At 61.0% G+C, this 50393-nt stretch carries 68 protein-coding genes and 2 tRNA genes (1 of these 70 only partly in view); 27 read left to right on the forward strand and 43 right to left on the reverse strand.

Annotated features, from left to right (window positions below; translation table 11 throughout):
- The 40 genes from ABI660_RS04300 to ABI660_RS04495 all read right to left on the reverse strand — a co-directional run.
- A protein-coding gene (locus tag ABI660_RS04300; RefSeq protein WP_348065302.1) for a hypothetical protein crosses the window boundary here: on the reverse strand, positions 1-92 show its start. Its footprint begins 109 nt before the window's first position; the window shows 92 of its 201 coding nt (coding positions 1-92); it begins with the start codon at positions 90-92; its stop codon lies beyond the left edge, outside the window.
- Positions 89-2086, reverse strand: a complete 1998-nt coding sequence (locus tag ABI660_RS04305; protein WP_348065304.1) for a hypothetical protein — start codon at positions 2084-2086, stop codon at positions 89-91. Before ABI660_RS04305 ends, ABI660_RS04300 begins: the two co-directional genes overlap by 4 nt.
- Positions 2087-2107: 21 nt before the next feature.
- Positions 2108-2452 carry a hypothetical protein gene (locus ABI660_RS04310; protein WP_348065305.1) on the reverse strand — a complete coding sequence of 115 codons (345 nt, stop codon included), beginning with the start codon at positions 2450-2452 and terminating at the stop codon, positions 2108-2110.
- Complete coding sequence (locus ABI660_RS04315; RefSeq protein ID WP_348065307.1) at positions 2449-2811, reverse strand: hypothetical protein; 363 nt, start codon at positions 2809-2811, stop codon at positions 2449-2451. The genes ABI660_RS04310 and ABI660_RS04315 overlap by 4 nt, the downstream gene beginning before the upstream one ends.
- A gap of 2 nt (positions 2812-2813) precedes the next feature.
- The gene (locus tag ABI660_RS04320; protein ID WP_348065309.1) at positions 2814-4352 is read right to left on the reverse strand and encodes a hypothetical protein; all 1539 of its coding nucleotides are present in this window, start codon (positions 4350-4352) and stop codon (positions 2814-2816) included.
- On the reverse strand, positions 4352-4657 hold the full coding sequence (locus tag ABI660_RS04325) for a hypothetical protein (protein WP_348065311.1): 306 nt from the start codon (positions 4655-4657) through the stop codon (positions 4352-4354). Before ABI660_RS04325 ends, ABI660_RS04320 begins: the two co-directional genes overlap by 1 nt.
- Positions 4654-5097, reverse strand: a complete 444-nt coding sequence (locus ABI660_RS04330) for a hypothetical protein (RefSeq protein WP_348065313.1) — start codon at positions 5095-5097, stop codon at positions 4654-4656. Before ABI660_RS04330 ends, ABI660_RS04325 begins: the two co-directional genes overlap by 4 nt.
- 33 nt (positions 5098-5130) lie before the next feature.
- Positions 5131-5562 carry a hypothetical protein gene (locus ABI660_RS04335; protein ID WP_348065315.1) on the reverse strand — a complete coding sequence of 144 codons (432 nt, stop codon included), beginning with the start codon at positions 5560-5562 and terminating at the stop codon, positions 5131-5133.
- Positions 5563-5577: 15 nt separating this feature from the next.
- Entirely contained in the window at positions 5578-6198 is a 621-nt protein-coding gene (locus ABI660_RS04340) for a hypothetical protein (protein WP_348065317.1), read from the reverse strand.
- Positions 6195-6821 (reverse strand): DUF6682 family protein, encoded by a 627-nt coding sequence (locus ABI660_RS04345; RefSeq protein ID WP_348065319.1) that lies wholly within the window; start codon positions 6819-6821, stop codon positions 6195-6197. Before ABI660_RS04345 ends, ABI660_RS04340 begins: the two co-directional genes overlap by 4 nt.
- A gap of 3 nt (positions 6822-6824) precedes the next feature.
- Entirely contained in the window at positions 6825-7250 is a 426-nt protein-coding gene (locus tag ABI660_RS04350; protein WP_348065321.1) for a hypothetical protein, read from the reverse strand.
- A 68-nt stretch (positions 7251-7318) separates the two neighbouring features.
- Positions 7319-7762, reverse strand: coding sequence for a hypothetical protein (locus ABI660_RS04355; protein WP_348065323.1), 444 nt, complete (start codon positions 7760-7762; stop codon positions 7319-7321).
- Between the two features lie 60 nt (positions 7763-7822).
- On the reverse strand, positions 7823-8947 hold the full coding sequence (locus tag ABI660_RS04360; protein WP_348065325.1) for a N4-gp56 family major capsid protein: 1125 nt from the start codon (positions 8945-8947) through the stop codon (positions 7823-7825).
- Between the two features lie 143 nt (positions 8948-9090).
- Positions 9091-9288 carry a hypothetical protein gene (locus tag ABI660_RS04365; RefSeq protein ID WP_348065327.1) on the reverse strand — a complete coding sequence of 66 codons (198 nt, stop codon included), beginning with the start codon at positions 9286-9288 and terminating at the stop codon, positions 9091-9093.
- Complete coding sequence (locus ABI660_RS04370) at positions 9285-10163, reverse strand: hypothetical protein (protein ID WP_348065329.1); 879 nt, start codon at positions 10161-10163, stop codon at positions 9285-9287. Before ABI660_RS04370 ends, ABI660_RS04365 begins: the two co-directional genes overlap by 4 nt.
- A 26-nt stretch (positions 10164-10189) precedes the next feature.
- Positions 10190-10375 (reverse strand): hypothetical protein, encoded by a 186-nt coding sequence (locus ABI660_RS04375; protein WP_348065331.1) that lies wholly within the window; start codon positions 10373-10375, stop codon positions 10190-10192.
- Between the two features lie 39 nt (positions 10376-10414).
- A complete protein-coding gene (locus ABI660_RS04380; protein WP_348065333.1) occupies positions 10415-12658 on the reverse strand; it encodes a hypothetical protein in 2244 nt (747 codons plus the stop codon).
- 1 nt (position 12659) lies between these two features.
- A complete protein-coding gene (locus ABI660_RS04385) occupies positions 12660-13148 on the reverse strand; it encodes a hypothetical protein (protein ID WP_348065335.1) in 489 nt (162 codons plus the stop codon).
- The gene (locus ABI660_RS04390) at positions 13145-14713 is read right to left on the reverse strand and encodes a terminase (RefSeq protein WP_348065337.1); all 1569 of its coding nucleotides are present in this window, start codon (positions 14711-14713) and stop codon (positions 13145-13147) included. The genes ABI660_RS04385 and ABI660_RS04390 overlap by 4 nt, the downstream gene beginning before the upstream one ends.
- A complete protein-coding gene (locus ABI660_RS04395; protein WP_348065339.1) occupies positions 14710-15447 on the reverse strand; it encodes a terminase small subunit in 738 nt (245 codons plus the stop codon). Before ABI660_RS04395 ends, ABI660_RS04390 begins: the two co-directional genes overlap by 4 nt.
- Before the next feature lie 292 nt (positions 15448-15739).
- Complete coding sequence (locus tag ABI660_RS04400) at positions 15740-16033, reverse strand: hypothetical protein (RefSeq protein WP_348065341.1); 294 nt, start codon at positions 16031-16033, stop codon at positions 15740-15742.
- Between the two features lie 60 nt (positions 16034-16093).
- A tRNA-Asp gene (locus ABI660_RS04405) sits at positions 16094-16170 on the reverse strand.
- Positions 16171-16542: 372 nt separating this feature from the next.
- Positions 16543-17097, reverse strand: coding sequence for a hypothetical protein (locus tag ABI660_RS04410; RefSeq protein ID WP_348065343.1), 555 nt, complete (start codon positions 17095-17097; stop codon positions 16543-16545).
- 118 nt (positions 17098-17215) lie between these two features.
- Entirely contained in the window at positions 17216-17674 is a 459-nt protein-coding gene (locus tag ABI660_RS04415) for a hypothetical protein (protein WP_348065345.1), read from the reverse strand.
- Positions 17664-18044, reverse strand: coding sequence for a hypothetical protein (locus tag ABI660_RS04420; RefSeq protein ID WP_348065347.1), 381 nt, complete (start codon positions 18042-18044; stop codon positions 17664-17666). The genes ABI660_RS04415 and ABI660_RS04420 overlap by 11 nt, the downstream gene beginning before the upstream one ends.
- Before the next feature lie 22 nt (positions 18045-18066).
- Positions 18067-18615, reverse strand: a complete 549-nt coding sequence (locus tag ABI660_RS04425) for a nuclease domain-containing protein (RefSeq protein WP_348065349.1) — start codon at positions 18613-18615, stop codon at positions 18067-18069.
- A 1-nt stretch (position 18616) separates the two neighbouring features.
- Positions 18617-18787 carry a hypothetical protein gene (locus ABI660_RS04430; protein WP_348065351.1) on the reverse strand — a complete coding sequence of 57 codons (171 nt, stop codon included), beginning with the start codon at positions 18785-18787 and terminating at the stop codon, positions 18617-18619.
- 73 nt (positions 18788-18860) lie between these two features.
- Positions 18861-19343, reverse strand: a complete 483-nt coding sequence (locus ABI660_RS04435; RefSeq protein ID WP_348065353.1) for a hypothetical protein — start codon at positions 19341-19343, stop codon at positions 18861-18863.
- Between the two features lie 176 nt (positions 19344-19519).
- Positions 19520-20035 (reverse strand): DUF1367 family protein, encoded by a 516-nt coding sequence (locus tag ABI660_RS04440; RefSeq protein WP_348065355.1) that lies wholly within the window; start codon positions 20033-20035, stop codon positions 19520-19522.
- Between the two features lie 214 nt (positions 20036-20249).
- Positions 20250-21206, reverse strand: a complete 957-nt coding sequence (locus ABI660_RS04445; protein WP_348065357.1) for a phosphoadenosine phosphosulfate reductase family protein — start codon at positions 21204-21206, stop codon at positions 20250-20252.
- Positions 21203-21514: a DUF4406 domain-containing protein gene (locus ABI660_RS04450; RefSeq protein ID WP_348065359.1), complete on the reverse strand. Its 312-nt coding sequence runs from the start codon at positions 21512-21514 to the stop codon at positions 21203-21205. The genes ABI660_RS04445 and ABI660_RS04450 overlap by 4 nt, the downstream gene beginning before the upstream one ends.
- The gene (locus tag ABI660_RS04455) at positions 21511-21846 is read right to left on the reverse strand and encodes a hypothetical protein (protein WP_348065361.1); all 336 of its coding nucleotides are present in this window, start codon (positions 21844-21846) and stop codon (positions 21511-21513) included. The genes ABI660_RS04450 and ABI660_RS04455 overlap by 4 nt, the downstream gene beginning before the upstream one ends.
- Positions 21843-22007: a hypothetical protein gene (locus ABI660_RS04460; RefSeq protein ID WP_348065363.1), complete on the reverse strand. Its 165-nt coding sequence runs from the start codon at positions 22005-22007 to the stop codon at positions 21843-21845. The genes ABI660_RS04455 and ABI660_RS04460 overlap by 4 nt, the downstream gene beginning before the upstream one ends.
- Before the next feature lie 98 nt (positions 22008-22105).
- Positions 22106-23107 carry a hypothetical protein gene (locus ABI660_RS04465; RefSeq protein ID WP_348065365.1) on the reverse strand — a complete coding sequence of 334 codons (1002 nt, stop codon included), beginning with the start codon at positions 23105-23107 and terminating at the stop codon, positions 22106-22108.
- A complete protein-coding gene (locus ABI660_RS04470) occupies positions 23104-23391 on the reverse strand; it encodes a hypothetical protein (RefSeq protein WP_348065367.1) in 288 nt (95 codons plus the stop codon). Before ABI660_RS04470 ends, ABI660_RS04465 begins: the two co-directional genes overlap by 4 nt.
- Complete coding sequence (locus ABI660_RS04475; protein WP_348065369.1) at positions 23388-25106, reverse strand: DNA methyltransferase; 1719 nt, start codon at positions 25104-25106, stop codon at positions 23388-23390. Before ABI660_RS04475 ends, ABI660_RS04470 begins: the two co-directional genes overlap by 4 nt.
- The gene (locus ABI660_RS04480) at positions 25103-25318 is read right to left on the reverse strand and encodes a hypothetical protein (protein WP_348065371.1); all 216 of its coding nucleotides are present in this window, start codon (positions 25316-25318) and stop codon (positions 25103-25105) included. The genes ABI660_RS04475 and ABI660_RS04480 overlap by 4 nt, the downstream gene beginning before the upstream one ends.
- On the reverse strand, positions 25315-25806 hold the full coding sequence (locus ABI660_RS04485) for an HNH endonuclease signature motif containing protein (protein WP_348065373.1): 492 nt from the start codon (positions 25804-25806) through the stop codon (positions 25315-25317). The genes ABI660_RS04480 and ABI660_RS04485 overlap by 4 nt, the downstream gene beginning before the upstream one ends.
- Positions 25803-26087, reverse strand: a complete 285-nt coding sequence (locus tag ABI660_RS04490; protein WP_348065375.1) for a hypothetical protein — start codon at positions 26085-26087, stop codon at positions 25803-25805. Before ABI660_RS04490 ends, ABI660_RS04485 begins: the two co-directional genes overlap by 4 nt.
- A gap of 3 nt (positions 26088-26090) precedes the next feature.
- Entirely contained in the window at positions 26091-26402 is a 312-nt protein-coding gene (locus ABI660_RS04495; protein WP_348065377.1) for a YdaS family helix-turn-helix protein, read from the reverse strand.
- 41 nt (positions 26403-26443) lie between these two features.
- On the opposite strand from ABI660_RS04495, the gene ABI660_RS04500 reads away from it, so the two are divergent.
- The 20 genes from ABI660_RS04500 to ABI660_RS04595 all read left to right on the forward strand — a co-directional run bounded on the left by ABI660_RS04500 (position 26444) and on the right by ABI660_RS04595 (position 39536).
- Entirely contained in the window at positions 26444-27148 is a 705-nt protein-coding gene (locus tag ABI660_RS04500) for a S24 family peptidase (protein WP_348065379.1), read from the forward strand.
- 419 nt (positions 27149-27567) lie between these two features.
- Positions 27568-27819: a hypothetical protein gene (locus tag ABI660_RS04505; protein WP_348065381.1), complete on the forward strand. Its 252-nt coding sequence runs from the start codon at positions 27568-27570 to the stop codon at positions 27817-27819.
- Positions 27816-28166, forward strand: a complete 351-nt coding sequence (locus tag ABI660_RS04510) for a hypothetical protein (protein WP_348065383.1) — start codon at positions 27816-27818, stop codon at positions 28164-28166. The genes ABI660_RS04505 and ABI660_RS04510 overlap by 4 nt, the downstream gene beginning before the upstream one ends.
- Positions 28163-28450 (forward strand): hypothetical protein, encoded by a 288-nt coding sequence (locus ABI660_RS04515; RefSeq protein ID WP_348065385.1) that lies wholly within the window; start codon positions 28163-28165, stop codon positions 28448-28450. The genes ABI660_RS04510 and ABI660_RS04515 overlap by 4 nt, the downstream gene beginning before the upstream one ends.
- Entirely contained in the window at positions 28447-28725 is a 279-nt protein-coding gene (locus ABI660_RS04520) for a hypothetical protein (protein ID WP_348065387.1), read from the forward strand. Before ABI660_RS04515 ends, ABI660_RS04520 begins: the two co-directional genes overlap by 4 nt.
- A gap of 264 nt (positions 28726-28989) precedes the next feature.
- Complete coding sequence (locus tag ABI660_RS04525; protein WP_348065389.1) at positions 28990-29967, forward strand: recombinase RecT; 978 nt, start codon at positions 28990-28992, stop codon at positions 29965-29967.
- A gap of 11 nt (positions 29968-29978) precedes the next feature.
- Positions 29979-31811 (forward strand): lambda-exonuclease family protein, encoded by a 1833-nt coding sequence (locus ABI660_RS04530; RefSeq protein ID WP_348065391.1) that lies wholly within the window; start codon positions 29979-29981, stop codon positions 31809-31811.
- A 39-nt stretch (positions 31812-31850) separates the two neighbouring features.
- Positions 31851-32312, forward strand: coding sequence for a single-stranded DNA-binding protein (gene ssb, locus ABI660_RS04535; RefSeq protein WP_348065393.1), 462 nt, complete (start codon positions 31851-31853; stop codon positions 32310-32312).
- Positions 32313-32336: 24 nt separating this feature from the next.
- Complete coding sequence (locus tag ABI660_RS04540) at positions 32337-32996, forward strand: hypothetical protein (RefSeq protein ID WP_348065395.1); 660 nt, start codon at positions 32337-32339, stop codon at positions 32994-32996.
- A complete protein-coding gene (locus tag ABI660_RS04545) occupies positions 32993-34096 on the forward strand; it encodes a phage Gp37/Gp68 family protein (RefSeq protein ID WP_348065397.1) in 1104 nt (367 codons plus the stop codon). Before ABI660_RS04540 ends, ABI660_RS04545 begins: the two co-directional genes overlap by 4 nt.
- Entirely contained in the window at positions 34093-34608 is a 516-nt protein-coding gene (locus ABI660_RS04550; protein ID WP_348065399.1) for a hypothetical protein, read from the forward strand. The genes ABI660_RS04545 and ABI660_RS04550 overlap by 4 nt, the downstream gene beginning before the upstream one ends.
- On the forward strand, positions 34605-35534 hold the full coding sequence (locus ABI660_RS04555) for a hypothetical protein (RefSeq protein WP_348065401.1): 930 nt from the start codon (positions 34605-34607) through the stop codon (positions 35532-35534). Before ABI660_RS04550 ends, ABI660_RS04555 begins: the two co-directional genes overlap by 4 nt.
- A 94-nt stretch (positions 35535-35628) precedes the next feature.
- Positions 35629-36645 (forward strand): hypothetical protein, encoded by a 1017-nt coding sequence (locus ABI660_RS04560; RefSeq protein ID WP_348065402.1) that lies wholly within the window; start codon positions 35629-35631, stop codon positions 36643-36645.
- A 2-nt stretch (positions 36646-36647) separates the two neighbouring features.
- On the forward strand, positions 36648-36992 hold the full coding sequence (locus ABI660_RS04565; protein ID WP_348065404.1) for a DUF4031 domain-containing protein: 345 nt from the start codon (positions 36648-36650) through the stop codon (positions 36990-36992).
- Complete coding sequence (locus ABI660_RS04570; protein ID WP_348065406.1) at positions 36974-37210, forward strand: DUF4224 domain-containing protein; 237 nt, start codon at positions 36974-36976, stop codon at positions 37208-37210. The genes ABI660_RS04565 and ABI660_RS04570 overlap by 19 nt, the downstream gene beginning before the upstream one ends.
- Positions 37210-38256 carry a tyrosine-type recombinase/integrase gene (locus ABI660_RS04575; RefSeq protein ID WP_348065408.1) on the forward strand — a complete coding sequence of 349 codons (1047 nt, stop codon included), beginning with the start codon at positions 37210-37212 and terminating at the stop codon, positions 38254-38256. The genes ABI660_RS04570 and ABI660_RS04575 overlap by 1 nt, the downstream gene beginning before the upstream one ends.
- Positions 38257-38332: 76 nt before the next feature.
- Positions 38333-38409: transfer RNA gene (locus ABI660_RS04580), tRNA-Arg, on the forward strand.
- 73 nt (positions 38410-38482) lie between these two features.
- On the forward strand, positions 38483-38869 hold the full coding sequence (locus ABI660_RS04585; protein ID WP_348065410.1) for a DUF488 family protein: 387 nt from the start codon (positions 38483-38485) through the stop codon (positions 38867-38869).
- Between the two features lie 43 nt (positions 38870-38912).
- The gene (locus ABI660_RS04590; RefSeq protein WP_348065412.1) at positions 38913-39188 is read left to right on the forward strand and encodes a type II toxin-antitoxin system Phd/YefM family antitoxin; all 276 of its coding nucleotides are present in this window, start codon (positions 38913-38915) and stop codon (positions 39186-39188) included.
- 6 nt (positions 39189-39194) lie between these two features.
- Positions 39195-39536, forward strand: a complete 342-nt coding sequence (locus tag ABI660_RS04595; RefSeq protein WP_348065414.1) for a type II toxin-antitoxin system RelE/ParE family toxin — start codon at positions 39195-39197, stop codon at positions 39534-39536.
- A gap of 62 nt (positions 39537-39598) precedes the next feature.
- Here ABI660_RS04595 and boxB read toward each other — a convergent pair whose 3' ends face one another.
- From boxB to ABI660_RS04610, 3 genes are all read right to left on the reverse strand, one after another.
- Positions 39599-41023 (reverse strand): benzoyl-CoA 2,3-epoxidase subunit BoxB, encoded by a 1425-nt coding sequence (boxB, locus tag ABI660_RS04600; RefSeq protein ID WP_348065416.1) that lies wholly within the window; start codon positions 41021-41023, stop codon positions 39599-39601.
- A gap of 121 nt (positions 41024-41144) precedes the next feature.
- The gene (gene boxC / locus ABI660_RS04605) at positions 41145-42848 is read right to left on the reverse strand and encodes a 2,3-epoxybenzoyl-CoA dihydrolase (RefSeq protein ID WP_348065418.1); all 1704 of its coding nucleotides are present in this window, start codon (positions 42846-42848) and stop codon (positions 41145-41147) included.
- Positions 42845-43735 carry a helix-turn-helix transcriptional regulator gene (locus ABI660_RS04610; RefSeq protein ID WP_348065420.1) on the reverse strand — a complete coding sequence of 297 codons (891 nt, stop codon included), beginning with the start codon at positions 43733-43735 and terminating at the stop codon, positions 42845-42847. The genes boxC and ABI660_RS04610 overlap by 4 nt, the downstream gene beginning before the upstream one ends.
- Positions 43736-43874: 139 nt before the next feature.
- On the opposite strand from ABI660_RS04610, the gene ABI660_RS04615 reads away from it, so the two are divergent.
- From ABI660_RS04615 to ABI660_RS04645, 7 genes are all read left to right on the forward strand, one after another.
- On the forward strand, positions 43875-44363 hold the full coding sequence (locus ABI660_RS04615) for a flavodoxin domain-containing protein (protein WP_348065422.1): 489 nt from the start codon (positions 43875-43877) through the stop codon (positions 44361-44363).
- 79 nt (positions 44364-44442) lie between these two features.
- Positions 44443-46044, forward strand: a complete 1602-nt coding sequence (locus ABI660_RS04620) for a benzoate-CoA ligase family protein (RefSeq protein WP_348065424.1) — start codon at positions 44443-44445, stop codon at positions 46042-46044.
- A 123-nt stretch (positions 46045-46167) separates the two neighbouring features.
- On the forward strand, positions 46168-47367 hold the full coding sequence (locus tag ABI660_RS04625; RefSeq protein ID WP_348065426.1) for an ABC transporter substrate-binding protein: 1200 nt from the start codon (positions 46168-46170) through the stop codon (positions 47365-47367).
- A 202-nt stretch (positions 47368-47569) separates the two neighbouring features.
- Positions 47570-48199, forward strand: coding sequence for a LysE family translocator (locus tag ABI660_RS04630; protein ID WP_348065428.1), 630 nt, complete (start codon positions 47570-47572; stop codon positions 48197-48199).
- Positions 48200-48206: 7 nt separating this feature from the next.
- Positions 48207-49070 (forward strand): branched-chain amino acid ABC transporter permease, encoded by an 864-nt coding sequence (locus ABI660_RS04635; protein ID WP_348065430.1) that lies wholly within the window; start codon positions 48207-48209, stop codon positions 49068-49070.
- A gap of 142 nt (positions 49071-49212) precedes the next feature.
- Entirely contained in the window at positions 49213-50229 is a 1017-nt protein-coding gene (locus ABI660_RS04640) for a branched-chain amino acid ABC transporter permease (RefSeq protein ID WP_348065432.1), read from the forward strand.
- The coding region (locus ABI660_RS04645) for an ATP-binding cassette domain-containing protein (RefSeq protein ID WP_348065434.1) at positions 50222-50393 on the forward strand (172 nt) is incomplete at its 3' end. The genes ABI660_RS04640 and ABI660_RS04645, both read left to right, overlap by 8 nt.

Below are 50393 nucleotides of genomic sequence, written 5' to 3' on the forward strand. Positions count from 1 at the left end.
ATCCAGTCCATGTTCTGCTTGACGGCCTGCCCCCACGCGTCGACCTGTGGCGATCCGCTGCGCAGGTCAGGGACGGCGGCACGCCCGCTCATGGCACCTGGCCCAACTCTTCCATCGACTCAGCGGAATACACCGCGTCGACGGTGATGTTCGCAGCGATGCCCAGGGCGTAGACGTCATCCCGGAAGCCACCAGGCCACCGAAACGGCCTGTCGCTGGTCATCGCCTTCGTGTAGATTGGCGCGCCATTGCGAATCAAGATCATCTGTGCGAAGCCTGCGGTTTGGTCTGACACCTGCTGAATCGCCGAAGCTGCCACCTCGTACACCAGCACCTCGGCAGAAGCGATTTCACCATCCACGTTGTCGGCGTCAGCCATCAAGGCAATGTTTTCGTCCTGCACAGTGGTGTTGATCGGTACGACCTCGCGGTATTGAGCCTTCAGCTGGCCGGCCGCGAAGTTGAGCTCGTGCGGCATCTGGAAGTCCTTTGACCGCCAGTACATGGTTTTCCGGTTGGCCGGGTCACCGTCCCACAGATAGATTTTGTCGCCGATCGACAGGTACAAGTCGCCGTCCACCTCGTTTGAATACAGTGCATCGGCCACCTCGGAATAGTCAATGCACCCGTCGGGCTCCGCGGCATCAAGGAACCAGATCGACTTCGCGCCGTCATTGTCCTCGTGCACAGCGTAGTAGCCCAGGCTGTTGAAGGCGGCTCGGAATGTCTCGGGCAGCAGCGCCTTCCACTCCTTTTTGCGATACATGCCCAGCGTCACATTCTTGGCGCCGCTGGCCGTGATGGAATACAGCCCGTCGTGGCCCGGGTACAGGCAGCCGTCCCCGGTGTGCACCACGCCACGCTTCGCCACGCACGGCGCATAAGTTTCCCCGCGGCTCGGGCTGGCCGCCTCGGGGACCGTGGCAGTCACGAAGTACGGGTAGCTGTCCGTGAGCACGATCACAGAATTCAGCGATGCCGACAACGCCACGCACACCGCGGGGAAGCTGTAGCGGTTGGCCAGCGGCCAGGAATGCGGCTTGTAGGGCTCTGACATGCAAAGCTCGTTGCCCGCCAGCATGGCGTGCGCGCCGTTGGCCAAGGCGATGATGCTGTGCCCCGCCTTGGGCGGTGTCAGCGTAAACAGGCTCGGGATGGTTTCAGCCAGGTCTGTAGCCACGACGGTATCGCTGTACGTGGCATCAGCCACGGGGATTTCGGCCACGAACTTGTAATCGACGCCAGTGCCCACCGTGCGGTAGATTCGTTTGACCATGCCGGTTTTGTTGTGCGGTGCCTCACGGGTCCAGGTGCCGCCGGCGGTGTAAACCTGCGCTGTCGCCAGTTCCACCACCACGTTGAGGCCGGTGACACTGAGCACCTTGAAACGGCCGTTCAGGTCGGTCAGACCACCGATGCCGGCATAGACCACCCATTCACCAGGCACCACGCCGAAGGTCGAATCCTGCGTCACCTGCGCGAAGCCGGCGCTCGGTGTGTCCGCAACAGCTGTCGTCACCGCGCCCGTGTTGGGCGGCGCGATGTCCATGGCGGTCAAATCCCAGCTGCCATCAACATTGCCAGTAAACAGGGTTGCAGGGCTTGGCCCGGATTCCTCGCCAAATCGGGTTGCGAAGGTGTAGACATAAGCGCGCGCCTCGGTCGGCGCCACACCACCGACCACCGCGACGCCGGGCGCCGTGACTGGTGGCGTCACACCCAGCACGTACCAGCCGGCCGGGTAAGGCCCTGGGCCAATGATGGCGTCCGCGTAGGTGGTCATGCGCGGCTCACCGTCCCCGGTGTAGAAGATGCGACCCATCGCATCTTGTGAGGTTGAGGACTTCGCCCAGTCCACCGGGTTAATGCTGGTCAGCCAGTTCAGGATCTCCCCAAAGCGGTACCGGTACATGCTGGCAATGCTGACCGCCATCGACGTGTGAGACAGGCCTGGTCGGTTGATCGGCACCAGCTTTCCCGACGTGAGCACGCAATCGGTCGCCACGACCGCCGAAGTGTCGCTGAGCAGGCGCGTCGAAACCTTGGGCACTTTGCCGCGGAAGGAGGTGATGACAATGCCCGTCATGTCAATCTTGGCAGGGTGTGTTCATGGCCTCACCTTGATATGCAGGCCACCAGGCGCTGCCCAGTCCAGCATCCACAACTTGATAAACCACGCCAGCGAGGCACGCCGACCACCCGCGTACAGCAGGCGCTGCAAGCGCTGCGAAAAGGTGTATTCACCGGGTTGCGGCCAGTCCCATGTGTACGCGGCCAGCAGCGTGTAATTCATCGCAACGTCCAGCACAAACGCCGTCTTTGTGAACGGCAAGAACACATAAAACAGCCTCCACCACCCGCCACGCTTTGCGTACAGCGCCTGAATGCCGATTAGGTACAGCGGGTAAAGCAGCCAGAGCGGTGACAGGATGACCGCTAGCAGCCAGCTCATGCCCCCGCCTTGATCTGTTCACGGTAGGGCTTGACCGCTTCCTCCAGCGCGACGAGCTTGGCATAGCCGTCCCCGCTCTTACCTGCTTGGGCCATGAGGTAAGCGTGAACCTGTTCTTTGGTCAATTGCGGGGCCATCGCCATCGACTCCTTCAGTAGCAGAGCGATAATTGTCTGGCGCTGAATCTTCTTAAGGTCATCTTCAAAAGGCGCTTCAAGGGCGCGGATTTGGGAAATGGCTTGCTGGCTTGGCGTTGGCTGGCGTGACAATTTCCACGCCGCTATTTCTTCAGGCGTTGACTCGCGGTCGCCTTGGGCGCGATCTCCAATATACATATGGCCGGATTGATTAATCCACATGATTAACTCCATGCGCGTTTTACTAGGAAACCAAGCTTCCAACTGCCTACAGCCAAGTTCGCCAGAGCCCCTGTTGATTTATTGGAGATTTGCAGCAAGGCGAATCCGCCTGCGCCTGCACCAATCGTCACGCCGCACGTTTTTGCCGTCGTCCAAAATGCCCCACCATTGGCGGCTGTTCCGTTTGAATCGCCGGAGGATTCATAAATCCGGTCGCCCACCGCATACCCGGCGTCTGCTGTTTTACACTCGTACCAGCGGGAAACGCTCAGGAGCGGCGTTCCGATGTTGTGATTGAAGGAGTAGGCTGTAGAGAAGGCCAGCGTAGCCTGCTCGTTGTAGTACTGCTCCATCAGAGCGTACCAAGTGATCGCCGTGACCACCGCGCCCGATACCGTCACTTCGCCAACAAACACGCGGTAAACCTGCGCTGCGGTTGTGCCGTTGCCGACCTTCATGGTCATCGCTTGGATGTTGAAAGTATTTTGCAGGTTTGTAACTACGTCAGCACCACCCCAGCGGTATGTCGGCGCAAGCGCTGTGCTGCCGGTTGTAACGACACCAGTAGCAGTAATGTCCAGATACAGGAACATCGTGCCGTTAGTGCTTAGGCCAGTCCATGACGGATTGACGATTGAGCCGGTGTAATTCGCATCGCCGCCAGCCGCTGCCGTGGCTTTGATCGTGCCGGTAGCCGTCACCGTTGCGCTACCAGTGGCTCCACCAAAAGCCGCGAATCCGTTGGAGTCCACCGGGCCGGATAATACAGTTTGGGGGACGGGTGGAGATGCGAGTGTAGGTGCAATTGAAGCTGTTGGCAGCGGATTCGCCAAAATAAACCGTGTTCCATCGTTCACCGCATGGACGACTTGCCCAGCGTAAAGAACAGGATCAACCAGAGCGCCCGCGCTGTCGTATTGCTTTAACGGCAAAGCTGCATCGCCGTTGATTGCAATCGTTGTCGCAGCGCCGCCGTTACCCGCGACAACGACGAAATCAATTTGCTTGACGCCGGAGGTCGGTGGGGTCTGCGTGGCGATGATGGCCGTAGCTGTGCCGGTGATGACTGCTTGGGTAGCGGCTAGGGTTTGGACTCGTAGGTCGGCAGTCGTGGTGCTACTTGCACCCAACAACGCGAGTTGGTCGGCGGCAGCGGCAGCGTTCAGTAGCCCTTTGCCCGCCGTCGTGGCCATCGCGGCCAATTCAATAGCGTTTTGCTGGTCCAGAGCCGTCAGGCGCAAGCCCGTCACGCTCCCAGCCACGAAATCGAGCGCCGTGGTGCCCTCCTGACCGCGAATCACGTTGCTGAAGATGGAGACACCCGCAGCCCGGCTGCGCACGTAGATGATTTCGATTTCGCCGGTGGACTTTTGTAGCACAGCCTTGAACCAGTTCTTGCTCACCGTGTTAACCGGGTCGGTGCCGGTGTTGGCAATTGGAAAGGAGTCGGCCTTGGGTACCTCGATAGTAATGGACGTATCGGCCGCGAGTATGTCCGCGGTCAGCAGTGCCCTGGCATTGTTTGCAAGGAGTTGTGTCATCAGGTGTCCTTCACTCTTACGGTAATTTCTGATTGGTCAACGCGCCCGCCGACGGTGGTTGCCGTCACGGTCACCTTGTAGGTTTCGCCATCGGTGCCGGCGCTCAGCCAAACGGCAACACCTATGGGCGACACAATGACCTGATCCACCACCAGGGCGGTGTCGGCCGGGGTCGTGGTGCACGTTGCGACGGCAATGGCGCTGGCCAACGTGTCGCCGGCCGGGATCTCGGACAGCCACTCGCTGTAGTCGATCGGGTAGTCTTTGACCTCGGCTGGCTGCTTGTCGTGTTTGCCCAAAATCATCGGATGGCCCTCCGTTGCTCGTCGTATAGATGGTCCTCAGACGCGGCAAGAACCATCGATGCGCGGTATTCCAGCGGGCGCAGCATGCCGCGGCCCTCACGGGCGCGAACCATGCAGTCATCGGCCAGCGGCATACGCGGCTTGAACGTCACGCCGCGCGCGTACCATGTGCAGGTGCCTGCCATGCTGAATGATCCGGACAGCTTCCGCACCCCAATGCCGCGAAATGAGCCCAGAGCCGCGCCGATGGCCTGTAGCAAGGCGCTGGCACGGGCTCCGGCGACTACGCCAGCATTTGCCACGCCAGCGGCCTGCAGCAGCGAAGCGGCAGTTGCCCGCCCCACCGATGCCTCAACAGCCACACCCGCAGCCACGAGTCCGCTGTCCTGAAAGCCAAAAAAGCGCTCGATTGCCACCTCAAAGACAAGAACTTCGCCCATGGCAAGCTCAGCGCGTGGAAGGTCAACCACAGGTCAGTCCTCCGTGATGGTGGAAGTGGTCAGAATCCGGGGCGTGACACCCAGGGCACAGATGATGTTCGGTGTCAGAACGCCGCTGTAGAGAATTTTTCCAGCGCCCGCCAGATCTGTACCGATGGAGGCATGAGTGGCAGTACCGCCAGCGCCGCCCGTCATTTCAGGGAATTCAATGTTTGCGAATGGGCTGACAGAATTGGCCGTCACCACCCACCCGGTGCCGTCGCGGTCAACGGCCATGCGCACGTAGCCCGTGTAGGCGATTTCGCTGGTAGCCTGGTTGCCTGCCTCGCCCGGGTCTGCGGTGTGGAGCGCCACGAATAGCTCGGTCAACGGGCCCACGGCTGCGTTGTCGGCCAGGTTGGCAATCGCTACGCCGTTGAACAGGAGCTTCAACAGGTCGTTCTCGAAGGTGTTGCCTTTGCTCATGATCTTCTTTCGTTCTTAGAACAGGTTGGCCCGGCTTCGCGTCCTGGTCGCCGCGTTGCCGCGCCAGAGCCGCGACTTGATCGTATCGACCGCATCACGGAACTGCCCGCCCCATGCGTCGGCGCCGGCCATGTTGCTGTAGTCCTTGCCCGGCTGTGCCATGAGCCGCGACTTGGCGCCCATGGCGATGGTTTCGACGTACAGGTCGAACAGGTCATCCGCAATGCCCGGTGCGTTGTTAGACGGCTTGAGGCTTGCCCGGATGGACAGCTTCATGTCTGCCGCCTTGATGGGTAGCAGCTGCACGGTCTTGGAGTCGGTCGTGAACACACATGTCCGCATGCCCGAGCTTTGGGTGCGCCAGTTGCTCGGCATGTCCTCGATACGGGACAGGGATATGATTTCGCCGTCGAGCGTTGCCCCTTCCAGTCGCACCAGTTCGGAGTTGGGCTCTAGGTTCAGGTCGTATGCGCTGATTTCGCCCCGGGTCGTGATGTCGTCCAGCCATAGGTGCCATGCCCGCGAGCGCTGGAAGAACTCCTGAGCCGCCCGAAGGATGGCGTGCTCTGCCACTGGCTCAGGGCATCCCGGAACGTCCGGCAGTACATCGCGGAAGAACTGGTCCCAAGTTTTCACGCTGGATCCCTCTTCGGTTTTGCTGCCTGGTCGGCATTGGTCTTGCCGGTCAGGCTCAACATGAACGATTGCAGGAAGGCGTTTGAGCGCGCGAGCGAACTGGGCGCCTCGCTGTCACGCAGGAACGCCCGGTAGCAGATGTAGTCAACCAACGCCGACTTGTAGGTGTCGTCAAGGTCAATGACATCGGTTTCTGCTACGCACGGAACAGGCACGGCGCTCCACCGGGCTTCGACTGACGCACCCACAGCGGCCGGCGGATAGCAATGAAATTCCTTGGGAAAGCGGTCATCGAACATGTAGTGCTTGATGGCCGTCTTGCCGGTGGTGGTGAACCAGGCTGTATTCAGGTCGTTCAGCTGCTGGCGCGTGATGAGCGTGATGGCCCTACCTCCAACATTGCGCGTCACGTCCAACAGTCGCAGTCCACCGGATGAAATTGCTTGCAGTGGGCCCGCCACCAGCGCCAGGGGGCCAGTGAAGGTCTTGGCGTCCGGGCGCACCACGACAACCTGCAGCTGGCCGTCGTTGAGCCAGCCCAGCAGGTCGGCACGCACCCAGCGGACGTTCCCCTCGTCTTGCAGGAGTTCCGTCGCGCTGTCAATAACCTGTGACGCCAGCACGTTTTAGCCCTCGAAGGCTTCTTTGATCTTCTCGCGCAGCTTGTCACCGGTCCATGTGTGGTGCAAACGGATCTCGTTTTCCTTGGCGAACGCCTTAAGGGCATCGTCTTTCATCGCGCCCAGATCCAGCGTGTCGTCACCATTTTTCAGCACGAATGCGGAGCCTTTGGCGACTGCGGCGGCACCAGCGGCAGCAGATGCAGCGGCGGCAGCGGCAGCAATCTCTTCGGCGGTCTGTTTTGGCTGCTTGGACGCGGCCTTGGGCTCGTAGACACGATAGCCCTCGGTGATGCCCATCAGCAGTTCCGCGTCTGCATCACCTGCGACTTCGGCAACCACATCGCCGGCAGCGTTGGGTTTGAAGTCAATTTTGTTGCGGCCGGTATCGACCTGTGTTGCCGCGGTGCGGCGATAAGCATGAATCAGCATCTTGCACTCCTGAGTTAAAGAAAAAAGGGGGCTCGGTTGGGCCCCCTTCACACACACGCCCCGGCGGTTTAGCCTCGCAGATGGAGGATGACTTGGCCGGTCTTGCCAAGGCCCGCATAGGTCGCGGCAATGGCGGTGAACTTCAGCGACACCTTGCGGGCCGCAGCGGTCGATTCCTGGGCGCAATTCGCGGTCGCGGCGCGCACGACAGCAGCCGATTGGCCTGCGGTCAGCGCAGCGTCCCAGACGGTGCCCAGATCAGTGCCGCCGGCATTCTCGGTGCCGATGCTGCAAACGATGGTTGGTGTGCCGTTGGAGTCGATGTCCGGGAAGTGGATGTCGTAATCCACCACCTGCACGCCGGCAGGAATCTCGATCAACTGGTGCAGCTCGTTGGCCACATAGTTGATCGAAGGAAAGATCACATCAATCGCGATCTTCATCACGGCCGCGCTGAACGGCTGGGGGAGCGGCTTCTTGTTCGTAGCCGCGTCGGTGTAATACTTGGTCATAACAGGCTCCTAAAGGACTTGGGTGAAGGGGCGAGCCGGGAGTTACCCGGCTCTGCGTCATCAGGCGTTTGGATCCACCGCGTAGGTGTCCATGGCGATCACGCCGAAGTCGCGGACGACAGAGTCGTCCTTCGACTTGTAGGTCGCCTTCTTCACACCCATGATGGCGTGTGTACCGATGGCGACGCTGTTGCCGTGGTCCTTTTCCTCCTCGGTCCACGAGAAGCGGGTTTCACCGTCACCGGAACCGTAGGCCACCATGGCAGCCTGCGAGCCCAGGAACAGGGCGCGACGGGCCGGCAGGTTGACGCTGGCGCCGTAGTCGCTGAAGCCGATCACGTTGCGGTGCTTGTGCAGGATCACGTTTGCGTACATGCCTTCAGAACCGTCGAAAATCGGGTTCTTGCGGCCTTCAGCGGCAGCTGCAGCCTTCTGGATGTCCAGCCACTGGCCGGTCGCAGTGTCCGACTTCAATGAGTCGAACTGGTACGTGTGCATCAGCGCAACGTAGTGCTCACCATTCTCGATGTTGATGGGCAACATGGAGAGTTCGTCGGTACCGTCGCCACCCATCGTTTCAGCCTTGGCTACGGCCTTGTCGATCAAACGCAGCTTGAAACCATCAGCGCTGGTAACGGTAGCCTTGCTGGTGGCCGCGCCGCCATACATCAAGTGCATGGAATCGGGTGCGGTCAGCGGGTTGACCTGGAAGAACGGGTTGTTGGCAGACCAGACGTAGCCGGTACCTGTACCGCGCGAGCCAGACAGGTAGATGAAATACAGCTCGTCTTGCAGGCGCTTCCACCAGTCGGTCGAAACGCGCTTTGCGTCCTGACGCAGGTTGCGCAGGGTGCGCTTCTTGGTCATACGCGAGCCCAGATCGGCACCACCACGCACCTGGTCAATGCGCAGGCGGTCGGTGTAATACTTCAGTGGCTGCTCTTTGCCGTCTAGGGTTTCTTCGCCGACCACTGGCTCCATGTTCATGGGCATCAGCAGGTCAACAGTCACCTCGTCGCCGGCGCCCTGTTCCAGATCGTCAATGCGCTGGATGGGCAGGCGGGAGTCCTTGCCTTCGCCGGTCATCTTGCGAGCGAAGTAGCTCGCCTTGTTGACCGCCACGGACAACATCGTTGCCCATTTTTTGACCGTCTGGCGGTCATTTACACCAATCAATGTACGCATATCGCACTCCTTCAATCAAGTTGAAAAAGCGCTCTTGCGCATATTTACCGGTTTGCCCCGGCGGCAGCCCTACGGGCCATTTAGAACTCCGAGGGTATGCAAACAGACAACCGTTTACAAGTACCCTCGGATTTGTTGCGTTTTCACAGCACTGGCAGCGTGTCCTTCGGCTTGATCGGGTCGCTGGGCTTTGTCACCACGACATCCACTTCCAGTTCAAAGCGAATGCGCGCAGTGTTGCGGCCAGTGCGCTCTTCCAGCCGGGCAACAATGCGCCCGTTGTCGAACGTGATGGACTCGCCCACCCGCATGTTTCGCGTCAGGACACGCGCGGCACTCATGCCAGGTACCGATCGGACTGCTCGGGCGTCATTTTGGCGATGGCTTTTTCGAGCGCCGCGCCCTTCAGGCCCTCCAGATGCGCGAACTCATCGGCAACAGCCGCGCCGGCGGCAAGGGGAGCCTTCGACAGGGATGGTGGAATGCCCGACAGGTCTGGCGCGCCTGCCTTCTTGCCGCCTGCCGCAGGCGATGGGGCTGGCGCAGCGGTGGCCTTGCCGTGGCGCATCTTCATCGTGTCGTGAGCCTGCTTGAGCGCCCACTTTGATGCCTTGAGGCCTTCATCGGTCATACCCTTGCGCCCTGCCTCGTCGCCGAACACTCGCACCAGGCCGTCTAGCTCTTCCTTGAGCTTCTCGTCCCCATAGTCCAGCCCTTCAGCTTTGGCGGTCTTGGTGAGCGCTGCAACCTCACCCTCCCATGCCTTCACCAGGTTGGCCTGGGTGATGGCGCCAGTCACGTTGTCCGTGATGGATGCAGCCATGAGCTTTTCGAGCTCGGCTGACACCTCTTTATCGACCTTCTGGAACGCTGCGGGCTCGATTTCGCCGTCCATCAGCTTCTGGAAGGCCTCGTCCTTGCGCGTCTGCAGGGCATCACGCTGCTCTTTGGCGTCTGCTGGCGTGGCAGGCTTGAAGGTCACACCCGTGTCAACACCAGGCTCGTCATCGGCGTCTTTCTCGGCCGCATCGCCTTTGTCCGCACCCTCTTTTCCGCCCTTGCCGTCGGTACCAGCGGCCGCAGCAGCTTCGTCTTCATCCTCTTCACCCGCCAGCTCGGCAACCGCATCAGCGTCGTCGTCATCACCCGCCAACATGATCTTCTTCTCGGCCTCGCTCAAACCGGCCAAATCTTCCTCTGAATATCCTGCAAGCATCTTGCTCTCCTTTGGTTAAAAAATCGTTACGCTGCCAATGCCTTGATGGCAGTGATCTGGGCCATTTCTTCTTTGGCCGCCCGCTTGACGTGCTTCATGCGCGTCACGTCCTTCTTGATCTTGTTGGACTCAATCAGGGTGCGCATGTCATCCTTTGCGCGCCATGAGTCGTAGCCCTTGTCTTCTGCCGGGGCGGCAATTGTGTTGTCCATCGCTCTCTCCTTCTCGCCCTGCGGCGTGTTAAAAAATCGTCAGATCACCGCAGCCGGGTCGGCAGCAATGGGTGCGGGCAGTGCGGCTTGGTCGGGTGGTACGACAGGTAGGACTTCAGGCGCGGGCATGGCCTCGGGCGCTGGTATCGGTCCTGGCTGCTCGTCCACCATCCCGGCGGACTTGGTGATCGCATCGGCGGCGCCAGCCACACCGGGTGCGGTGGCCAGCACTTGGGCGGCCTGCAGCGCCTCGAACATGGTGTTCACGCGGCGTAGCACCTCGTCGGCGTTCAGCAGCTTCGCCTTGGCCTCGGTTTCGTCCACCTTGGCAATCAGCATCCGCTCGTCCAGCGCCTCGCGCGCGGCCTGCTTTGCCTGCCCGGCCTGTTCGGCCTGCATTTCTTCGGGTGTGGGCTTCTTCGTGGGGTCACGCTGCCCGTTCACCTTGCGAATGCGGGTCACCCACTCGTCCTTGTTCTTGATGTCGGCGCTTTCCACCAGCAGGTCGAGCACGGACAGCACCACCTGGGGTGCGAACGTGGCGATCTTGCCCAGCAACTCGAACATCTGGTCGAGCGCGGCCTGCGCAAGGCTGGCGCGGTAGTCCTGCGTGTCCACGATGAAATCGGCCTGCGTGGCTGTGATGTCGTTGAGCATCTGGCCAGTCAGCGGATCCACTTGATTGATCTTCAGCCACTCCACCGGCTTGTCCTCGCCCAAGATGCGGACGGCCTTGGCTTGTGTGTAGAACTGCTCGATGTGCGACAGCCGCAGCTGGCCGGCCAGCTTGATTGCCAGCATGTAGTTGTCGAACAGGCCCGATGTGGTCAGCGAGCCCTGATCCTGCTTGCGCTCGATGGCAATACCGGACTGGGCCTGCGTGTTGCGGCCAAGGTTCTCGTTTGTCACCCCACCGGCGTTGCGCAGCAGCTGGGAATCCTCCTGAGCCAGCAGCAGGTTGCCCTGGAAGTCGTGGGTGTTCTTCTGGAACTCCAGCTTCTTGTTGGCGGCCTTCTCGATGATGCCGTCCGGCCGTGCCGCCTCGTCGCGCAACTCTTCGATGTCCTCCACCGCGCCCTTGTCCATGATGATGCGGTTGGTCGACAGCGCGAACAAGGCCTTCGACCGGCGTTTGTTCAGGTCGTCCTGGATGTCACGCATGCCGCGCATCGGGCCGTACACCTGGCCATCACGCGCGCGGCGATAGCCCCAGATCGGCACCAGCAGGAACTTTTGATGCTTGAACGGGCTCGGGCCATCCCACAAGCAGATTTCCTTCGTGGCGATCATCACGCGCATGCGCATCTTCACCGTGCTGTAAAGGCGTGCGCCGGCCTTCTTGGCGGCAACGTGCTCGGGGTTCTTGATGTCCATGACCTTGCCGCGCAGGTCGCCATCGGCGAACACATCCACCGATTCAGGCACGCGGTACCAGCACTCCAGCAACTCCACCGACTGGCGGCGGCCGGAGTCGTAGAAGCCGTCACGCTTCACATAGGCGGCGCGGTCACCGAAACGGGACGACGAATCCAGCCAGTCGCCCTCGCTGGCGTTGGTCAGGCGCTCGCCCAGGTACCAGATGTCGGTGTCGCCGTCGTTCTCGCCATACGCGCGGGCACCGTTGCGCAGGTATTCGGCCTGTTTGGGCAGCAGGGCAATCGCATAGTCCAGGTCGGTGACCTTGCGACGGAACAGGTACCGGGCGTCATCCATGTCAGGCTTGCGTGAGCGCGAGTCGCGGAACACGTTGCGCCAGTCCTCGATGCCGGAATAAATCAGTTCGTCCTCGGGATCCGGGTTGACACCCTCTTCCAGCCACGACAGGCCAGCCTTGGCCGTCTGCCCGAAGGCTTGCGAGCGCTGGTGCTGGGTCATGTTCACGTCGTCCGTGTACTTGATGACCTTCGTTTTCACCTCGGCCGCGTCCTCGTCGCCTTCCTCGCGCGGCAGCACCTTGTAGTCCTTGCGCATGCGCTTTTCGGTGCCAATGATCCAGTCGATGGACTGACGGGCTTCGTTGAACACCACGGGAGCCTGGCCGCGCTCGATCAACACCTCGGCATCCTCCGGCCTCCAGTGCAGGTGGTCGTAGTAGTCCTCGTCAATCGCCATCTGGATGCGCTCTTCGGCTTGCAGACGGCCTTCGTCCTCGAGCAGGTCCATCAGCGCCTTGTGCCGGCGCTCCGTTTCCTCTTTCTCGGTGATTTCTGCCGGGCGTTCAGCGCCCTCGCCCACTGAAATAGCTGAGCCTTCTTTTTGCGCGGTGCGTCGGACGTCGAACATGTCAGATCCTTTCCTCGTGGGCTTTGCGCCCGTTGATCGTCACAGTCGCCTCGATGCCTTGGCGGCGGGCCTTCAGTTCCAGGGCGCTCGGCTGCTCGCCGGGCATCAGAATCAGGTCGGGCATGGCGTCCAGCACCAGGTCCATGATTCGGTGCTGGGCGGCCTTGTCGTTGCGGTCAAAGCCGGCTGTCTCGCAGGCATTCATCACGCTGCTGAAGAAATACGGGGTGGGTTTGCCCTCGCGCGCCCCGTACAGGTAGGCAAAACGCTGGGGGATGACGTGCGCGCCAGTCTCAACACGGCGGTGGGCATGGAACACGCACATGCACGGCACCGCGCCGGCCTCGGGGAAGTTGGGGTCCACCGCCTGCAGGTCGAGCCATTGAAGGCTGGCGATCATGTCGCCCTTGGTGAACTGGCGCCATGCCCGTTCCCCGCCCAGTTCGACCATGGGCGTGCCGCGCGGGCCTAGAAGTGTGGGTGTGCTCATGCGGTTCTCCAATTGCCCTTGCGGGGCTGTTTCTTTTGGGTGATGCGTGGGGCCTCATAGCCCTGGGCGAACTGCCGGAATGCGTCGGCGCATTCGGTGTGGATGTCCTTGAAAGGCGTCTGGCTCCAGCAGCCGCCGCGGGTGTTCCATGACTTTTTGTAGCGGGCCAGGTGGATCAGCCCTTCCTTCGTGTCCGGCTCATGGAAGGTGCATTGCCCGAACACCTTGCGGACCGCCTCGATGCCGTGCTGAATGTCATTGACGCGGGGTACGATTTCCCACACGCCACCTAACTCCGACTTCTCAAGCTCGTCAATGGGTCGGACAGGGCCGGCGTACTGCTGGTGGGCGTGGTCGCCGTCGTGCGGCAGTTTGTGCTTGGCCCACTCATAACCAAGCAGGCGCATCTTGTTGGTGAAGTAGCTGTAACCCTCGCCCCAGCCTTCGATGTAGCGAATAAAGCGGTTTTCACCACCTATACGTTGGTGCAGCCACACGCCGGTACCGTCGCTGTTGCCGATGTCCCAGAAGCTGTTGACGGGGATACCTTCGACGTGCGGGAAGAAGCCGATGCGGCCGCCCAGACGGGACGCGGCCAGCTGCTTGGCGTAGTACGTGCCCTCGGTCGACACCTTGAAGGCCTCTTCCGGGTAGCTCGGGTACTCCTGCCACATCTTTTCCGGGTCGCCGGCAAAGTCAGCATCGCGCGTGGCCACGTACCAGTTGCGCTGCTCCTGGTCCAGCGGCTGCTTGATGAGCGCTTCGACCTCGGCGAAATACTCGCGGTCCTTTTCGGTGATGACCACGCTGTTTGACGTGATGCGGTAGGCGTCCTCCTGCCACCATGGGAAGAAGTGGAAGCGATAGTCGCGCTCGGTCAGCTCCTTGCCCTGCTCGTCCAGCGCCCTGGCGCGCTCCGTCATGGTGTAGAAGTCGCCGTCCTGCCCTTCAGCGGTCGATTCAATGATGGTGATGCCGGACAGAGGCACGGCCGGCAGCGAGCCGGTCATGACCTCTTTGGCTTTGTCGGGGAACTTGGCGCAAATCTTGCCGAACTCGCTGATGTGGAGCCGGTGGATGGTGCCGGACCGCATCGATGTGGCCACCCGGATGCTGGAGTTGTTGTGCCCAAACAGCAATTCGCTGGCGCTGTCACGCTTCAGCGGCATGGCCTGGCGCAAACTCTCCGGCATGTTCTCGTAGGCCAACTTCACCTTATCCCGGAAGATGACCTCCGCGGCCTCACGGTCCTGCGCGATGATGCCGCAGCGCTGGTTGTCGTTGAACAGGGCGTGGTCCAGCCACAGGATGGCTACCAGGGTCGTGAAACCCAGCTGGCGGGCCTTCAGGATGATGTTGCGATGCCACAGGCGGGAAACCAGCCTGCGCTGCGCCCGGTTGGGCTTGAACGGGATGACCGTGCCGTCGTCGTTGTCATCCTCTTTAATCATGATCTTGTAGAGAAAGCCAGATCCCACGCGCCATTGCGGATCAGCCAGGCAAGCGGCCAGTTCCTCGGGGTCACTGGGCACGAAGTCGAGCGGGATGGCCATGCGCATGTTCATGTGGGCGCGTCCTTGACCACGGGGAACGCCGATTTACCGCCCATGGCCTTCAAAAGCTCGCGCAGCGGATCGGTCTTCTGCTGGTTGTCCACCTCGTAGAGCCCGAAGTGCTTGAACAGCATTTCCAGCGCGCCCTTCTTGTCGCCGGTCTTGTACTTTTTCGTGTAGCCGATGAACTTGCGGTCCTTGCCCTGGCCCTCGAACTCTTCGAGCACGTCCACGCCCAGCAAACAGGCGGCCGTGTCAGGATCCAGCTCATGAATCGGAATCGGGCTGCCGTGGTCGTCGTACAGCTTGCGGATGTCAAAGGTGGCAAGGCGCATCGCCTCGGCAAGCACGTCGGCTTTGGTCAGCAGGATGAGCGCCGATGCCTGGTCCTTCAGGAAACGGACCCTTGCGGCAACCTTGGGGTTTTGGAGCAAAAGGCAAGCGCTGGACCAAACGGTGCCTGGCAGCATGTCCTTGGCGTCGTAAACCTGCCTGTAGGCCTTGCTGGCGTTGCCGCACTCGATGTAGGCCAGGCAGAACGCCTCCTGCTTCGGTGTGAGGTCCATCAGGGCTTCGCCCCCCTCCACCTTCACCACTACGGGCACCGGTGCCTTTACGGGCTTGGGCGCCTTCGTCGCGGTGGGCAGCTTCCAGCCCTTGGCGGGTGGCTTCGCCTTCGGCGCCGCGGCCTTGGCTACCCTTGGGGCGGGTTTCTTCTTGGGTGCCTGTTTTTTGGTGGTGGCCATAACAAACTCCCGTCGCAAATAAGAAAGCCCGCCAGGGCTAGAGGACCTGGCGGGCTTGTGGATACCCATGAGCAGACTCGTCCGGCTCGTGCCGCTACGTATTGCAGGAATCGCAACCTGCTACAGCGCACGTCAGGTCTGCCAGCCTAGTGCGACTGCCTCATCACGGCTCTCACGGATAAAGGCTGTTGGCCACCGACTAGGACCCCCCTGTCAGGCAACCTGTATCCGTGAAAGCAAAAGGCCCGGGGTTGCCGGGCCTTTTTTAGTTACTGGCCTTGTGGGCCGGTGTTCAGGTTGATGGGCACATGCGCCATGAGCCAGTGACCTCGGGGCGCTCGCGCTTGGCTAGTCGCAGCACAAAGGCCTTGGCCTGCACCAGCATCACGGCCGGCTGGGCTTCGCCCTCATCTTCACCACCGGCCAGCTTGAAGGCGTCGAGCATCTGGCGCTTCAGCCACAAACCAACACAGACGGCGGCTTCAACCACTGGCCGAACCGCTCGCTGGTACACCGCGTCGGCGGCGCTGGCAATCAGGGCTGTGCAGGCAAGGGCAAGAGTCAGGAGACGTCGGGAACTGTACATAGCTATCCTTCAGGTTGTTGCCGTGGCTGGCGGCGAAAGGTCCTTGCCATAGCGGAAATCTGGCGGCTTGTGACGGGATTGAACCGTCGACCTCCTGCTCGACAGGCAGGCGCTCTAACCAACTGAGCTAACAAACCATCACGGCTGCGGACTGCGTTTTAAAGATAACTCCGTCGAGTCGCCCACTGTCAAGGACTTGAGACAGTCTTACAGTCCGCATGCGTGATGGCGCTGGGTGCAGTCCCAGCACTACTTAAATTCCTATGGATTTGGCCCGTTTTTACCAGCGGGTTCAAGTACCCTCGAAATACCAGCGTGAACTGGCTTCGTGCGTATGGTGATGCCCTGCCATCGCCCAACTTCACACCCCGCGATCTGCTGCGCCACGAACTCGCCTCGATGAAGCTCCAGCACCTCGTTGACGGCTTCAACGTATGCCATGTAGGTGGGTGGCGCTTGCGCGTAATCGGCAGCCAGCCAGTCGACGGCGGAGGCGATGGCGCTGAGCCTCACACCATCCCCTTTCGTACCAGCTCGCGCTCCACCAACTCCATGGCGGTGCGCTCCTTGGCCGCCAGCCACGTCTTTACCTTCACATAGGTGGCGCTCACGGTCTGCTGACTGACATCGCACCAGTCTGCTACCTGGTGTTGCCTGATGGGCCTGCGCTCCCCGGCGCAGATCACCGTGCCCCCGAAGTAGCGCTGAACGCACAGGTCCACCATCCGGCGCTTGTGCAGGCCTGTCCCTAGGGACAGCGCGAGGACGTCCTCCAGGATGCGCAGCTTCGCAGCCAGGTTCAGGTGTGAGTCCACCGAGAACTTGGCCAGCAGCACGCTGCGGTATGGCTCGGGCAGTCCGGGGTGTCCAGCGCCTCCCTCGATCACCTGCCGCACCCAGCCGGCAGCCATGGCGGCATCCAGCCCTCGCGGCGCCGGCGCGGCTGCAGCCGGGCCCCTCTTCTGAGCCCGGCCCAGCAGGTTGGATGGATAGTCGCCGTGGCTGTGCCTGTAGGCAAAGTTCAGCGCGGCCTGGCCGCTTTGGAAGAGTGTTTCGGTGGTCATATAAGTCCTGCACCAATGAGGATGCCCGTTGCTGCAAAGGCTGCACCGAGGGCGTGTTGACCGGTCACCCCTAGCAACATCCCAACCAACCAGAAAAACAAGAAGGCAGTGCAGCGGTTCATGCGTGGTGCTCCCAGTGCGCAGCCTTGAGCTTTGCGGCGTGCGGCCTGGCCAATGTGAAAACCGTGTGATTGCCGTAGTCGTGGCACACGGGGCGGCCGCGGTACATACCCCAGTTATCCGGCTTGATGTCGGTGAACAGGGCCGGGATACGCTTGGGGAACTTGCCTATCGGGATCGGTCGTGTCTTGGCCATAACGATCCACAGGCCGCGGGCGCTGCAAAACAGCACCGGCGCCAGCCATTTGCCCACGGGCCCATCCTTGAACTCGTTCCACACCTGCCACTCATTGATGTTGCTGAAGTTCTGGCCGCTGTCTTGTTTGATGACCAGCTTCTTGTCGAAGGCGTGCTCATAGACGCGGCGGTACTGGCCCCAACCGATCTGCGTGCCGGTGACCAGGTTAAGCAAGTCCTCGGCGGCATCCTTCTGGAGCCACGGGGTTTCAAGTTCCAAGGGATGCTCCTGAATTCATAGCTGCTTGCGCCCGCAGCGCAAGGGCTCCAAGGTGAAATACGCTTGTCGGCTGGTTGGCTATGGCGCGCTGCACCGTGGTTTCAGCGTTGAGTCCAACATCCGGGTTGGGCTCACGGGCGACGACGCCAGACACCGTGTTGCGCCACCCTTCCACCACCGTGTACTTCATGGGGCTGGTAGATGTGTCACTGGTCAGCAGCCCGTACCCCTGGGCCAGCCGGCAGCACTTCGAGGCGTTCGCATGGCTCACGCCCGACATGCCCTGGGCCACATCCTTGCTGGTGCACCCTGGGTTGAGCTCGACCAACTCAACCGCCTGCTTGATCCTGGTGCCTATCAATCGTCCCATCATTTTGCTCCTGATTTTATAGCTATGTACGCCCGCCCAATAAGGGCTGGAGGCTGATTTCGTTAGGAATTGCGCTCAACAAGTCCAGCGCCCACAGCGCCGCCTTGCGGTCGCGTGCCGGCGTCGCTGGGTTGGCTGTAATCTGGCGCCAGGCCAGAACCTGCCGCAGGTGGCCAGCCAAGAAGATGGCCTGCTTTTGGGCCTTGGGCGCTTTCCCGGTGTCGAGCCAGGTATGGCAGGCGGCACATCCCCAAGCGCTGTAATGATCGTCTGCCTTGCGCGCGCCGCCCTTGCCGCCGTGCTCCTGCCAGTTGCTGTGACAGGCCACGGTTGTATCGGTGCGGTGGTTGCAGCAGCCGGGCACCAGCAGCAGGCAAGGCTTGTCCCGGGCCATCGCCAGCAGGTGCGGGTTGCGGTGCTGGATGGTCTTGGGCTGGCTGATGCAAGCATCCGCTATCGTTTGTATAGCTGCACGCGCAGGCTGCGAAAGGGCTTCGGGCCAATTTGTCACACGTTCGCCGGTGTGGTGGTGATCAAAACTTTTGCGCTTGAAGCCCGTGCGTCGCAGCATGTCAACCAGCCTTCAGCGCCTTGACTGTCTTGGCAGGCACCGGCGCGCCACGCAGGATGGCGTTTGCTTTTGTCAGGTGGTGACCGCCCTGCTCCCGTGATGCGGTGCTCGCGCGGTCGATCTTTTGGGCCGCTCTCTCTTTTTCTGCGGCCACTGTGCTTTTCTTGTCCATGATTCGCTTTCAATGTTTGCGCCCTGAGCCGGGGCCGCACGGCATCAATCTTGTGCTCGTTCAGTGCTGCCATTCAAAACTGTGCAATATGGTTTCGATCATGTCGGCGTGACAGCCTTGTAGATGGCGCCACGATTTCAGCCGCGCTCTTCCCGGTCTTGATGCGGTAAACCACCGTTCCGTGCCCGAGTCCGTACTGCTGTGAAATTTGTGCGGCCGTCAACTCCTGGCCGTTGACCTTCGCCGTCACGTTGCTGCGGCGGTTGTTGTTTTGTTCGGACTCGGTCGCCCACCTGATATTTCCGGGTTTGTAACCCTCTGCATTTCTGATGCGGTCGAGGGAGTGTTTTGCCGACGGCCTTGGCCCGATGTGCGCATAGAACGACTCAAACGAATCGCGCCACTCTTTGCAGACATCAATGCCTCGCCCCCCATAGTCGGCATACCGTTTGTTGCTTTTGAGATAACACCGCTTCAGCATGCTTTGCCAAGCCTGGAACTCTGGTGTTTCCCACATCCCATGCGTTGCGCCAGCATGGTTGCGCGCTGCCGTCACCTCGTTTCTGACGCAGCCGCAGCTGGTGGTGTGTCCGCTGGACAGATGCGTCGATGAAACGGTTGGCCGCTCGCCACAGTCGCACAAGCAATCCCACCTGACGTGCTTGCCAGCGTTAGCGGCCCTACTGAGAACCTGAAGTCGGCCGTACCGTTGGCTGGTGTGGTCAATACGCTTCATTCGTGGAAGCCCTCCAAAATCGAATTCATCATTTCGTCAGCCTTGTCTTTCAGGTGCGGCCAGAGATAGCGCGCTGCGTGAGGGCCGCGCAGGAAGGTCATCACCTGTTCGTGGAATTTCTGGAAATCACCCTCGTCAGCCTTGGCATAGCTGACCGACCTCGGGATCGGAACCACCCCGCCAGACGGTCCCGCCGCCCATGTCACCCACCCGGCACCGACCTTGATCCAGTACAGGTACTGGTCGAAAAACTCAAAGCGTTCTTGGGCCTCAAAAAGGGTCTGCTCGATCTTGAAGTGGCGGCGATGAAACGGGCCACTGCGCGCACGGTTGGTCTTGATGTGGACCATTTCGCCGGGCTCCATCTTCAACAGGCCATTGAAAAACCGGCGCCACGACTTCTGATTGACCTCGCCCAGCCCATCGACCAAACCGAACAGCACGCGGCGCGCGGCATCCTTGTCCGCATCGGGCAGCGCTCCGTCTTGGCGCACCAGTGTGATTTCACTCATCCTCCGCTCCTTCGCAGCATCGCCCGCAGGCGTTTCACTATCACGGTGTCCTCGGGGCGGAAGCGTGATCGGCGCTTGGAAATTGGCGGCGGTGCTGGCGGTACCGCTCGGGCTGTTGGCTGCTGAATCACTGCGATGGCCTGGGCCAGCACTGAAGGTGGGAATTGCTCCCCGGCAAGCTGCCGCGTGCGCAGGGCTTTGGCTTCTTTGTAGGTCATTCGCACAACCCGTAGGCGCTACTACACGCTTTAGGTTCCTCGTGAATGCGTATCCAATCCATGAGCTGGCCGCCGCGCTTCGTTTTGCTCCACTCCACGACCTTACGGATGCCGCGCTTGTCGAGGTGGGCATCCCGGTCTGGATCTGGGAAGAAGCTGGAGGCTTGGCGCTTCGATGCTTGGCCGACCATCAATTCCCAGTATTCGATGCGCTCGATGTGGTGCGGGAAGCGTTTGCTGATTTCCAGCACTTCGTCTTTACCGGCGTTGATACACGGCATGCAACCCACGCGAGTCATGCCCTGGCTGTAAAGCGGATTGGGTTCCAGGCCGGCAATGCGGTGTGCTTCAAAGCAGTCTTCGGCCTTCCAGCGCAGAATAGGCCGGTAGTTGAAAAGACCAGCGCCGACAACATCGAAAGTGCGATGGAAGGATGGGTGCACCGGGCAGGCAAGTCGTTTACGCCTTGCAGCGCTCTCGTCGATGCGAACTCCCTGCCACGACCATACGGCTTCTGCCTCGCCGCGCTCGATGAAGGCAAGTTGATACTCGGTCAGCAGCTCCGTTTTCAAGTACTGGGTGCAAAACTGGGCGGTGCGGCTGGGAAATTTCCCCTTCCAGATGCACAAGTCAAGGAAAGGGTTGCCAGTCGGCACCAAGGCAGCCGCCGCGCGCTCAATGTCGGCCTGCGGCACACCCTTGCCGGCCCAGTGCGTCAGAACGTAGGTGCGTTTTTTGGCAATTTCCCGGTCGAAGTTGGCTCGCAGCACGTCGATTTTGATGCCAAGGTGCCGTTCCATGTATCCCAGATAGTCATGGTAGTTTTCATGCTCATTTCCCGTGTCTGCGCTGACAAAGCGCAGGCTCTCGCGCGGCTCGGTTTCCAGCGCGACAATCGCCGTGGCGCCACTGTCCTTGCCGGTCGATACCGATACGCAGTGGATGATGGTCACGCAGGCACCTCATGCAGCTTCATCGCGCAGAAAACTGGCTTCCCGGTCCGGGTCGCCCAAAGCCGCTCGATCTGGGCGCCGGGTGACTTCTCCCAGCCCGGCAGCATCACAATGCCGTCGCAGCCAGTCAGCGCCTTCAAGTCCGCAAACATGCAGTCGGTCCACTCTGCCGTCGGATCTGGGTTGATTTCCGCCGGGTTTTCCACCTCATGGCCAGCTGCACGCAGCGTCGCGGCTGTCGCGTTGAACGCTGGAAAATTCAAGTCGGGCAACCCGGTCATTGGCCCGGCGATGTAGTAGCGGGTCACGTTGTCACCTCCACCACCACGCCGAACATGCCGCGCTTGCACTTTTCCTGCGCATACCGCCACGTCACGCGCGAGTCTGCGTCGTCAACACCCAGCCAGTCGGCAATCCCGTCGACCAAATTTTTCATGCTGCTCGGAAGGTTGTCGTGCGCGTCCAGCGTGCCGGGTGATACCCGCGTGAGGGTCACAGTCACCGGCAGCGCTGGCGGTTTGATCCCTGCCGTTGCCCAGCCCACGGCTTCACGGTGCGCCTTCTTGCGCTTTGCCGTCACGCGGAAGTGCTCGCGCATGTTCAGCAGGCTCACGGTTTTGAGGGGGAGATTGAATTTCATTTACGTTTGCCCTTGGGGACTTGGGGCGGCTGCACAAACGGCCCGTTCTTGACCAGCGCGCGGATTTCTGCCTCCGTGTGGCCCCAAGCCACCGCTTCGGCCAGCGCCACGCGCTTTCGCTCCACGATCTGCGCTGCGGTTGGCGTGCGGAGGGTGTCCATCTGCCTGATAAGCCTGCCCGCGCAGTACACGCACTGCGGCGCGTTGTATTGGCGCCAGTGCCCTTTTGTCTCTTCGGCGGCTGAACAGTCCGTGCATGTCACGCTACCTCCGCGGTTTTTTCAGTGGCGGCACGCACGCGGGCGCGGTATTCCGGCCATTGCTCGGCCAATTGATCCCATGGGCTAACGCCTTTTTTGACCGCCTCGGCCTCGATGCTCACGCGGCTGTCTGGGTCAGCCATGCCTGCGCCCATGGGTTCATCGGGTGATACGCCGTCCTCCCAGCGCCTGCCGCCGAGGTACACCAGCGGGGCCTCGATAAAGCCATCAATCCATTTCGTGGTTTTGCGCTTCACCGCGATGTCGGCAATCAGCAGGTCTGCCACAGCGTCAAGGCTCTCACGTCGCCACTTCTGGGCGCACTTCACCTTGTCCTGCTTGCGCTCGGACTTCGGCCATGTGTTCCAAAATTCCTCAAACCGTTTGCAGCCCCCCTTGGGGGGTGGGGGGGTATTACTATCTTTTCCCTGTCCCTGTCCCTCTCCCTGTCCCTTGGATGATGTTTCACTAGGGACTTTTTGGGGACGGGCAGCCGTTTCGCTGGGGACGTAGAGGGGGTGTCCCTGGGGACAACCAGCGGCCAACCAGTCATCAAATTCCAGCTTTTGCACGTTGGCGCCGGGGTGGCGCTCGTTGTGTTTCTTGATGCGCGCGCACTCGCTGCGGTGGCGCTGGGCCAGCTTGGCCTTCCATGCTTCCACGGCCTTCTCGGCGACGACAGGGTGGTACAGGCGACCGTCAGAGCATTCAATCCAGTTGCGCATCGCGCCATCGCGCACGCCAGCCCAGCCGCGGTCGATCTTGCCGCGCTGGGCATAGCCTGCAGCCTTGGCAATCCACTTCTCTTCGTTCGGGATGGATGCGGCCGGCACCTGGTGCCATGATGCTGCCCACAGCAGTACAGCAGCCCAGCAGGCGTCTGGTGTCTCGTTCGATGCAAGGTCGGAGTCGCGCAGGCGTGCCACGTCGAGCGGCATGAATGCAAAGTCCTGTAGGTTGCAGCCCGCCGGGGTCAGCGGCTCGGGAAATTCGTCGGTCATGCAATTTCCATTTGCTGTGAGGTCAACTTCACAGCTTCAACATTGACGCCGGTGATGGGGCATTTCAGCGTTCCACACACTTCGCACCTGCCATCGGCGATCAGCGAGTTCATGCGGGCGGCCATGGTGCTGGTTTCCATATGCAAAGCCTTGGCGATTTGGCGGCGGCTGTAGAGCTTGCCGGGCGTCATGGCAGCCACGATGGCATTGCATTGGCCTGAGAAGCGATCCGCCACAGGGGAGTGGTAGGTGTCGATGCTGGTCTGGCGGACTGCGGTTTTCATGTGGCCTCCATGTCAAGGGATGGCTGCTGGTCCTGCCGCTGGGCGTGGTCGATGCGCCCGCGTGCAATCTCCACGTATTCAGCGGTCATGTCGATGCCGATGAAGTTGAAGCCTTCCAGCACTGCCGCCTTGCCGGTGCTGCCGCTTCCCATAAAAGGGTCGAGCACGGTGCCGCCCGGTGGCGTGACAAGGCGGCACAGGTAGCGCATCAAGTCAGTGGGCTTTACGGTCGGGTGGGTGTTGGCGCGCGGTAGGTTGGGGTTCTTTGCCGAATCTTTTGACCACCCACCGCCGCCGCCGTCTGTGCTTGCGATATGAGACTTGCTGTACCGTTTGAAGCGCTCCAACCCTTCGTCACGGTCATCCTTGCTCGCTTTTGCACAATAAAAGAAGCGGGCTGCGCTCCCCGCATCGCCATAGCTGACCATGGGCGTGCCCTCTGCTCTGCTTTCGGCGCCATACGCGGCACCGGCGTTGCCGTGGCCTTGGGCGCTGCTCGCACGCTTGATGGCGCTGTGGCCACTTGCGGTGTATGGAAATGCCCGCACTACCTCGTCACTGCCGTCATGAATGACGTTCGCCGGCCAGCGCCCGGCCGCGTCACCGCCTCTTGGGCCGGGAGTCATGGCGAAGTTGGTACCGCCAGCGTCGGCATAGGTTGAATTGGCGCTGGCCTCTCCAGCGCGACGCGGGGTGTCGACGTCATGTCGGCAAGGGATACCGCCCGAACCGACGCGCAGCTTTTCGTCGGTCTGGATTCGACAGGCGGCGATGTTCAAGGCACCGGTACCGTTCAGCTCCACGTTTGCGGCCACGGTGCCGATCAGCGGCTTGCGCGCCATGCAGATGGGCTCATGGGCTGGCTTTAGCGCGGTGCCAAGACCTTTAGGCAAAATCGGTTTGCCGCACCCTCCACAAATCGGCCATGTTCCGCCAACTTGTGGCTTCGGTTGTCCGGCCACAATTCCATGTTCGTCCGACTGTTCTGCGTCGGGTTGTGGTTGACGTGATGAACCACTTCCGTCCTGGTCAGCAAGAATCCGCACCACTCGGCCATCACCATCCGATGCTCCATGATGTAGCCGTCCTTGCGCGCCATCGGTCGCATCCAATCCGGCGCTCTGATGTAGCGAACGCCCTTGTAGTTGCCCTTCTTCTTGAAAATCGTTACCCCACCCTTCCAGGCTGGATTGGCGGCTCCGAATTTCGGCGGCGGGAAATTTCGTCCGTCCGGCAATGGGTGTGCCCGATTGCGACAAGGACGGCTGCAAAACTTGCCGGCATTCTTCATCAGGAGATTCGGCCGCCGGTACATCCCCGCTCCGCACAGGTCGCACGTTACGTTCGGTCTTCGATTCACTTCCACAGCCACAGATCACCTCCCCTCGCAAGTTATCTAAGTTGTGGCTTTTCGGGAAGCCACTCGAATACAGCCACATGATCTGATCACGAATATCAAACCCAGCATCCTCGATAGCGCAAGCCATACGGTGATAGGTACGTGATCCGCTGAATGCCAGCAGGTAGCCGCCTGGCTTGAGTACGCGCAGCGCTTCGGTCCACATCAACACACTGCAGGCAATGCCGGTACTGTCCCAGGCTTTGCCCATGAAACCAAGCTCGTAGGGCGGGTCTGTGCAAATACTGTCCACGCTGGCATCAGGCATCGCGCGCATCGCTTCAATGCAATCGCTGTGAATTAGGGTTACGGTCATACCGCCCTCGCAGGCTCTGCAGCCGCAACCTTCACGCGCTTGCCATGCGTCAGTAAAAAAGCAAGGGTCATCTGAAATTCACCGGCCGCCATCGCGCCGTCGTTGTCCAGGTATCGGATCACCACCTCGGGGGCTTTGCCGCCCACGATTCGGCACACCTGAGCGGTCTTACCAGACGGGAGACGAAACCACTGGCCTTTTTCGACAGTCAAAGCACGCTCCCGTCGAGAGCGCGCTTTGCGTTCATATACGCGGCGTGAGCTAATTCCGGCGTTGAAAATCGCCCTAAGAATCTGGTTACGCCATTGGCGGTTAACACGCTCTTGAAGCGCCCTCTTTCCGGAGTCACACCTATCAATCCCAATGAATTGTTGGGCATAGGACGAATGTGGTTTTGTTTGTTCAGCGCGCCCGTGACCTCTCGCAGGTTTCCAATACTGTTGTCCTTTTTGTTGCGGTTGATGTGGTCGAGTTGAAGCGCTGGCCAACCGCCATACACAACCAACCACGCAAGCCGGTGCGCAAGAAAACGTATATTGAACACGCTGATAGCGATGTAGCCATACCCATCCACGGAGCCTGCTTCGGCGCCAACCAAAGCCTTGCCTCGACGGTTTACGCGCCAGGTGAATTTGCCCGTTTCCGGGCTGTAATCCAATAAGTCCATGACCATGGCTCGCGTGATGTCAGCTCGATTCATTTCCGCTGTTCCCCCATTGGGGCCCCAACAGGGCCTTCGCCGAACAACTTGGCAGCTTTAACCTCGGCTGCATGAACACAAAAAGCCGTGTAAGTCTTTCCGCGAGTTTTGAGGTACACCCAGTCACGGATGGCACCACTTACATCTGTGCCCGCGTCGTTGCACAGACGGCGGAAGTCGGCCATCGTGTCGAAATCAATCTTGGTTTTCGCATCTTCGGTCAGCGTGCCGAACGGGCCGACCACGCCGGTGCGGGAGAACATCACGTCATCCGAATCCATGGCTCAGGCTTCCTGACGTGCGGGAGTTTTCGGCTTGGCTTTCGCGTCTTTGGCCTGCTGTCCAGCAAGATCGGGCCAAATCTCTTGGAAATCGTTAGGCCGAAACTGCTGCCTGGTCACCTGACCGTCAACAATCTTTTCAATGGCTGCGATGTACTCCGGCGGAATATCGCTATCACGCTTGATCCAGTTGAAAATGCGAGCTGGTGAAACGGGCGCGTCAGGAAAACGCTCGGTCAGCTTGGCCGCCATCGCGCTCTGTCCGCCTGCCAATTCACAGGCTCGCTTGAGTAAATCAACGTGTGTTAATTGCATAGTGCGCGAAGATTAACACCTGTTGATATAGCCGTCAACCAATGTTTTCAACAACTGTTTTAGAGTCGCCGGGTATGCAATTAGGTGGGCGGATCAAGGAAGCGCGCGAACACATGAAGTGGTCGGCGGTTGACCTTGCCCAAAAATCCGGCGTGGCCAACACGACGATCGGCGCGCTGGAAAATCGTGATAGCCGACGCTCAGAATTTGCCGAAGCACTCATTGCCGCGTTTCCCCCTGCAACCATCAGTCACGAGTACCTGCGGACGGGCCGCGGCACGCTGGTGCCAGACCAATCGCACAGAGCGATGGAAAGCACCACCGAATACCGGGCCAGCAGAATATCCAAGCGCGTCCCCGTGATCGGCACGGCTCGCATGGGCGAAGATGGCTACTATGACGAAATCAGCAGTGAAGTCGGCGCTGGCGACGGTCATATTGAGATACAGACCGCAGACCCCAATGCCTATTGCCTGCGCGTGCGCGGCAGCAGCATGCACCCCGCTATTCGGGATGGCTGGTACGTGCTGATCGAGCCCAATTCAACGCCCACCGCTGGGGAATACGTGCTGATCAAAATGCTCGACGGCCAGCGCATGGTCAAAGAACTCCTGTTTGAGCGCAGTGACTCCATCGGCATCACATCGGTCAACGGTGACCAGCGGCGCACCATCTATCGTGACGAGCTCGACGCCATCCAGGCAGTCGGCGCCGTACTATCTCCCAGTAAATGGCAACCAGACTAATTTCCACCCTCGCCCTCTTGGCTGTTTGGGTGACCAACGCGCACGCCGGCTTCGGCGGCATGGGTGCGGTCGACAGCGAACCAGGCTCTGGCGATAGCATTCTTGGGCTGGTGGCCTGCGCGCTCGTAGGTGCAGCAGTCGGCTGGGCCTTTGCTCAGGCTCGCAACAGCACAGCCGAAACCAAAGTCGCAACGGATGGCTGCATGATCTTTGGGGTGCTTGGTGGCCTTCTGCTGGCCCCGCTGGTAGCGTTCCTGCTCCGATAAACGCAGCATCACCCTACACAGCCCGCAAAAGCGGGCTTTTTTACGTCTGATTACAAAGCTAAATCAACGATTGTTAAAAACAGTTGTTGACAACAATATCAACACTTGTTAAATTAATTCCCACGCACCCAATCCCGGGTCAGGAGTTAATTGATGAACCAACCGACAGCCCCAGTCCTTTGCGCCGCTCCGGCAGCAAAGCAGGCCCGCGCTGGCACGCCGACGAACCAGCAGATCACAGCCGAGAGCCTGGCCGAAGCCGCGCGGCAGTTGGCGGCTGACCCTGCCCTGCGGGCTCGCTGCGATGCGGCAAACCGTGCGCGCTACGTGCGTGAAGAGGCGCGTCGGGTTGATGCGGCTCATGCGCTGGATCTCCGGTATGGGAATGCGGGGGTTGTGACGTGAGCGCGCCACTTATCTCATCGCAAAGGCATCTAGATCCTGCCATCGTGTCGCACAAGGCGGCAACCTTTCAGGCGTTTGTGGTCCGCACCTTTGAAACCACGCTGCGCGGGCGGACGTATCGCATTCTTGCCGATGGTCATCACAACCTAGCCGCAGCACAACAGGCGGGCTTGGAGCCCACTTGGCGCGGTCCAAACAAGAAGCTGCAGCGCGTGATCGACACCACGCCCAAATCCGCATTTGAGCGCTTCCTGATCAACAACTTGACCGATTCGGATTGGTACTACGTGGACACAGGGGAACCGGTGCGTGAGCTGATGGGTGTTGAGAAAGTCGGTGCAGCATGACCCGCCGCAACGCATCCCCACAGGAAGCCCAGCACATCGCCGACATGCTGGCGGGCCTGAACCTTGAGGCAGAGGGCGCAGCAGTGATTCTGGAGGCGCTGGATCTTGCTCTTGGAAATAGCTTTGTCTATTCCATCACAAGCACCCAACCAGTTTTAGCTGCCGCCGATGCCATGCGCGAAACCGCTGCGTTGTTCTGGCATCCACGCCCCACCCTCACGCCGCAGATGCGCGCAGATGCTGCCGCCTTTGGTGGCTCGCTTGAATCGGAGACAACCCAATGAAAACCACCACCATCAACTGTCTGGCCGCCGCATTAATCGCCTTGGTGCTTGGCACCAGCCACTACCTACCCGGCGCCGAAGATCACGGCACCGACTGGAGCCAGTCTGACGAGCTGGCCGCCCTGCAGGCCACCGAGGCAGGCACCGCCAAGCGCCAAGCCGCAGCGCAAGCCCTCTGCACTTCAGAGCGAGGACCGAACAGCGAAGCACGCTGGACCGTCGATGGCGATCTGGTGTGCACAACCCGGCGCGGGCTGGTGGCGGTGCAGTTGTGACAGTCGCAACTTTCACACGCCAATGCGACGGACAGGCGCGCCGCAAATGTCCGAACACGCCGACCTGCTCCATGGACTGCCATTTCAACAATGCCGAGGTCAAAGATGCCGTGCAGTTTGGGGAGAAGCCACCACAGCCACCCCTGCCGTGGTATCGGCGCCTGAGCTTTTACCAAAAGTGCCTCGCTGCTGGAGTCCTGACCGGCTTCGCGTATGGCGCCTTCCGATTCTTTGCCTGACCCTTCACCACTACTGAGGAAAACCATGAATAACAGCCAATCTGAAAATACCGCCGTTTCGACCGTTGTGTCCACCCCGGCCAACGCCATGCCATCGTCGGCCAGCAGCATCGCCTTGATCCTGAACGAAGGGAATATGACCCTGATGTTCAAGTTCGCTGAGCTGATGGCGCAAGGCGTAGCCACCGTGCCTAAGCACCTGCAGGGCAAGCCCGCCGACTGCCTGGCCGTCGTGATTCAGGCCACGCAATGGAACATGAACCCCTACGCTGTCGCCCAAAAGACTCACCTGGTGAACGGCACGCTGGGCTATGAGGCGCAACTGGTCAATGCGGTGCTCAAGCAGACCAACTCGATCACCGGGGAGTTCAGCTACGAATACAGGGGCGACGGTGACCGTCTGGAATGCCGCGTCGGCGCCGTCAGCACCGGCCAGCGCGCAATCACTTGGGGGGAGTGGTTGTGTGCCGGCACAGTCACCACAAAGAACTCGCCTTTGTGGAAGACCAACCCAAAGCAGCAGCTTGGCTACTTGCAGGTCAAGAACTGGGCGCGCGCCTATCATCCCGGCGCCATTCTGGGTGTCTACACCCCGGACGAACTGGAGACTATCCAAGAGCCACGCGACATGGGTGCCGCCGAAGTCGTGCAGTCAACCGCTTGGCCCGACGCCCTGTTCGCTGAACGCCTGCCTGACTGGCACAAAGCCATTGCTGCAAAAAAAGCCACTGCTGATTCGATCATCGGAAAGGCCAAGACGAAATACCCGCTGTCCGTAGAACAAGAGGCCGCCATCCGTGCCGTGCCAAAGCCGGCAGTCGTGGCCGATGAAGACGGCGTGATCACCATGACCTATGCCCAAGTGGCTGACAGGATTTCCAAATCCACCACCCGTGAGAAGTTGGACGAAGTCGCCAGCCTGATCGGCACCGTGGCAGACAAAGGCCACCAGGGCGAACTGGCTGAACTGTATGAAGCCCGCGTAGTTGAACTCAACGCTTGAAAGAAAACATCATGAACATCGTCCCATTTTTGCAGGGCACCCCCGAGTGGCTGGCCCACCGCGCAACTCACTTCAACGCCAGCGACGCCCCGGCCATGATGGGCTGCAGCCCGTACAAGACCCGCAGCCAGTTGCTGCATGAGATGCACACCGGCCTGGCACCAGAAGTTGACGCCAGCACGCAGCGCCGCTATGCCGACGGGCACCGCTTTGAAGCACTTGCCCGGCCGCTGGCAGAGAAGATCATCGGCGAAGACCTCTACCCGGTCGTCGGCTCCAGCGGCAAACTCAGCGCCAGCTTCGATGGTTTGAACATGGACGAAAGCATTGCGTTCGAGCATAAGACCATGAATGCAGCGCTTTATGGTGATGGCGCGCCCTGGGGTTCTGACTTTGAGATTCCGCTGCAATACCGTGTTCAGATGGAACAGCAACTCATGGTGTCCGGCGCTGAAAAGGTTCTGTTCATGGCATCCCGCTGGGATGGTGACGAGCTGGATGTCGAGCAGCACTGCTGGTACACCAGCGACGACAAGCTGCGCGAAACCATCGAGCGCGGCTGGGAGCAGCTTGCAATCGACTTAGCCGCCTACGTGCCTCCCGCTGCCGCCCCGGTTGTCGTCGCCGCCGCCGTCACCGCCCTGCCCGCCGTCACCGTTCAAGTCGCCGGCCAGATCACCGTCACCGACAACTTCAAGGCTTTTGAGGTCGCCTTGTTCGACTTCATCGAGCACCGCCTGATTCGCACCCCAAAGACCGACCAGGACTTTGCCGACCTTGACCAGCAGATCAAAGCGCTCAAAGGCGCAGAGGCGGCCCTGGACAGCGCAGAAGCGCAGATGCTGGCCCAGCTTGCCACGGTGGACGGTGCCAAGCGCACCAAAGACATGCTGCACAAGATGGCCCGCGACAACCGCCTGATGGCTGAGAAGCTACTGACCACTGAGAAAGAGCGCCGTCGCGGCGAGATTGTGGCCGGCGGCGTCACGGCATTCCGCACGCACATGGACAGCCTGAACACCCGCCTAGGCAAACCCTACATGCCAGCGGTGGCCGCTGATTTTGGTGGCGTCATCAAGGGTAAAAAGAACCTCGACAGCATGGAAGACGCCGTCAGCACCGAACTGGCGCGCGCCAAGGGTGAAGCCAATTCCATGGCCGACAAGATACAGATCAACCTGGGTGCCCTGCGTGAACTCGCTGCAGCCCATGCGTTCCTGTTCGCCGATACCGGTGCCATCGTGCTCAAGGCGCCAGACGATTGCCGCGCGCTGATCGAAAACCGCATCGCTGCCCACAAGGTTGAAGAACAGCGCAAGGAAGACGCGCAGCGAGAGCGCATCCGGGCTGAAGAACAGGCCAAGGCTGAAAAGGCCGTGCGTGATCAGATCGAGTCCGACGCGAGGATTGCCCGCGAAGCAGCAGCCGCAGCAGCAACGGCCGTCCCGCCCGTGGCACTGGCGCAAGTGGAGGCATACTGCTGCGAAAAGGGGCAGGCTCAGGGTTTGATCGGTGCAGTCTGCAGCGATTGCGCTGAAACAAGCACAGCATACCAAGAGGCGATGTTCGCGCCGCGCCAAGAACATACTGCCAACGTCGTGACCCTAGCCGCCGCGCGCCCGACGCCAGCGCCCGCAACGCCACCGACAACACCCCCCACTCTCAAGCTGGGTGAAATCAGCACCCGCCTGGGCTTTGCGGTAACGGCCGACTTCCTGCGCCCGCTGGGCTTCGATCACGTCAAGGAGCGTGGCGCTTGCCTGTTCCATGAATCCAGCTACCCACTCATGCTGGCCGCGCTGGTTCAGCACCTGGAACAGCTCCAGGCCAAGCAGGCCGCCTGACGAGCTGGCTGACCCAACAACAACCAAACCGGAAACATCATGGCATCAGTAAATAAGTGGATTGGTATCGGAAATCTAGGTCGTGATCCAGAGGTGAAATACCTGCCTAACGGGGATGCTGTGGCCAACATCACCATTGCCTGCACGGACAAATGGAAAGACAAGCAATCCGGTGAAATGAAGGAATCCACCGAATGGGTGCGCATCAGCTTCTTCGGCCGACAGGCTGAAATCGTCGGTGAATACCTCAAAAAGGGCCGGTCGGTCTACATCGAGGGCCGCCTGAAAACTCGCAAATACACCGACAAGGACGGCGTGGAGAAGTTCGCCACCGACATCATCGCCAGCGAAATGCAGATGCTGGGCAGCCCCCAGGGCGCCGGCGGCGAGAGTCAGGGCGACCGCACCCGCCCTGCAGCGCGCCCAGATGCCGCGCCGCGTCCCGCTCCGGCCAAGTCTGCCAGCGGGTTCGATGACATGGACGACGACATCCCGTTTTAACCCCACCCACGAAGGCAAGAAGCCATGAAACACCACAAACCCGAGTTCATCACCTTCACCGGTGTGGACGAAACCACCGACCCGGCCGGCCTCGTACAGTTGGCCGACGACTATCCGGTCGAATGGGGTCTCCTGTTCTCACCGAAGCGCCAAGGCAACGAGCTGCGCTATCCGAGGCTGTCCACCATTTGGTGGCTGGTTGAGGAACTGCCGCTGCGCTGGGCGGCCCACCTCTGCGGCGGCGATGCACGCGAAGTTATTGAAACCAATGGCTCGCAGCACGACCGCATTCTGACGGCGCACTTCCAGCGCTGCCAGATAAATACGGCCGATCCACATGCCCGACCCAGCAACATAGGCAACTGGGCTGCGATACGCGACCTGCGGGCCGTCCTGCAGTGCCGGGGCGAGTTTCCGAAAGTCGCATCCGTTGACGTGCTGTTCGATGCCAGTGGTGGCCGTGGCATCGTTCCCAGTGACTGGCCGGAGGCCGTCAACACCACATTCTGCGGCTATGCCGGCGGCCTGCGCCCCGACAACGTGGACATGGCCGTGGCGATCATGGGAACCAGGGCGACACGCTACTGGATCGACATGGAAAGTGGCGTGCGCGACGACGGCGACCGCTTCGACCTGGCCAAGTGCCGGGCGGTCTGTGAAGCCGTCTATGGAGCGCCAGCATGAGCGAAAACACAAAAATCGAGTGGGCTGACCACACGTTGAACGGCTGGATCGGTTGCACCAAAGTCAGCGTTGGGCCGCAGGGAGCCTGCGTGGGCTGCTATGCCGAGGTGAGCACGCCGGCGCGGGTACTGCGAGCAAGGGGCCTTGAAACCTGGGGACCTGGTGCGCCCAGGTCGCGCACCAAGACCTGGGGCGACCCCGTGAAGTGGAATGCCAACCACGAAGCATTCTTTGCCCAACACGGCCGCCGGCAGCGGGTGTTTTGTTCCAGCCTGTCCGATGTGTTCGACAACGAGGTGCCTGAGCAATGGCGCGCCGACCTGTTCGACCTTATTGCGCAGACTCCGAACCTCGATTGGCTGCTGCTGACAAAGCGAATCGGGAATGCCGACGGCATGATCAACGGAGCCATCACCCGTCTGCGGCTCGGTGGCTGGAAGCAACTGCCCTGGCCGTGGCCGAATGTCTGGCTGGGTGCGACCGTTGTTACCCAGGCCGAGGCCGACCGCGACATTCCCAAGCTGCTGGCCACGCCGGCGGCAAAGCGGTTTCTGAGCATGGAGCCGCTGCTGGGGCCGGTTCGGTTACATCGTCTTCACATCGGCTGTGATACTGACCTGCACCACCAGTGGGGCATTAATCCGGAGCACGACCACATTGACGCGCTGCACCCGGCGCTCCGTGCGCGTGTCGACTGGGTGATTGCCGGCGGCGAAAGCGGCCAAGGCGCCCGCCCATCACACCCTGACTGGTTCCGGAGCCTGCGCGATCAATGCGCAGCTGCTGGCGTTCCCTTCCTATTCAAGCAGTGGGGAGAGCATTGGCCGTTCGTCAACGAGGATCACTACACGCACGCCCGCGAAGAGAAACACGCGCATGCGTGGGTCGATGCCGAGACTGGCGGATCGGGTTTATGTTGGATCGTTGATGACGATGGCATCTGGTCTAACCACACAGGCGCGCCACGCATGTCGCCAAAAGGGGAGCAGCGGGATGATGGCGGCTCGATCCACCCAGCAATTGCTGTCTTGGGCCGAGTCGGCAAGAAAGCCGCCGGCCGCCTGCTGGACGGCGTGACCCACGACGGGTACCCATCATGAGCCAACGATTCGGACGAAACCAGCGCCGCCGCGCGCGCGAAGCCATCGCCCAGCTGAACACCAACCTGAACCAGGCCGACACAGCGCTGTCCGTCAGGACCCGTCAACTGATCCAGCTTGAGGAAGAGTTGCACGCGGCAAAGGAAATCGCCGGCCACATGTCCATCATCTTCCCGGCCGCCGGAACGATAGTCGTGGACGGGAAGAGCACGGACAACCAGACGGTCTACGTTGATGCGTCGTCGCCGATGAGCTTGTCAGGCCCGTCAATGATGGACGAATCGATGACAGCCTGTATTTCAACCCTGCCGCTGGACTTGCTCATTGCGCGCGTTGATCGCTCCAGGCTGGACGGCGCGCTGCATTGCTACGTGAAGTTCGGTGACCAGGTGCAGGCCTTGGGTATGACTCGCAGCGCATGGGCCGGCATCCCGACGCACCACCGACAGCGCTACATTCAGGAGGAAGTTGCCCGGCAACTGACAACCGCTCTTTTGAGGGGCCGGCCATGACGGAAGTGTTCGAGGGCAGCCCGAGCGCTATCGGGTCTGACATCTTTATCAAGATGGTCATGCCCGTCATCCGTGTGTCGGCGCAGCAGTTGAGTCCGCAGGACCTTGCGGGTTTGTACGGTGGGTTCATCAGTGCGGCCTATGGCTCCATTGCCGCCGACTTTGGCAACGAGTTTGCTCAGTCCTTTATCACGCAGATCGGTGAAATGCTGGCAGGCATGGCCCCCGGCCGACGCGAGGACCATCCAATGAACAGTGCAACCTTCAAGGAACGCGGCATCCTGTTCAGCGCGCCAATGGTGCACGCCCTGCAGCGGGAAGTTGACCCCAAGACGCAGACGCGGCGACCAGTCAAGGGCGAGCCGCTCAAGTGGCTGGGCGAGGCCGGCTTCTCGCCCGAATTTGTCGCCGACCCTGCCAATCACCTGTGCCCTTACGGGTACGCCGGTGATCGCATTTGGGTGCGTGAAACATTCTTCGCGTTCGGCCGCTGGGAGACTCGTTTCAGCGGCAAGAAGGGCCGCGACGAATGGCATTTCATCGACATGACGCTGGAATGCGGTAAGGCCTATCACTACTCCGCTGATGGCGCGCCTGCCGCTTTTCAGAAGGGCAATCAGCGAGGCGGTGTTCTGCCCGCATGGTGGCGCCGACCAGCCATCTTCATGCCACGGGTGGCCAGCCGCATCACGCTGGAGGTCACCGGCGTGCGCGTGGAGCGCCTGCAGGACATCAGCGAGGCCGACGCCGAGGCTGAAGGTGTGGATTTCCTGCGCCATGTTCCTGACGCTGACGAAACGCTGACCGCCCGTCAACTCTACAAGCCCCTTTGGGAAACGATCAACGGCGCCGGCAGCTGGGACGCCAACCCCTGGGTGTGGGCCATCGACTTTAAACGCATTGAACAACTGGCACGTAAGTCATGAGCAACTGCGAAGCTGTTTTCTGGCTTGTTGTCGCACTGATCGCCATAGCCCTGGTTCTCGCCACCCTTGGCGGATTGATTGATTGGAGACCCTAATGGACGATAGAACAAACAAGGTGGTGAGCGAGGTGCGGGCGTTGCTCGAAGAAACTTACAGCTTCACCTCAACCGCAAAGCGCGCGCAAGAAAACATAAATGCGGCGCTTGACTTGCTCGACAAGCTCTACGCCACCGCACCAACTGCACCAGTCGCGGACACGGTGGCGGACAAGCTGGCAGATCAGTTTATTCGGGCGTCACTTGGCCCGATGCGGCAAGCCCTGAGCGAGGAAGAGTCGCAGCCGTTCTATGACCTGGCTTGGGAGCACGGCGCGTCAAGTACCAACAGCCTTGCTGGCGACGAGTTGGAATCAGTCATATTCTCGACCAGCGAATTTGAGGCGTTCTGCGCCGCCCTTAACCACACAGCACCCGCTGAGTCGGAGCACGACAAGGCGTTCCGCGATCTGGCGACTTCCGGCACGGCGATCATGGTGGACGGCAAGCGAGTTGATCCGCGTGACGTATTTGAACCAGCACCAGCTGAGGCTGCTGAGCGCAGGGATTACATCAAGCACTACTACGGGCCAGATGTGTCCGCTGAGGCTGCTGTAGCGATGGTGGGGGAGCCAATGCCCCTCCGTGATTTCGTGACGAAGATTTCCAAGCAGGATGCGCCGAAGCCGGACTACTGGAGTTCGTGCCATCAATGCGAGCGCAATGCCTCAGAAGCAGAGGACTTGCTTGACGCAAACCCGGTTGCTTCCCCGCCAGCACCAGCACCACAGGAGCCGAGCAAAGCCCGGGAAGCGCTGCGGCCGTTCGCCAACTGGGGGCGAGGCTTTGGACCCTATGGGCGCGCCGATTGCTGGGTCATCGCGAAATCGCCGTCAGGCAAGACGTTGACCATGGGCGACATTCGGAACGCGGTTGCAGCTTACGACGCCGCCAACCAGGATGCCGCACTGGATTCGGTGCCCCCGGGCTGCACCAACAACACCGAGAACTTCCCCTGTCGCCACTGGTGCGGCAAAGCCCAGTGCAAGCCCACCGCAGCGAAATCCGGCGGCTGACCATGCCCGTGTATGTTGACGACATGAAAGCCAAGTTCGGCCGGATGGTGATGTGCCACATGCTGGCCGACACCGACGACGAGTTGCACGCCATGGCCGCCCGGATCGGCGTGTCGCGCCGCTGGCACCAGGCGCCGCCCAAGCACGACAGCCACTACGACATCGCGCTGAGCATGCGCGCCAAGGCCGTGGCGGCCGGCGCCGTGGAAATTACGTGGCGCCAAGCCGGGTGCATGACCGTGCGCCGTCGCGCCACCGGAGCCCTGGGCTCACCCGCCGAGGCGGTGGAATGGGTCCGCAGCCGGATGGACAAGAAGGAGAAACAGGCATGTCCGACACCCTCCTGACCCCCGCCGAGGTTGCCGAGCTTACCGGCGTCAAAATCGGCAAGAATGGCCTCACCCGCGAGCAGCTGCAAGCCCAAGCCCTGAAAGCCATGAACATCCCCCATTACGTCAACGCCCGGGACGAGCCCAAGGTCGTGCGCGCCGTGCTGGAAGGCGGCAAGCCAGAGCCTAAGAAGAAGGCAGCATGGGAGCCCGGCCGCCGGCCTGCTCACGCCTGATGCCAAAGCTGCAAATGCGCCACTTCCGGGTGCGCCCGCAGAAGTCGGGCATCACCTACTACTACTTCGACGCCGGCGGCACGCCGCGGCGCGAGATCCCGCTGGGTTCCGACTACATCAAGGCCGTCCGGGAGTGGTCCCGCCTCATCGAACAGCCAGACGTCGACCTGCCGGTGATGACGTTCATCGACCTGATCGGCAAATACGAAGCGGCCGAAGATGGCCTGCTGGCCAAGGCCGCCAGCACGCAGGCCACCTACCGTTCCGACCTGGTGCACCTGCGCGATTTTTTCAGCGATCCAGAGCCAGCGCCGCTGGATGAAATCAAGCCGCACCACATCAAGGCCCTGCTGAAGTGGAAGGCCAAGCAGCCGACCACCGCCAACCGCCTGAAACGCCTCTTCAGCACGATATTCAACTGGGGCCGGGGCGAAGGCTTCACCACCCAGCAAAACCCCTGCATTGGCGTCCGCGGCTTTACCCTGGACGGCCGGGAGGTGGACATCAATGAAACGGTCTATCGGGCAGTGTGGGAGGAAGCCGGCGAACCGGTGCGCGACGCCATGGACCTGGCCGAAGCGGTGGGCCAGCGGCCGGGCGACTTGCTCAAATTCACCGAGCAGCACATCAAGGACGAGTTGCTGGGCGTCAAACAGGGCAAGACCAAGGCCAAGCTGCGCGTGCGCATCGAGGGACGGCTGGAGGCCGTGCTGGACCGCATCAAGGCCCGCAAGAAGGGCTACAAGGTCTGGAGCAGCTACCTGTTGGTGAACACGCGCGGCCTGCCCCTGACAAAGCAGATGCTGCGCCTGGGCTTCAACACCGCACGCAAAGCCGCAGCCGCGAAAGCTGACGCCGACAAAAATAAGGCGCTCGCTGCAGAGATTCGCGCCTTCTGGTTCTATGACCTGCGCGCCAAGGCGGCCGACGACACAGCAGAGGTGCGCGGCGTGCGCGCGGCCACTGATCTACTCAAACACGACAGCGAAAAAACGACCGAGAAACACTACCTGCGACGCGGCAAGATCGTGCCCCCGTCAGGTTAAACTCCCCGGCTGCGCTTCAGCAGATTTTGCGGAGCGCTCCGCATTCGGTTAGTGTCCACTACCGCGAAAACACAGACTGCCCGTAGCTCAGTTGGATAGAGCATCAGCCTTCTAAGCTGAGGGTCGGGGGTTCGATCCCCTCCGGGCAGACCACCGCTTGCGCCAAACGTCCTGTCCCTGGCTCTCCGATAGCAGGCACCTACCTTCACAGTGAAAGGAAACCGCCATGACCGTCAAGATCGTGAGGCTGGGAACAACGCGCAGTGCGAATGAAGGGTTGCGCATAGGCACGGTCCGCCGGCCGCCGCGCGGTGTCCCCAAAACCGAGTTTGCATCGCAGGACTGGTACGACGTCTGGTACCCCAACCTCGCGCCCAGTGTGGAAACCATGAAGCTGGGTCAGTCCGTTGAATCCGAAAAAGACTGGGCCGCGTTCAGCAAAAAGTACCGTGCGGAAATGAACGAAGCAGATGCGAGCCGCAATCTGGACCTGCTGGCGGCGCTGTCGCATCACACGAATTTTGCGGTGGGTTGTTATTGCGAAAACGAAGCGCGCTGCCATCGCTCGCTGCTGCGGGAGTTGCTCATAAAACGTGGCGCGAGAGTGGGTTAGCGCCTTCGTTGCCATAAGACTGAATAAGGACTATATTCAGTCCATGCGTTACTCTACCCAGATCAAACCGATCAGTTACCTCAAGGCCAACGCAGCTCAGGTTCTGCGCGATATTGCCCAGCAGCGTGAGCCCATGGTGATCACGCAGAACGGTGAAGCTACAGCGGTCATTCAGGACATCGCCTCCTACGAAGACGCCCAGGAGACGCTGGCGTTGCTGAAAATCCTGGCTCTCGGCAACCAACAGATCGAGCAAAGCCGAATCGTTTCCGCAGTTGACGCCATCGCACGCATTCGCCAGCGCACAACCAAGGCCTGAGCCGCAATGACGGGAAAACCGGCACGTCATGAGGTCCTGCTGACCGAAGACGCGCAACGCGACCTGGAAGAACTCTACGACTACGTTGCCGAGCACGATGCCCCGGCCAAGGCCGAGCATTTGTTGGCTGCCATCGAGAAGCTGCTGGGCACCCTGGTCATATTCCCGGAACGCAACCCAGTGACCAAAGAGCTGCAATCCGTCGGCATCCGCGATTATCGGGAAACCTACTTCAAACCCTACCGGGTGATCTACCGCGTTGCCGGGACGCGTGTTTATGTGTACCTGATTGTGGATGGCAGGCGCGATATGCAGGCGCTGCTCATGCGCCGGCTGCTTCGCTCTTGATCTAAGGCCGCGAAACCGGTTTCGCCGGAGCTACGCGCAGCGAGCGACCGTAGGGGCCACGTTTAAAGCTTCACGTACTCGTACTCGACCGCGTTGGCATTGATGCCGCGGTCCGGCGGAGCAATCCAGCCGGCCATCTTGCCCGGCTCGGTCACGCGCTGCATCAGGCTGTGGATGAAGGTCTTGTCTTCGTCGGTCGGCAGCCAGGCGTCCTTTTTGACGTTGAACTCGGCTTCGCTGATGGGATTGCCCTGCGGGTCGGTGTACGCGCCCGACCAGGCACCCACGCTGCGGCGAAAACGTGAATTGGGCAGGCTCAGTTCGAAGTCCACACCAGCGCGCTTGATCGCCATGTTCCAGCGGGTCACGCCGACATTGCAGTCCTTCACGTATTCCAGGCGCGTGATCTCGTTCATGCCGTTGCGTGTGGAAATCGTTTCGTTTTTCAAACCGCCCTTGCCGTCCGGCACCTGGATGGTCATTTCGCTTTCGAGTTCGACATGGTCGGCAAACTTGGCTTCATCCGGACGGCCCTTGATGCCGTTGCTGAAATAGTTGGCGGCATTGGAAGAGGCCTCCGAGCCGAACAGGTCCAGCGACGAAGTGAACCAGAAGTTCATGAATTTCTGGATGGTCGGCAAGTCGATCACGCCGGCCTTGCGCAGGGTGTCGACATTGTCGGTGTCCAGCTCTTTCATGACTTCCAGCGTGCGCTTGATCACGCGGCCGATGCCGGTTTCGCCAACAAACATGTGATGCGCTTCCTCGGTCAGCATGAAACGCGTGGTGCGTGCCAGCGGGTCGAACGCGCTTTCGGCGAAAGACTTGAGCTGGAACTTGCCATCACGATCAGTGAAGTAGGTGAACATGAAGAAGCTCAGCCAGTTGTCCATGGGCTCGTTGAAGGTGCCCAGAATGCGCGGTTTGTCGGCGTCACCGCTGTGGCGCGTCAGCAGCTCTTCGGCCTCTTCACGGCCATCACGGCCGAAGTGCGCATGCAGCAGGTAAACCATGGCCCAGAGGTGGCGGCCTTCTTCCACATTGACCTGGAACAGGTTGCGCAGGTCGTACAGGGAAGGCGCGGTGTGGCCCAGGAGCCGCTGCTGCTCGACAGAGGCGGGCTCGGTGTCGCCCTGGGTCACGATCAGGCGACGGAAGGCGCTGCGGTACTCGCCCGGCACTTCCTGCCAGACGTCCTGGCCCATGTGGTCGCCAAAGCCGATCTTGCGGTTTTCTTCCTTGTCGGCCAGGAAGATGCCCCAGCGGTAGTCGGGCATGGGGGTGTAGCCATAGCTGGCCCAGCCGGACGCGTCCACGCCGACGGCGGTGCGCAGGTAGACCTCTTTGGCGTTGAAGTCGCTCGGGCCCATCTCGTCCCACCAGCTCATGAAGGCCGGCTGCCAGTGCTCCAGCGCGCGCTGCAGCTGGCGGTTTTCGCCGAGGTTGACGTTGTTGGGGATCAGCGCTTGCAGGTCAATGGTGCTCATGGTGTTCTTTCAATTAAGTGCTTGCGGGAAGTGCAATCAAACCCAGTGCCGGCGCGGAACCGGCTTTGCCGGGCCGCAGCGGGCGCCCCCTGGGGGGAGGCGCCGCAGGCGCTTCGGGGGGTTACACCCTTTTCCAGTCGAATTTCGCCTTTTTGCCGGTGCCGAAAAGCTTGAGCGCACCCTCCTCACCCACAGCATTCGGGCGAATGAAAATCCAGTTCTGCCAGGCCGAGAGCCTGCCGAAAATCCGCGTTTCCATGGTTTCCTTGCCTGGGAAGCGCAGCGAGGCTTCCATGCCGGTCATGGCATCAGGCGACATCGAGGCGCGCTCTTCCAGCATGATGCGGATCTCGTCGTCCCAGTCGATGTCATCGGGCGTCAGGGTCACGAGGCCGAGCTCCAGTGCTTGGTCGGCACGCAGCTTGCTGTCGCCGAGTTTTTCCAGCTGGCTGATGGTGGTGGCGTCCTCATAAAACCGCGTCTGCAGGCGTGTCAGGCCATTCACCGCGGGAAACCAGCCGAAGTTGGCCGGGCTCAGTTGCAGCACAGGCGCGGCATCGGGCGAATCCGGCAGGTCCAGCATGTAGATGCGGTCACAGGCCAGCGCCAGTTCGTAGAAGGTCCCTGCAAAGCATGAACCGGCATCGACCAGCGCGATCAGCGAGCGGCTGGTCACGTCGATGCGCGCCAGCGTACGGCGCAGCGCACCGGTGGTTTCCTTCACCAGCCAGTGCTCCTTCAGTTTGGCCAGCACCTCGTCCATGCGGATGATCTGCCCGGCATCGCCCTGGGTCTTGATGACCCAGGTGCCGACTTCGAGCTCGTTGGTGCGCAGGTTCAGGATGGCGTCATCGAGTTCGCGCTGCAGCTTGAGCGGGTACCAGTTGGCGCCTGCAGCTTCAATGGTTTCCGGTGCGGACTCGATCGCGGTAGCCGGTGCCTTGACGGTGATGGTGGCGATACGTGTCGCGCGATCCACCTGGGCATCAACCACGCTGTAGTGGTAGCCCTTGTCATCAATCAGTGCCTTCAGCGGCGTCAATTCAATGCCTTTTGAGCCTGTAGCCCTTGTGGACTGTGCGCGGAGTGCTTCAATTTCTGTAGCAAGCAATGCGCTGAACTGTTGCGGCTTGGCATAAGCGTCGATCAGCTTCCAGTCTTTCGCGCGGTCGGCGCGCACGCCTTCCGACGTGGTGGAAAAGATGTCGGCCAGATCGCGGCGCACCTTGCGCTTGTCGGTCACACGGGTCAGGCCACCCGTACCTGGCAGTACGCCAAGCAGCGGCACCTCGGGCAGGCTGACGGTGCTGGAGCGGTCGTCCACCATCACGATGCGGTCACAGGCCAGGGCCAGCTCGTAGCCACCGCCGGCGCAGGCGCCCGTCACCGAGGCGATGGACTTCAGGCCGTCATGGCGCGAGGAGTCTTCCAGGCCATTGCGGGTTTCGTTGGTGAACTTGCAGAAGTTGACCTTCCAGCCGTGGGTGGACAGGCCCAGCATGTAGATGTTGGCGCCCGAGCACCAGATTTTTTCCTTACCGCTTTCGAACACCACCACCTTCACGGCCGGATGCTCGAAACGGATGCGGTTGATCGCGTCGTGCAGTTCGATGTCGACCCCCAGGTCGTAGCTGTTGAGCTTGAGCTTGTAGCCGGGCTTGATGCCGCCGTCTTCGTTGATGTCGAGCTTCAGGCGCGCAACGTCGCCTTCGACGCTCAGCGTCCAGTGCTGGTACTTGCTGGGGTGGGTGGCAAAGCTCACGAGCTCGCGCTCCTGGCCTTCAATCACCTGTTTGAACAAAAGCGGTTCGGTCATGGCGTTCATGGAGTCTCCTTCGGTTGTGCCTGAGCAGAAACGGCGCGTTCCATGTCTTTCAGGCTTTGTTTCAGCGTGCGGGCCGAGGTGTCCACCACAGCATCCGCGCGCGCGTACAGCGCTTCACGGCTGGCAAGAATGCGGCGTATGTCTTCCATCGCCTCGTTCGTGGCACCGCGGGTTGTGTCAAACGGCCGCATGTCGCCTTGCGCCACCACGCGGGCCATGTGTTCTTCGGGGCTGGCCTTGAGCCAGACGCAGTAAAAGCGGCTTTGCAGCAAGTCAAAAGTCTCACGCTCACTGACAATGCTGCCGCCAGTCGTCATGACCACACCATCGGCATGATCCTCGGCAATGCGAAACAGTGCGCGGCGCTCATAACGGCGGTAACCGGCCTGCCCGTGCAAAAGCAAAATTTCATTCATGCTGGTGCCGGCTTCCCGCTCGATCTCGCGGTCGAGCTCGATAAACGGCACGCCGCGCTCGGTGGCCAATTTCAGGCCCAAGGTGGATTTACCCGCGCCGCGCAGGCCAATCAGCGCAATGCGCTGCTCGCGGCCAAGTGCGTCACTCAAGCCAAAGGTGCTGCCCAGCAAGGCATAAGCCTGGTCCAGCTGTGTGTCGTCAAGCCGGCCCAGCAGGCCATGCACCCGCGCCAACGCTGGTCGCGGTGCATCCTGCAGCAATTCAAGAATGGAGATGTTCAGCGCACGGGCCGCGGCCTCCAGCGAGTTGATGGACACATTGCCCTTGCCGCTTTCCACGTCAGCCAGGAAACGCTCGCTGAGGCCGGAATCGCTGGCCAGGGCCTTGCGCGTCATGCCGCGGCGGGCGCGCCAGGCGCGCACCCGGGCGCCCAGTTCGGCCAGCGTGGCTTTTGCTTCAATTTCGGACATGACTTGCATCGAACACCGCTTTTTGTGAAAAGTATTTGCGCTATATCAAGATTGCAGTATACTTCACCTCAAGTAATCGTCAAGCAGTTTATTGCATCTTTTTTTTGCCCCTCGACAAGCGCAGGATGATCGGAACAACATGAAGCTCAAAATTCTTGTAGGCACCATGACCAGCACCGCTGACTACGTGGCTCAGGCGATACAGATGGATTGCGCCGATCTGGTGCCGGATATTGATGTCCAGTTGATGGACGGCCTGGACATCAGCACTTTCGATAGCGCCGTCGAAGAAGATGCAATATATCTCATATGCACTTCCACTTACGGTCAAGGCGATGTGCCGGACAACGCACGTGCGTTGTACGACTCGCTCGACAGCCAGCCGAAGTTCCTCGGCCACGTGCGTTACGGCGTGATTGCCCTGGGCGACCGCACCTACCAGCAGACTTTTGCTTTCGGCGGCAAAAAGTTTGACGAGCGCCTGCAAGGCCTGGGCGCCCAGCGCATCGGCGACATCTGGATCCACGACGCCAGCGCCGGCACCCTGCCCGAGACCGAAGGCGCCGCCTGGTGCCGCGAATGGCTGGCCCTGGTCCTGAGCAGCACGCCCAGCACCGAAACCGCCTGAATTTTCATAGAAAACAAGCCGTCAGCCCTTGCGCAGCGGGCGAAGTCAGCTATAAAAATTAGAGCACCCGGAGACCCTGATGAAACTGAGCCGCGCCGACCACAGCGTCAACCCGCCCCGCGTGGACATTCCCCGTGAGTACAACGCCGCCCACGATCTGCTCGAACGCAATGCCGGCCGCAGCGGCAAGCTGGCATTCATTGACGCGGTCAGCGGCGCCACCCTGACCTATGGCGAACTCACGGAACAGTCACACCGTTTTGCCAACGCCTTGCGCGCCGAGGGCTTTGCCCCCGAAAGCCGCGTCCTGCTGGCCGTGCTTGATACCGTCGAGTGGCCGGTGGCTTTTCTCGGCTGCATTCTGGCCGGTGTGGTGCCGGTCGCGGCCAACACGCTGCTGACCACGCCTGACTTTGAATTCATGCTGCGCGACTCGCGCGCGCAAGGCCTCATCGTCTCCAAAGCCCTGCTGCCCGCCTTTGAACCACTGGTCGGCCAGATTCCGACCCTGCGCAGCGTTATCGTCGCGGGCGCCGAAGACACAGCACCCCATGCGACTCTGGCCCAAATGGCGCGGGCGCAGGCAGCTACCAAAAATGTAGCGCCTACCTGCGCCGACGAAACCTGCTTCTGGCTGTATTCCAGCGGTTCGACCGGCACGCCCAAGGGCACGGTGCACCTGCACAGCCACCTGATCCAGACAGCCGAGCTGTATGGCCGCGGCGTGCTCGGCATTCAGGAGTCAGACGTGGTGTATTCCGCGGCCAAGCTGTTTTTTGCCTATGGCCTGGGCAACGGCCTGACCTTTCCAATGAGTGTGGGCGCTACCGCGGTGCTGCTGCCCGCACGCCCCACACCGGCCGAAGTTTTCAGCATTCTCAAGAAACATCAGCCCACCATCTTCTATGGCGTGCCCACGCTGTACGCCGCCCTGCTGGCTGATCCGGCCCGGCCGCAGAAGTCGGAACTGAAGCTGCGTGTCTGCACCAGCGCCGGCGAGGCCCTGCCCGCCGAGATCGGAAAGAAATGGACCGCGCACTACGGCTGCGAAATTCTCGACGGCATCGGCTCCACCGAAATGCTGCACATCTTTCTGAGCAACCGGCCCGGTGAGGTCCGTTACGGCAGCACCGGCAAGGCCGTGCCCGGCTACGAGCTGCGCATCGTCGGCGATGACGGCAGAGAATGCGGCACCGGCGACATCGGCGAGCTGCAGATCAAGGGGCCCAGCTCGGCCCTGATGTACTGGAACAGCCGCGCCAAGACCAAGGCCACGTTCGCCGGCGAGTGGACCCGCAGCGGCGACAAATACACGATGGACGCGGACGGCTACTACACCTACAGCGGCCGCACCGATGACATGCTCAAGGTTGGCGGCATCTATGTCTCGCCCTTTGAAGTCGAGGCTTCGCTGATGACACATCCGTCCGTGCTCGAAGTGGCGGTGATAGGCGTGGCCGATGCCGACCAGCTGGTCAAGCCCAAGGCCTTTGTGGTGCTCAAACCTGGGCAGGCCACCTCGGCCGACGAACTGAAGGTGCATGTGAAACAACAGCTGGCACCCTACAAATACCCGCGCTGGATCGAGTTCGTCACCGAGCTGCCTAAAACAGCAACCGGCAAGATCCAGCGCTTCAAGTTGCGCCAGGCGGCTGTTCAAGCCGGCAAGCTGGCAGGGTAATTGCTTTAAACATAAACAATTCAACCCTCAATCTCGGGTTTTTCACTAGGGTTTTCGCAGCATCGCACCGTTACCATCAAAGGCTTCCGGCGCTATTCGTTCCGTTCCAACCAGGAGTTTTCCATGACCTCACGCCTTCCTTCACGTCGTTTGATCCTGAGCCAGAGTGCCGCCGTCATCGGCGCGGCTTCCACCGGCCTGCTGCTCCCTCAAGTGGTGCGGGCGCAGTCCGGCAAGGTGCGTGTGGGCTTCATGCTGCCTTACACCGGCACCTTTGCGCAGCTCGGCGTCGCCATTGAAAACGGTTTCCGCCTGGCGATCGACCAGCAAGGCGGCAAGCTCGGTGGCCGCGAGATCGAATACTTCAAGGTGGACGACGAGTCCGAGCCGTCCAAAGGTGTTGAAAACGCCAACAAGCTGGTGCAGCGCGACAAGGTCGATGTGCTGGTCGGCACCGTGCACTCCGGCGTGCAGATGGGTATCCAGAAAGTGGCGCGCGACTCCGGCGTGCTCAGCCTGATCCCGAACGCCGGTGTGCATGCCGCAACGCGCGGCCTGTGCGCACCCAATGTGTTCCGCACTTCATTTACCAATTCACAGCCGACGCGCGCACTGGGCCAGGCCATGATGGCGAAGGGCCACAAAAAAGCCGTCTGGATCACCTGGAAGTACGCAGCCGGTGACGAAGCCTTTGAAGGCTTCAAGGAAAGCTACACCAAAGCCGGCGGCACCATCGTCAAGGAGCTGGGCCTGCCCTTCCCCCAAGTCGAATTCCAGGCGCTGCTGACCGAAATCGCCGCGCTCAAGCCCGATGCCGTGGCCTGCTTCTTTGCCGGCGGTGGCGCCGCCAAGTTCATCCGTGATTACGCTGCGGCCGGCCTCAAAGGCAAGATTCCACTGTATGGCTCGGGCTTTCTCACCGAAGGCGTGCTTGACGCAGCCGGCCCTGCGGCCGACGGCATCATCACCACCATGCATTACAGCGATTCGCTGGACACGCCACGCAACAAGGCTTTCCGCCTGGCCTACGCCACGGCCTACCGCAGCCAGCCAGACGTGTACGCGGTGCAAGGCTACGACACGGGCTTGCTGCTGGTGCAGGGCGCCAATGCGGTCAAAGGCGACCTGAACAGCAAACCGGCGCTGTACAAGGCGCTCGAGTCCGCAGTGATCGACAGCCCGCGCGGCAAGTGGACCATGAGCAAGGCGCACAACCCAGTGCAGGACATCTATCTGCGCGTCGTCGAGAACAAGGAAAACAAGGTGCTCGGCGTGGCTGCCAAGGCGCTGGCTGATTCCGGTGCCGGCTGCAAGATGGGTTGATGTGGCCCCCACGGTCGTTCGCTTCGCGTAACTCCCTGCCCCCCGAGGGGGCCGCTGCGCCTGCGGCCCGGCGAAGCCGGTTCCGCGGCCCCGGCTTGGTTTAAGAGTCCAAGGGTTGCGCGCGGCGCGTGGCTCCCGGCCCTTTTTGAACTTCTGGTACGGCGCGTGCTTACGGTCTTGCCGCAATGCTATCTTCACTCCCATGACTCTCACCACCTATCTTCTTTACCTCGCCGCTGTCGCGCTGCTGATTTTCACGCCGGGGCCGACCATGCTGATGTGCATGACGACCTCGCTGAACCATGGGCCGCGCAAGGCCATGACGTCAGTGGCCGGCAGCGTCAGCGCAGTGTTGTGCGTGATGCTGCTCTCAGCCCTGGGCCTGGGTGCGTTGCTGGCGGCGTCCGAGGCCGCCTTCACGGTGGCGAAGGTGCTTGGTGCGGCTTACCTGATTTATCTGGGCGTCAAAACTTTTCGCAGTGAAGCCGCGGTGTTGCGTGCCGATGCTGGTGCGGCCGAAACGTCCCGCCGCTCGTTTTTTCTGCGCGGCTTTCTTGTCGGCGCCAGCAATCCCAAAGCCGTGCTTTTCTTCGCCGCCTTTTTCCCCCAGTTCCTCAATCCCGCTGCTCCCTTCGTTCCGCAGTTCGCCATCCTCGCTCTGACTTTCATGGCGTTCGAATTCACCGTGCTGAGCGGCTGCGCACTCGGCGTGGCACGCCTTGCACCGCTGCTGCGTTCGAGCCGCGCCGTGCGCTGGTTCAACCGGGTTTCCGGCGGGCTGTTCACGCTCATGGGCGGGCTTTTGCTGCTCACGACCCGTCGGCAGGCCTAAAGCATCTATGGATCTCGCCAACTTCCTCATCCAGCTGCTCAACAGCGTCCAGTACGGCTTGCTGTTGTTCATGCTGGCCGCTGGCCTGACACTGATCTTCGGCATCATGGGTGTGGTCAACCTGGCCCATGGCAGCTTCTACATGCTGGGCGCCTATCTCGCCTGGTCGCTCAGCGCGTATTTCGGCAGCCTGACGCTGGCCATCCTTGGCGGCGCCGCGCTCTCAGCGATTTTCGGGCTGGCGCTCGAGTGGCTGCTGTTTCGCCACTTCTACCAACGTGACCACCTCGACCAGGTGTTGCTGACCTTCGGTTTGATCTATATTTTTGAAGAACTGCGCTCCATCCTCTGGGGCGATGACGTGCACGGCGTGGCGATTCCCGAACTGCTGGGTGCATCGATTCCGCTGACCGACAACCTCTCCTACCCGGTGTACCGCCTGTTCATGTCGGGCGTGTGCATTGCGCTGGCCGTCGGCCTGTACCTGCTGATCTCCAAGACCCGGCTCGGCATGAAGATCCGCGCCGGTGCCTTCAACCGCGACATGGCAGGCGCCCTGGGCATCAACATCAAACTGATCCATGCCGTGGTGTTTGCACTCGGCGTGACGCTGGCCGCCGTGGCCGGCATGATCGCCGCACCAATCGCCAGCGTCTACCCCAACATGGGCTCTCAGGTGCTCATCATGTGTTTTGTGGTCGTGGTGATCGGCGGCATCGGCTCCGTGCGCGGTGCCCTGATTTCCGCCTTGCTGGTCGGGCTGGTTGATACCTTCGGCAAGGTGCTGCTGCCGCAGGTGGCGGGCATGCTGGTTTACATGCTGATGGCGGCCGTGCTGCTCTGGAAGCCTGAAGGTCTGTTCAAACAATGAACTCCATTGCCCCCACGCTTGTCACTTCGTGTACTGCGCTGCCCCCCGAGGGGGCGCTGCGCCTGCGGCCCGGCAAAGCCGGTTCCGCGGCCCTGGCTGAAAGGGCTTTCCCTTCAGGCTATTCACTTTCCACGGTTGTGGCATGACGAAGTCAAATCTTGAATTGCTGCCGCGCGGCGTGCAAGTGACGCTGGTGCTGGGCCTGATCGCGCTCGTCGCCTTCCCCTTTGCAGCTACCGACTTCTACACCCAGATGGTTACACGCATGATGATCATGGCGATTTTTGCCATGAGCCTGGACCTGCTGCAGGGCGTCACCGGCCTGGTGTCGCTGGGCCATGCGGCCTACTTCGGCCTGGCCGGTTATGCGCTGGCCTTCCTCACGCCCGAAGGCGAAGCCGTCAGCCTGTGGTGGACGCTGCCGCTGGCCGTGCTGGCTTCCGGCCTGGCCGCGCTCATCATCGGCTTTTTTGTGGTGCGCACCCACGGCATCTATTTCATCATGGTCACCATGGCGTTTGCGCAGATGGTGTTCTTCCTGTTCTTCGACAACAAGGTGCTGGGCGGCTCCGACGGCCTGTACATCAACTTCAAGCCAACCATTGCGCTGTTTGGCTGGACACCGTTCACCTGGTGGGACCTGGACAACAAGCTCACGCTGTACTACTTCACGCTGGCAGTATTGCTGCTTGTTTATGCGTTTTTGCGCCGCCTGCTGTGGAGCCCGTTCGGTCGCGCACTGGCCGGCATACGTGTCAATGAGCACCGCATGCGCGCCATGGGTTTCGGCACCTTCCGCTACAAGCTGACAGCCTTCACCCTGGCTGGCGCGCTGGCTGGCCTGGCCGGGTATTTGTGGGGCACGCAAACCGGCTACATCAACCCCGAGCTCATGGGCTTTCATATGAGCGCGCATGCCATCATGATGGTGATTCTGGGCGGCATGGGCAACTTTGCCGGCGCCATCGTCGGCGCGTTTGCCTTTGAATACCTGCTGCATGTGTTCAAGGACCTGCCGCAGGTCGGCAGTGTCAACCTCGGTAAACACTGGCAGCTGTGGATGGGCCTGTTCATTGTGCTGCTGGTGACCTTTGCGCCGCGCGGCATCCTCGGCCTGGCCGAGCGTTTCGGCAAATCAGCGAAAGCCGGCGATGAGTGAAATACTCCTTTCGGCAAAAAACCTGACCAAGCGCTTCGGTGGTCTGGCGGCCGTCAACGACGTCTCGTTGGATCTGCTGCGCAACCACATTCACGCCGTGATCGGCCCCAACGGCGCCGGCAAGTCCACGCTGACCAACCTGCTGTCCGGCGACCTGCCGCCGA

Origin of the sequence: Polaromonas sp. (genome assembly GCF_039930745.1) — a bacterium.
Classification (GTDB): Bacteria; Pseudomonadota; Gammaproteobacteria; order Burkholderiales; family Burkholderiaceae_C; genus Polaromonas.

Bases quoted from the DNA above. Each gene is read 5' to 3' on its own strand.
- ABI660_RS04520 (WP_348065387.1), top strand. From the start codon at position 28,447: ATGAAAACCACCACCATCAACTGTCTGGCCGCCGCATTAATCGCCTTG.
- ABI660_RS04575 (WP_348065408.1), top strand. From the start codon at position 37,210: ATGCCAAAGCTGCAAATGCGCCACTTCCGGGTGCGCCCGCAGAAGTCG.
- ABI660_RS04440 (WP_348065355.1), bottom strand. From the start codon at position 20,035: ATGAGTGAAATCACACTGGTGCGCCAAGACGGAGCGCTGCCCGATGCG.
- ABI660_RS04500 (WP_348065379.1), top strand. From the start codon at position 26,444: ATGTTTTCAACAACTGTTTTAGAGTCGCCGGGTATGCAATTAGGTGGG.
- ABI660_RS04555 (WP_348065401.1), top strand. From the start codon at position 34,605: ATGACGGAAGTGTTCGAGGGCAGCCCGAGCGCTATCGGGTCTGACATC.
- ABI660_RS04370 (WP_348065329.1), bottom strand. From the start codon at position 10,163: ATGCTTGCAGGATATTCAGAGGAAGATTTGGCCGGTTTGAGCGAGGCC.
- ABI660_RS04380 (WP_348065333.1), bottom strand. From the start codon at position 12,658: ATGTTCGACGTCCGACGCACCGCGCAAAAAGAAGGCTCAGCTATTTCA.
- ABI660_RS04635 (WP_348065430.1), top strand. From the start codon at position 48,207: ATGGATCTCGCCAACTTCCTCATCCAGCTGCTCAACAGCGTCCAGTAC.
- ABI660_RS04330 (WP_348065313.1), bottom strand. From the start codon at position 5,097: ATGGGCGAAGTTCTTGTCTTTGAGGTGGCAATCGAGCGCTTTTTTGGC.
- boxB (WP_348065416.1), bottom strand. From the start codon at position 41,023: ATGAGCACCATTGACCTGCAAGCGCTGATCCCCAACAACGTCAACCTC.
- ssb (WP_348065393.1), top strand. From the start codon at position 31,851: ATGGCATCAGTAAATAAGTGGATTGGTATCGGAAATCTAGGTCGTGAT.
- ABI660_RS04310 (WP_348065305.1), bottom strand. From the start codon at position 2,452: ATGAGCTGGCTGCTAGCGGTCATCCTGTCACCGCTCTGGCTGCTTTAC.
- ABI660_RS04485 (WP_348065373.1), bottom strand. From the start codon at position 25,806: ATGAATCGAGCTGACATCACGCGAGCCATGGTCATGGACTTATTGGAT.
- ABI660_RS04530 (WP_348065391.1), top strand. From the start codon at position 29,979: ATGAACATCGTCCCATTTTTGCAGGGCACCCCCGAGTGGCTGGCCCAC.
- ABI660_RS04595 (WP_348065414.1), top strand. From the start codon at position 39,195: ATGACGGGAAAACCGGCACGTCATGAGGTCCTGCTGACCGAAGACGCG.
- ABI660_RS04525 (WP_348065389.1), top strand. From the start codon at position 28,990: ATGAATAACAGCCAATCTGAAAATACCGCCGTTTCGACCGTTGTGTCC.
- ABI660_RS04475 (WP_348065369.1), bottom strand. From the start codon at position 25,106: ATGACCGTAACCCTAATTCACAGCGATTGCATTGAAGCGATGCGCGCG.
- ABI660_RS04460 (WP_348065363.1), bottom strand. From the start codon at position 22,007: ATGGACACCCTCCGCACGCCAACCGCAGCGCAGATCGTGGAGCGAAAG.
- ABI660_RS04495 (WP_348065377.1), bottom strand. From the start codon at position 26,402: ATGCAATTAACACACGTTGATTTACTCAAGCGAGCCTGTGAATTGGCA.
- ABI660_RS04320 (WP_348065309.1), bottom strand. From the start codon at position 4,352: ATGACACAACTCCTTGCAAACAATGCCAGGGCACTGCTGACCGCGGAC.
- ABI660_RS04640 (WP_348065432.1), top strand. From the start codon at position 49,213: ATGACGAAGTCAAATCTTGAATTGCTGCCGCGCGGCGTGCAAGTGACG.
- ABI660_RS04465 (WP_348065365.1), bottom strand. From the start codon at position 23,107: ATGACCGACGAATTTCCCGAGCCGCTGACCCCGGCGGGCTGCAACCTA.
- ABI660_RS04470 (WP_348065367.1), bottom strand. From the start codon at position 23,391: ATGAAAACCGCAGTCCGCCAGACCAGCATCGACACCTACCACTCCCCT.
- ABI660_RS04490 (WP_348065375.1), bottom strand. From the start codon at position 26,087: ATGGATTCGGATGACGTGATGTTCTCCCGCACCGGCGTGGTCGGCCCG.
- ABI660_RS04430 (WP_348065351.1), bottom strand. From the start codon at position 18,787: ATGGACAAGAAAAGCACAGTGGCCGCAGAAAAAGAGAGAGCGGCCCAA.
- boxC (WP_348065418.1), bottom strand. From the start codon at position 42,848: ATGAACGCCATGACCGAACCGCTTTTGTTCAAACAGGTGATTGAAGGC.
- ABI660_RS04385 (WP_348065335.1), bottom strand. From the start codon at position 13,148: ATGAGCACACCCACACTTCTAGGCCCGCGCGGCACGCCCATGGTCGAA.
- ABI660_RS04400 (WP_348065341.1), bottom strand. From the start codon at position 16,033: ATGTACAGTTCCCGACGTCTCCTGACTCTTGCCCTTGCCTGCACAGCC.
- ABI660_RS04410 (WP_348065343.1), bottom strand. From the start codon at position 17,097: ATGACCACCGAAACACTCTTCCAAAGCGGCCAGGCCGCGCTGAACTTT.
- ABI660_RS04425 (WP_348065349.1), bottom strand. From the start codon at position 18,615: ATGCTGCGACGCACGGGCTTCAAGCGCAAAAGTTTTGATCACCACCAC.
- ABI660_RS04540 (WP_348065395.1), top strand. From the start codon at position 32,337: ATGAAACACCACAAACCCGAGTTCATCACCTTCACCGGTGTGGACGAA.
- ABI660_RS04315 (WP_348065307.1), bottom strand. From the start codon at position 2,811: ATGTGGATTAATCAATCCGGCCATATGTATATTGGAGATCGCGCCCAA.
- ABI660_RS04325 (WP_348065311.1), bottom strand. From the start codon at position 4,657: ATGATTTTGGGCAAACACGACAAGCAGCCAGCCGAGGTCAAAGACTAC.
- ABI660_RS04610 (WP_348065420.1), bottom strand. From the start codon at position 43,735: ATGTCCGAAATTGAAGCAAAAGCCACGCTGGCCGAACTGGGCGCCCGG.
- ABI660_RS04455 (WP_348065361.1), bottom strand. From the start codon at position 21,846: ATGAAATTCAATCTCCCCCTCAAAACCGTGAGCCTGCTGAACATGCGC.
- ABI660_RS04395 (WP_348065339.1), bottom strand. From the start codon at position 15,447: ATGGCCACCACCAAAAAACAGGCACCCAAGAAGAAACCCGCCCCAAGG.
- ABI660_RS04620 (WP_348065424.1), top strand. From the start codon at position 44,443: ATGAAACTGAGCCGCGCCGACCACAGCGTCAACCCGCCCCGCGTGGAC.
- ABI660_RS04355 (WP_348065323.1), bottom strand. From the start codon at position 7,762: ATGACCAAGTATTACACCGACGCGGCTACGAACAAGAAGCCGCTCCCC.
- ABI660_RS04350 (WP_348065321.1), bottom strand. From the start codon at position 7,250: ATGCTGATTCATGCTTATCGCCGCACCGCGGCAACACAGGTCGATACC.
- ABI660_RS04375 (WP_348065331.1), bottom strand. From the start codon at position 10,375: ATGGACAACACAATTGCCGCCCCGGCAGAAGACAAGGGCTACGACTCA.
- ABI660_RS04565 (WP_348065404.1), top strand. From the start codon at position 36,648: ATGCCCGTGTATGTTGACGACATGAAAGCCAAGTTCGGCCGGATGGTG.
- ABI660_RS04360 (WP_348065325.1), bottom strand. From the start codon at position 8,947: ATGCGTACATTGATTGGTGTAAATGACCGCCAGACGGTCAAAAAATGG.
- ABI660_RS04560 (WP_348065402.1), top strand. From the start codon at position 35,629: ATGGACGATAGAACAAACAAGGTGGTGAGCGAGGTGCGGGCGTTGCTC.
- ABI660_RS04335 (WP_348065315.1), bottom strand. From the start codon at position 5,562: ATGAGCAAAGGCAACACCTTCGAGAACGACCTGTTGAAGCTCCTGTTC.
- ABI660_RS04570 (WP_348065406.1), top strand. From the start codon at position 36,974: ATGTCCGACACCCTCCTGACCCCCGCCGAGGTTGCCGAGCTTACCGGC.
- ABI660_RS04365 (WP_348065327.1), bottom strand. From the start codon at position 9,288: ATGAGTGCCGCGCGTGTCCTGACGCGAAACATGCGGGTGGGCGAGTCC.
- ABI660_RS04305 (WP_348065304.1), bottom strand. From the start codon at position 2,086: ATGACGGGCATTGTCATCACCTCCTTCCGCGGCAAAGTGCCCAAGGTT.
- ABI660_RS04545 (WP_348065397.1), top strand. From the start codon at position 32,993: ATGAGCGAAAACACAAAAATCGAGTGGGCTGACCACACGTTGAACGGC.
- ABI660_RS04505 (WP_348065381.1), top strand. From the start codon at position 27,568: ATGAACCAACCGACAGCCCCAGTCCTTTGCGCCGCTCCGGCAGCAAAG.
- ABI660_RS04420 (WP_348065347.1), bottom strand. From the start codon at position 18,044: ATGGGACGATTGATAGGCACCAGGATCAAGCAGGCGGTTGAGTTGGTC.
- ABI660_RS04625 (WP_348065426.1), top strand. From the start codon at position 46,168: ATGACCTCACGCCTTCCTTCACGTCGTTTGATCCTGAGCCAGAGTGCC.
- ABI660_RS04390 (WP_348065337.1), bottom strand. From the start codon at position 14,713: ATGAACATGCGCATGGCCATCCCGCTCGACTTCGTGCCCAGTGACCCC.
- ABI660_RS04630 (WP_348065428.1), top strand. From the start codon at position 47,570: ATGACTCTCACCACCTATCTTCTTTACCTCGCCGCTGTCGCGCTGCTG.
- ABI660_RS04550 (WP_348065399.1), top strand. From the start codon at position 34,093: ATGAGCCAACGATTCGGACGAAACCAGCGCCGCCGCGCGCGCGAAGCC.
- ABI660_RS04585 (WP_348065410.1), top strand. From the start codon at position 38,483: ATGACCGTCAAGATCGTGAGGCTGGGAACAACGCGCAGTGCGAATGAA.
- ABI660_RS04615 (WP_348065422.1), top strand. From the start codon at position 43,875: ATGAAGCTCAAAATTCTTGTAGGCACCATGACCAGCACCGCTGACTAC.
- ABI660_RS04590 (WP_348065412.1), top strand. From the start codon at position 38,913: ATGCGTTACTCTACCCAGATCAAACCGATCAGTTACCTCAAGGCCAAC.
- ABI660_RS04515 (WP_348065385.1), top strand. From the start codon at position 28,163: ATGACCCGCCGCAACGCATCCCCACAGGAAGCCCAGCACATCGCCGAC.